52 protein-coding genes and 2 pseudogenes (1 of these 54 running past the window's edge) are annotated in these 57,671 nt (G+C 69.5%); 13 read left to right on the top strand and 41 right to left on the bottom strand.

What is annotated here, in order from left to right:
* From ileS to AB4Z09_RS15270, 22 genes are all read right to left on the bottom strand, one after another.
* Nucleotides 1-104, bottom strand: partial view of an isoleucine--tRNA ligase gene (gene ileS / locus AB4Z09_RS15375; protein WP_174910994.1) — the beginning only. It extends 3,085 nt beyond the left edge of the window; the window shows 104 of its 3,189 coding nt (coding positions 1-104); it begins with the start codon at nucleotides 102-104; the stop codon falls past the left edge of the window.
* Between the two features lie 253 nt (nucleotides 105-357).
* Nucleotides 358-600, bottom strand: a complete 243-nt coding sequence (locus AB4Z09_RS15370) for a hypothetical protein (RefSeq protein WP_174910997.1) — start codon at nucleotides 598-600, stop codon at nucleotides 358-360.
* A gap of 41 nt (nucleotides 601-641) precedes the next feature.
* Nucleotides 642-1,490, bottom strand: a complete 849-nt coding sequence (gene wag31, locus AB4Z09_RS15365) for a DivIVA-like cell division protein Wag31 (RefSeq protein ID WP_442240101.1) — start codon at nucleotides 1,488-1,490, stop codon at nucleotides 642-644.
* Nucleotides 1,491-1,604: 114 nt separating this feature from the next.
* Nucleotides 1,605-1,907 carry a YggT family protein gene (locus tag AB4Z09_RS15360; protein ID WP_174911002.1) on the bottom strand — a complete coding sequence of 101 codons (303 nt, stop codon included), beginning with the start codon at nucleotides 1,905-1,907 and terminating at the stop codon, nucleotides 1,605-1,607.
* Between the two features lie 122 nt (nucleotides 1,908-2,029).
* Nucleotides 2,030-2,617, bottom strand: a complete 588-nt coding sequence (locus AB4Z09_RS15355; RefSeq protein WP_114719296.1) for a cell division protein SepF — start codon at nucleotides 2,615-2,617, stop codon at nucleotides 2,030-2,032.
* 91 nt (nucleotides 2,618-2,708) lie between these two features.
* On the bottom strand, nucleotides 2,709-3,437 hold the full coding sequence (locus AB4Z09_RS15350) for a YggS family pyridoxal phosphate-dependent enzyme (protein ID WP_174911004.1): 729 nt from the start codon (nucleotides 3,435-3,437) through the stop codon (nucleotides 2,709-2,711).
* 20 nt (nucleotides 3,438-3,457) lie between these two features.
* Complete coding sequence (gene pgeF / locus AB4Z09_RS15345; RefSeq protein WP_254622547.1) at nucleotides 3,458-4,198, bottom strand: peptidoglycan editing factor PgeF; 741 nt, start codon at nucleotides 4,196-4,198, stop codon at nucleotides 3,458-3,460.
* Nucleotides 4,195-5,412: a cell division protein FtsZ gene (gene ftsZ / locus AB4Z09_RS15340; RefSeq protein WP_114719294.1), complete on the bottom strand. Its 1,218-nt coding sequence runs from the start codon at nucleotides 5,410-5,412 to the stop codon at nucleotides 4,195-4,197. The genes pgeF and ftsZ overlap by 4 nt, the downstream gene beginning before the upstream one ends.
* A gap of 221 nt (nucleotides 5,413-5,633) precedes the next feature.
* On the bottom strand, nucleotides 5,634-6,479 hold the full coding sequence (locus AB4Z09_RS15335) for a cell division protein FtsQ/DivIB (RefSeq protein WP_174911007.1): 846 nt from the start codon (nucleotides 6,477-6,479) through the stop codon (nucleotides 5,634-5,636).
* Nucleotides 6,476-7,966: a UDP-N-acetylmuramate--L-alanine ligase gene (gene murC, locus AB4Z09_RS15330; RefSeq protein WP_174911010.1), complete on the bottom strand. Its 1,491-nt coding sequence runs from the start codon at nucleotides 7,964-7,966 to the stop codon at nucleotides 6,476-6,478. The genes AB4Z09_RS15335 and murC overlap by 4 nt, the downstream gene beginning before the upstream one ends.
* A complete protein-coding gene (gene murG / locus AB4Z09_RS15325; protein ID WP_442240100.1) occupies nucleotides 7,963-9,099 on the bottom strand; it encodes an undecaprenyldiphospho-muramoylpentapeptide beta-N-acetylglucosaminyltransferase in 1,137 nt (378 codons plus the stop codon). Before murG ends, murC begins: the two co-directional genes overlap by 4 nt.
* A complete protein-coding gene (gene ftsW / locus AB4Z09_RS15320) occupies nucleotides 9,096-10,559 on the bottom strand; it encodes a putative lipid II flippase FtsW (RefSeq protein WP_114719290.1) in 1,464 nt (487 codons plus the stop codon). The genes murG and ftsW overlap by 4 nt, the downstream gene beginning before the upstream one ends.
* Complete coding sequence (gene murD, locus AB4Z09_RS15315; protein ID WP_174911013.1) at nucleotides 10,556-12,085, bottom strand: UDP-N-acetylmuramoyl-L-alanine--D-glutamate ligase; 1,530 nt, start codon at nucleotides 12,083-12,085, stop codon at nucleotides 10,556-10,558. Before murD ends, ftsW begins: the two co-directional genes overlap by 4 nt.
* A gap of 3 nt (nucleotides 12,086-12,088) precedes the next feature.
* The gene (gene mraY, locus AB4Z09_RS15310) at nucleotides 12,089-13,183 is read right to left on the bottom strand and encodes a phospho-N-acetylmuramoyl-pentapeptide-transferase (protein ID WP_114719288.1); all 1,095 of its coding nucleotides are present in this window, start codon (nucleotides 13,181-13,183) and stop codon (nucleotides 12,089-12,091) included.
* Nucleotides 13,180-14,706, bottom strand: coding sequence for a UDP-N-acetylmuramoyl-tripeptide--D-alanyl-D-alanine ligase (locus AB4Z09_RS15305; protein ID WP_174911016.1), 1,527 nt, complete (start codon nucleotides 14,704-14,706; stop codon nucleotides 13,180-13,182). Before AB4Z09_RS15305 ends, mraY begins: the two co-directional genes overlap by 4 nt.
* Nucleotides 14,703-16,343 carry a UDP-N-acetylmuramoyl-L-alanyl-D-glutamate--2,6-diaminopimelate ligase gene (locus tag AB4Z09_RS15300; protein WP_174911018.1) on the bottom strand — a complete coding sequence of 547 codons (1,641 nt, stop codon included), beginning with the start codon at nucleotides 16,341-16,343 and terminating at the stop codon, nucleotides 14,703-14,705. The genes AB4Z09_RS15305 and AB4Z09_RS15300 overlap by 4 nt, the downstream gene beginning before the upstream one ends.
* 209 nt (nucleotides 16,344-16,552) lie before the next feature.
* Nucleotides 16,553-18,322, bottom strand: coding sequence for a peptidoglycan D,D-transpeptidase FtsI family protein (locus AB4Z09_RS15295; protein ID WP_114719286.1), 1,770 nt, complete (start codon nucleotides 18,320-18,322; stop codon nucleotides 16,553-16,555).
* Nucleotides 18,323-18,453: 131 nt separating this feature from the next.
* On the bottom strand, nucleotides 18,454-19,116 hold the full coding sequence (locus tag AB4Z09_RS15290) for a hypothetical protein (protein WP_442240124.1): 663 nt from the start codon (nucleotides 19,114-19,116) through the stop codon (nucleotides 18,454-18,456).
* Nucleotides 19,117-19,121: 5 nt separating this feature from the next.
* Nucleotides 19,122-20,138: a 16S rRNA (cytosine(1402)-N(4))-methyltransferase RsmH gene (gene rsmH, locus AB4Z09_RS15285; RefSeq protein WP_114719284.1), complete on the bottom strand. Its 1,017-nt coding sequence runs from the start codon at nucleotides 20,136-20,138 to the stop codon at nucleotides 19,122-19,124.
* Nucleotides 20,139-20,411: 273 nt separating this feature from the next.
* On the bottom strand, nucleotides 20,412-20,843 hold the full coding sequence (gene mraZ, locus AB4Z09_RS15280; protein ID WP_114719283.1) for a division/cell wall cluster transcriptional repressor MraZ: 432 nt from the start codon (nucleotides 20,841-20,843) through the stop codon (nucleotides 20,412-20,414).
* Nucleotides 20,844-21,374: 531 nt separating this feature from the next.
* Nucleotides 21,375-21,815, bottom strand: a complete 441-nt coding sequence (locus tag AB4Z09_RS15275; RefSeq protein ID WP_114719282.1) for a DUF3040 domain-containing protein — start codon at nucleotides 21,813-21,815, stop codon at nucleotides 21,375-21,377.
* A gap of 204 nt (nucleotides 21,816-22,019) precedes the next feature.
* Nucleotides 22,020-22,637: an SAV_6107 family HEPN domain-containing protein gene (locus AB4Z09_RS15270; protein ID WP_254622548.1), complete on the bottom strand. Its 618-nt coding sequence runs from the start codon at nucleotides 22,635-22,637 to the stop codon at nucleotides 22,020-22,022.
* 162 nt (nucleotides 22,638-22,799) lie between these two features.
* On the opposite strand from AB4Z09_RS15270, the gene AB4Z09_RS15265 reads away from it, so the two are divergent.
* From AB4Z09_RS15265 to AB4Z09_RS15245, 5 genes are read left to right on the top strand one after another with little or no spacing between them, the layout of a single operon-like run.
* Entirely contained in the window at nucleotides 22,800-23,420 is a 621-nt protein-coding gene (locus tag AB4Z09_RS15265) for a GNAT family N-acetyltransferase (protein WP_114719281.1), read from the top strand.
* A gap of 41 nt (nucleotides 23,421-23,461) precedes the next feature.
* A complete protein-coding gene (locus AB4Z09_RS15260) occupies nucleotides 23,462-25,045 on the top strand; it encodes a phytoene desaturase family protein (RefSeq protein WP_254622549.1) in 1,584 nt (527 codons plus the stop codon).
* Nucleotides 25,042-25,863, top strand: a complete 822-nt coding sequence (locus tag AB4Z09_RS15255) for a carotenoid biosynthesis protein (RefSeq protein ID WP_114719279.1) — start codon at nucleotides 25,042-25,044, stop codon at nucleotides 25,861-25,863. The genes AB4Z09_RS15260 and AB4Z09_RS15255 overlap by 4 nt, the downstream gene beginning before the upstream one ends.
* Before the next feature lie 32 nt (nucleotides 25,864-25,895).
* The gene (locus AB4Z09_RS15250) at nucleotides 25,896-26,618 is read left to right on the top strand and encodes an LppM family (lipo)protein (protein ID WP_174914792.1); all 723 of its coding nucleotides are present in this window, start codon (nucleotides 25,896-25,898) and stop codon (nucleotides 26,616-26,618) included.
* Between the two features lie 7 nt (nucleotides 26,619-26,625).
* On the top strand, nucleotides 26,626-27,792 hold the full coding sequence (locus tag AB4Z09_RS15245) for a glycosyltransferase (RefSeq protein ID WP_441346824.1): 1,167 nt from the start codon (nucleotides 26,626-26,628) through the stop codon (nucleotides 27,790-27,792).
* 29 nt (nucleotides 27,793-27,821) lie between these two features.
* On the opposite strand, the gene AB4Z09_RS15240 is transcribed toward AB4Z09_RS15245, so the two are convergent.
* The 3 genes from AB4Z09_RS15240 to AB4Z09_RS15230 form a co-directional block, all read right to left on the bottom strand.
* Complete coding sequence (locus AB4Z09_RS15240; protein ID WP_429519664.1) at nucleotides 27,822-28,709, bottom strand: SGNH/GDSL hydrolase family protein; 888 nt, start codon at nucleotides 28,707-28,709, stop codon at nucleotides 27,822-27,824.
* Nucleotides 28,710-28,863: 154 nt separating this feature from the next.
* A complete protein-coding gene (locus AB4Z09_RS15235; RefSeq protein ID WP_442240099.1) occupies nucleotides 28,864-31,305 on the bottom strand; it encodes a glycoside hydrolase family 3 protein in 2,442 nt (813 codons plus the stop codon).
* Nucleotides 31,306-31,553: 248 nt separating this feature from the next.
* Nucleotides 31,554-32,171 (bottom strand): TetR/AcrR family transcriptional regulator, encoded by a 618-nt coding sequence (locus tag AB4Z09_RS15230; RefSeq protein WP_217487137.1) that lies wholly within the window; start codon nucleotides 32,169-32,171, stop codon nucleotides 31,554-31,556.
* 120 nt (nucleotides 32,172-32,291) lie between these two features.
* Here AB4Z09_RS15230 and AB4Z09_RS15225 point away from each other — a divergent pair, with 120 nt between their 5' ends.
* Complete coding sequence (locus AB4Z09_RS15225; RefSeq protein ID WP_442240098.1) at nucleotides 32,292-33,296, top strand: poly(ethylene terephthalate) hydrolase family protein; 1,005 nt, start codon at nucleotides 32,292-32,294, stop codon at nucleotides 33,294-33,296.
* 67 nt (nucleotides 33,297-33,363) lie between these two features.
* Here AB4Z09_RS15225 and metF read toward each other — a convergent pair whose 3' ends face one another.
* Nucleotides 33,364-34,344 (bottom strand): methylenetetrahydrofolate reductase [NAD(P)H], encoded by a 981-nt coding sequence (gene metF / locus AB4Z09_RS15220; RefSeq protein ID WP_114719273.1) that lies wholly within the window; start codon nucleotides 34,342-34,344, stop codon nucleotides 33,364-33,366.
* Between the two features lie 139 nt (nucleotides 34,345-34,483).
* Here metF and AB4Z09_RS15215 point away from each other — a divergent pair, with 139 nt between their 5' ends.
* The 4 genes from AB4Z09_RS15215 (at nucleotide 34,484) to AB4Z09_RS15200 (ending at nucleotide 39,838) form a co-directional block, all read left to right on the top strand.
* A complete protein-coding gene (locus tag AB4Z09_RS15215; RefSeq protein ID WP_442240097.1) occupies nucleotides 34,484-35,605 on the top strand; it encodes a polyprenyl synthetase family protein in 1,122 nt (373 codons plus the stop codon).
* Entirely contained in the window at nucleotides 35,605-37,164 is a 1,560-nt protein-coding gene (gene crtI / locus AB4Z09_RS15210) for a phytoene desaturase family protein (protein ID WP_174914794.1), read from the top strand. The genes AB4Z09_RS15215 and crtI overlap by 1 nt, the downstream gene beginning before the upstream one ends.
* 102 nt (nucleotides 37,165-37,266) lie before the next feature.
* Entirely contained in the window at nucleotides 37,267-38,886 is a 1,620-nt protein-coding gene (locus AB4Z09_RS15205) for an alpha-(1->6)-mannopyranosyltransferase A (protein ID WP_442240096.1), read from the top strand.
* 16 nt (nucleotides 38,887-38,902) lie between these two features.
* Nucleotides 38,903-39,838: a phytoene/squalene synthase family protein gene (locus tag AB4Z09_RS15200; protein WP_174914796.1), complete on the top strand. Its 936-nt coding sequence runs from the start codon at nucleotides 38,903-38,905 to the stop codon at nucleotides 39,836-39,838.
* Between the two features lie 60 nt (nucleotides 39,839-39,898).
* On the opposite strand, the gene AB4Z09_RS15195 is transcribed toward AB4Z09_RS15200, so the two are convergent.
* A complete protein-coding gene (locus AB4Z09_RS15195) occupies nucleotides 39,899-40,267 on the bottom strand; it encodes an Rv2175c family DNA-binding protein (RefSeq protein WP_174911035.1) in 369 nt (122 codons plus the stop codon).
* A 122-nt stretch (nucleotides 40,268-40,389) separates the two neighbouring features.
* On the opposite strand from AB4Z09_RS15195, the gene pknB reads away from it, so the two are divergent.
* Nucleotides 40,390-42,396 (top strand): Stk1 family PASTA domain-containing Ser/Thr kinase, encoded by a 2,007-nt coding sequence (gene pknB / locus AB4Z09_RS15190; protein WP_114719269.1) that lies wholly within the window; start codon nucleotides 40,390-40,392, stop codon nucleotides 42,394-42,396.
* A gap of 90 nt (nucleotides 42,397-42,486) precedes the next feature.
* Here pknB and AB4Z09_RS15185 read toward each other — a convergent pair whose 3' ends face one another.
* Nucleotides 42,487-43,872 (bottom strand): class II 3-deoxy-7-phosphoheptulonate synthase, encoded by a 1,386-nt coding sequence (locus tag AB4Z09_RS15185; RefSeq protein WP_114719430.1) that lies wholly within the window; start codon nucleotides 43,870-43,872, stop codon nucleotides 42,487-42,489.
* Nucleotides 43,873-43,972: 100 nt separating this feature from the next.
* Nucleotides 43,973-44,464 (bottom strand): polyadenylate-specific 3'-exoribonuclease AS, encoded by a 492-nt coding sequence (locus AB4Z09_RS15180; RefSeq protein WP_114719268.1) that lies wholly within the window; start codon nucleotides 44,462-44,464, stop codon nucleotides 43,973-43,975.
* A gap of 66 nt (nucleotides 44,465-44,530) precedes the next feature.
* On the opposite strand from AB4Z09_RS15180, the gene AB4Z09_RS15175 reads away from it, so the two are divergent.
* Entirely contained in the window at nucleotides 44,531-45,847 is a 1,317-nt protein-coding gene (locus tag AB4Z09_RS15175) for a glycosyltransferase 87 family protein (protein ID WP_114719267.1), read from the top strand.
* 42 nt (nucleotides 45,848-45,889) lie between these two features.
* Here AB4Z09_RS15175 and AB4Z09_RS15170 read toward each other — a convergent pair.
* The 8 genes and pseudogenes from AB4Z09_RS15170 to AB4Z09_RS15135 all read right to left on the bottom strand — a co-directional run.
* Nucleotides 45,890-46,666 (bottom strand): annotated as a pseudogene (locus AB4Z09_RS15170) (DUF4436 family protein); the annotation flags it as partial.
* Nucleotides 46,667-46,766: 100 nt separating this feature from the next.
* Nucleotides 46,767-47,402: a SanA/YdcF family protein gene (locus tag AB4Z09_RS15165; RefSeq protein WP_442240123.1), complete on the bottom strand. Its 636-nt coding sequence runs from the start codon at nucleotides 47,400-47,402 to the stop codon at nucleotides 46,767-46,769.
* A 57-nt stretch (nucleotides 47,403-47,459) separates the two neighbouring features.
* Nucleotides 47,460-48,197, bottom strand: coding sequence for a lysophospholipid acyltransferase family protein (locus AB4Z09_RS15160; protein ID WP_174911040.1), 738 nt, complete (start codon nucleotides 48,195-48,197; stop codon nucleotides 47,460-47,462).
* A 67-nt stretch (nucleotides 48,198-48,264) separates the two neighbouring features.
* Nucleotides 48,265-49,245, bottom strand: coding sequence for an ROK family protein (locus AB4Z09_RS15155; RefSeq protein ID WP_174914800.1), 981 nt, complete (start codon nucleotides 49,243-49,245; stop codon nucleotides 48,265-48,267).
* Between the two features lie 44 nt (nucleotides 49,246-49,289).
* A complete protein-coding gene (locus AB4Z09_RS15150) occupies nucleotides 49,290-49,715 on the bottom strand; it encodes a hypothetical protein (protein ID WP_254622554.1) in 426 nt (141 codons plus the stop codon).
* Complete coding sequence (locus AB4Z09_RS15145; RefSeq protein ID WP_174914802.1) at nucleotides 49,712-50,917, bottom strand: ArsA family ATPase; 1,206 nt, start codon at nucleotides 50,915-50,917, stop codon at nucleotides 49,712-49,714. The genes AB4Z09_RS15150 and AB4Z09_RS15145 overlap by 4 nt, the downstream gene beginning before the upstream one ends.
* Nucleotides 50,918-50,952: 35 nt before the next feature.
* On the bottom strand, nucleotides 50,953-51,390 hold the full coding sequence (locus AB4Z09_RS15140) for an SRPBCC family protein (RefSeq protein ID WP_114719264.1): 438 nt from the start codon (nucleotides 51,388-51,390) through the stop codon (nucleotides 50,953-50,955).
* Between the two features lie 87 nt (nucleotides 51,391-51,477).
* Nucleotides 51,478-51,864 (bottom strand): polyketide cyclase / dehydrase and lipid transport, encoded by a 387-nt coding sequence (locus AB4Z09_RS15135; RefSeq protein ID WP_114719263.1) that lies wholly within the window; start codon nucleotides 51,862-51,864, stop codon nucleotides 51,478-51,480.
* A gap of 169 nt (nucleotides 51,865-52,033) precedes the next feature.
* Here AB4Z09_RS15135 and AB4Z09_RS15130 point away from each other — a divergent pair.
* Nucleotides 52,034-53,572 (top strand): annotated as a pseudogene (locus AB4Z09_RS15130) (AMP-dependent synthetase/ligase); the annotation flags it as partial.
* 52 nt (nucleotides 53,573-53,624) lie between these two features.
* On the opposite strand, the gene AB4Z09_RS15125 reads toward AB4Z09_RS15130, so the two are convergent.
* The 4 genes from AB4Z09_RS15125 to AB4Z09_RS15110 all read right to left on the bottom strand — a co-directional run.
* Complete coding sequence (locus AB4Z09_RS15125; RefSeq protein ID WP_442240095.1) at nucleotides 53,625-54,752, bottom strand: glycosyltransferase family 4 protein; 1,128 nt, start codon at nucleotides 54,750-54,752, stop codon at nucleotides 53,625-53,627.
* 37 nt (nucleotides 54,753-54,789) lie between these two features.
* On the bottom strand, nucleotides 54,790-56,166 hold the full coding sequence (locus tag AB4Z09_RS15120; protein ID WP_254622556.1) for a hypothetical protein: 1,377 nt from the start codon (nucleotides 56,164-56,166) through the stop codon (nucleotides 54,790-54,792).
* A gap of 96 nt (nucleotides 56,167-56,262) precedes the next feature.
* Entirely contained in the window at nucleotides 56,263-57,288 is a 1,026-nt protein-coding gene (locus AB4Z09_RS15115) for an NlpC/P60 family protein (protein WP_254622557.1), read from the bottom strand.
* Nucleotides 57,289-57,577: 289 nt separating this feature from the next.
* Nucleotides 57,578-57,671, bottom strand: a 94-nt coding sequence (locus AB4Z09_RS15110; RefSeq protein WP_442240122.1) for an integrase core domain-containing protein, incomplete at its 5' end; no start/stop codon positions are given.

The following is a 57,671-nucleotide window of genomic DNA, read 5'->3' as shown; positions in this document are numbered from 1 at the left end:
TCGAGCGCCGGGAAGGACACACTTCCAGTGGCGCGTTCACCGACGAGATCGACGCGCGGGTACGCGTCGTTCGTCTGGGGAGGGGTGGATTCGTTACTTGTCACCGCGCGGCTCCTCGTGCCCAACTACCGGCACGGGGACGACGACGGCGCCCTGTGCGCCGCTACCGCGGTACCACCCCGCTTGCTCGTCGCCACGTTCGCGAGACGAGCCACTCGATCAAGGCTGTGACGGGCCCACCCGTTCGGTTCTACTGAGCCGGATCCGGGTTACGCGATCAACGCGAATCCCGAATCTCGACCGTTCTTCCGAAGGCTCCCCGGTGATCGCCGGATCTCAGCCGTATGTGCGTTCAGTCTAACCCTGAGCCGAATTCCCGTCGGAATCACCGTGGTCGGACTCGACGTCACCGTTCTTCGTGTCGGCCGGCGTAACGGCCGGTGCCGCCTTCCTGCTCGCCAGCGCACTGACGAGCAGGAGGACGGCACCCGCGACACAGACTGCGATGCATCCCCAGGCCCAGAGGACGGAACCCGTCATCAAGGCGATCACCAGCAGGGTAAAACCCACTGCCGCGAGGACCAGCGTCATGACCAGCACGATTCACCCTCTACTCGAGAGCCGGCCGGGCGTCGGCTCAGTCAGCTGTTTCCCTTGGCGAACGACTGGCTGAAGCCGGACTGGTTGAAAGCGTCCTGGCCACCGTCGACCGGCACGGCCGAGCCGCGCTGCTCCAGCTCCTCGAGCTGCGACTCGAGGTACGACTTGAGCCGCACCCGGTACTCGCGCTCGAACGTCTTCAGCTGCTCGATCCGACCCTCGAGGACGGAACGCTGCTGGTTGATCGTCGCCATGATCTCGGTGTGCTTCTTCTCGGCGTCGGCCTGCAGCGCATCGGCCTTCTCCTTGGCCTGCCGCAGCTGGGTCTCCGAGCGGGTCTGGGCGTCCGAGAGGAGCGACTCCGACTTCTGCTTGGCGTCCGAGACCATGGTCTCCGACTTCTGCTTGGCGTCGGAGACCATGGTCTCCGCCTTGGTGCGCGCATCGGTGACGAGGCGCTCCGAGTTGGTGCGGGCGTCGCTGAGGAGCTGCTCCGCCTCGACCTTGGCGTCGCCCGTCAGGCGGTCGGCCATCTCCTGCGCGAGGCCGAGGACCTTCGCGGCCTGCATATTGGCGTCCTCCGACGGACGCGGCGCTGCCGCGGGAACCGGAGCAGCCTTGGGCTGTTCGACGACTCGAACCGGTTCCGGCGCGGGAGCCGGAGCGGGCGCCGGCGCGGCGGCCGAACGCGGAGCCTTCTTCGCCTCGGCCAACTCCTGGTCGAGCTCGCCTACGCGCTGACGGAGATCTGCATTCTCCTCGATGAGCCGGGACAGCTCCTGCTCGACCAGATCGAGGAAGGCGTCGACCTCGTCCTCGTTGTAGCCACGCTTCCCGATCGGAGGCTTGCTGAACGCGACGTTGTGCACATCAGCTGGAGTCAGCGGCATGGAAGGATCCCTTCACGCGTCAATTGGCGGTCTAGCACGCATTGAGTTCTAGGGCATTGCGCGTACTCGTTAACCATTTCGTTACCCGTCACACTGTAACTGCGGGTCATTCTGTCACACCAAACCCGAAGGTGAAGCTAGTCCCGAGACCACCTGCATGAGGATGAACAGCAGGAACAGCAGCACCATGATCGACAGGTCGAGCCGGACCCCACCGAGCGAAATCGGTGGAATGAGCCGGCGAAGAAGCTTCACCGGCGGGTCTGTGACCGTGAAGATCGCCTCGAGCACGATCACGACGAAACCCGTCGGTCTCCAGTCACGGGCGAACACCCGGATGAACTCGACGATGATCCGTCCGATGAGCAACAACCAGAAGATGAACAGGATCACGTAGATCACCGAGAACACGGCCACACCTTCACTCTGCCTGACAATGACCGGTCGATCAAAACGATCTCGCTAGCCGAGTCGCGCATCACACTCGCGCGCAGTCGACGACTCGGTCTCATCGGCGGATCGCCCGTTCGGACCGCGGACTACTTCTGGTTGTAGAACCCGGTCTCCGCGATGCGGCGCCGCTCCTCGGCGGAAACGTCGATGTCGGCGGGTGACAGCAGGAACACCTTGGTCGCGACCTTGTCGAACGACCCGCGGAGCGCGAAGGCGAGCCCGGCAGCGAAGTCGACGAGTCGCTTGGCATCGGCGTTGCTCATCTCGACGAGATCCATGATCACCGGCGTGCCGTCGCGGAAGCGCTCGCCGATGGTGCGGGCCTCGCCGTAGTCCCGGGGACGCAGCGTGGTGATCTTGGACAGCGGCCCGCCCTCGTCGACCACCGACCGGCGGCTCTCGTGCCGCTCCATCCGCGGGTCGACGGCGAGTGCGCCGCGGGTGGCGCCGCGCGGTGCAGCACCTCGTGGCGCGATGGGCTCGACCCGCGCCGACGAACGGGGAGCGGACTCGTAGCGGTCGAAATCACTCTCGACCTCGTCACGGCGGGACGCCGCGTAACCGGGCTCGGCGTACTCGCGGCGGCCCTGCCCGGGCTCGTCGATGTAGTCGTCCTCGAAATCCTCGAGGGGAACCATGCCGAAGTAAGCCTTGAACTTGTGCAGGCTGCTCATTGATCGACCTTCCTGGGCGCGGCGGACTGGTTCTGACGAATCCTGCGGTCGACCGCAGAGATCTTCTTGGTGTTACTGGTGTGACTGGTGATCATTTCGAGACTATCGGTCGGCGGCCGAGGAGGGCGGTTCCGACACGCACACAGGTCGACCCGTGGCGGACCGCGGCCTCGAGATCACCGGTCATCCCGGCGGACAACGTCGTCGCCTCGGGATGCGTGCGCAGAAGGTTCGCGTGGAGCGTCGAGAGTCGCGCGAATGCAGCGTCGGGGTCGACGCCCAACGGCGGCACACCCATGATTCCGCCGAGCACCAGGTTCGACGACCCCGCTACGCGATCGGCCAGCTCGCCGAGATCCCCGGCCGGTACCCCACCACGGTCCGGATCGGCATCCAGGCTCACCTGGAGGAGAACCTCGAGCGGATCCGATCGAGCGCCCTCGTCGAGCGCACCCGCGGCCGCGCGGTCGAGCGCATCGGCGAGCCTGACGCTGTCGAGCGAGTGGACCGTGTCGGCCCAGCGCACGACCGACTTGACCTTGTTTCGCTGCAGGCGACCGATCATGTGCCAGCGCACCGACTCGTCGGCGCCCGGAGTCGACCGGAAGTCGGCCACCTTGGTGCCGGCCTCGGGTTCGCGCGACTCCCCGAACGCCCGGAAACCGAGATCGTAGAGAATCCGGACATCCGTCACCGGGTAGAACTTCGTCACCGGTAGCAGCGCCACCTCGGTGAGAGGGCGCCCGGCTTCCCGGCAGGCCGCGTCGAGTCTGGCGCGGACCGCCGTCAGCGCCGATGCGATTTCGTCGTGCCTACTCATCGGCCGTCAACTCGATCCCGTCACTCTTCCCCGGGTGGGTCCATCCAGATCACCGCTGCCAGGCGGCCCGTGGGCGCTCCCCGGCGGTGGCTGAACAACGTTGCATCCTCGATCGTGCACCGCGGATCCTCGGCGACACCCGAGACCCCGGCGGCCAGCAACTGCCGCCGCAGACCGGCTCGCAGATCGAGCCCCGGCGTGCCCTTGACCGTGCGAGTGGCGCTGCCGGGCAGGAACTTCTCGACATCGGCCTGCATCGCGGCCGGAACCTCGTACTGACGACCGCTCGCCGCGGGCCCGAGGAACGCGCCGATCCGCTCGGGCCGCGCGCCCTGCTCGATCATCGCGCCGATCACCTTGGGCACGATGCCGATCCGGGCTCCGATCCGACCGGCGTGCACGGCGGCGATGACGCCGGCCTCGTCGTCGGACAGCAGGATCGGCACGCAGTCGGCGCTCAGTGTGACCAGGGCCAGACCGGGCACCGTGGTCACCAGCGCGTCGGTGGCGGGAACGGGACCGTCGACAGGACCGTCGACGACCGTGACGTTCCGGCTGTGGATCTGTTCCATCCACACCAAGCGCTCGAACGGCAGCCCGATGCCGTCGGCGAGCCGGCGGCGGTTCGTATCCACCGCAGCCGGATCGTCGCCGACGTGATCACCGAGATTGAACGACTCGTACGGCGCCGCGGACACACCACCGGCTCGGGTCGTCACGACCCGCCGGACCCGGACACCCGTCACGGAAACCCCGCTCAACGGCGCATGAAGGAAGGCACATCGACGTCGTCGTCTTCGCCTTCCTCGTTGCTGACCGGTACTGCACGGGAAGCACTGCCACCCAGCGGCGGCAGGGTCGACCCCGTGGGCGCGCCGACCGGCTCACGCGGAGCCGCCGGAGCCGCCGGTGCGGGCTCGGCGGGTGCCGCCGCGGCGCGCTCGGACTGCCCGACCTCGCCGGCCCGTCCTGCGCCGATGTTCCCGCGGCCGATGGCCGACTGGACCTCGAGCGGCCGCTTGGCCGGCGCTCCGCCGTCGAAGCCCGCGGCGATCACGGTGACGCGAACCTCGTCGCCGAGCGAATCGTCGATCACCGTTCCGAAGATGATGTTCGCGTCGATGTGCGCGGCCTCCTGGACCAGCGACGCCGCCTCGTTGATCTCGAACAAACCCAGGTCCGAACCGCCGGCGATCGACAGCAGCACTCCGCGCGCGCCCTCCATCGACGCTTCCAGCAGCGGCGAGTTGATCGCGGTCTCGGCGGCCTTGATCGACCGGCCCTCCCCACGGGAGGAGCCGATGCCCATGAGCGCGCTTCCGGCGCCGGACATGACGCTCTTGACGTCGGCGAAGTCGACGTTGATCAGACCCGGCGTGGTGATCAGGTCGGTGATGCCCTGGACACCGTTGAGGAGCACCTCGTCGGCGCTGCGGAACGCGTCCATGAGGCTGACGGCGGCATCGCCCAGCTGAAGCAGCCGATCGTTGGGGATCACGATCAGGGTGTCGCAGGACTCACGCAGAGCGGAGATCCCGGACTCGGCCTGCGAACCGCGGCGCTTGCCCTCGAAGGAGAACGGCCGCGTGACGACACCGATGGTGAGGGCGCCGAGCTTGCGGGCGATGCTCGCGACGACCGGGGCACCACCGGTACCGGTGCCACCACCCTCGCCCGCGGTGACGAACACCATGTCGGCCCCCTTGAGGACCTCCTCGATCTCGTCCTTGTGATCCTCGGCGGCCTTGCGGCCGACCTCCGGGTCGGCGCCGGCGCCGAGACCACGGGTCAGTTCGCGACCCACGTCGAGCTTGACGTCGGCGTCGGACATGAGCAGCGCCTGCGCGTCGGTGTTGACCGCGATGAACTCGACTCCCTTGAGTCCCTGCTCGATCATGCGGTTGACCGCGTTGACGCCGCCGCCGCCGATACCGACGACCTTGATTACGGCGAGGTAATTGTGCGGGGGCGTCATGGGCTCTCGCCTTCCGTGAGTGGATTTCGCGCTCGTACTAGGGGTGATTATGGAAAACCCTCAACCTCAACCACAGGGTTCAGGTTATGTCAAGTAGTCCCTTGGGGCGAAACGCTATGCAGTGCCACAGCGATCCGCCAGCAGGCGCGCCGACACGCGCCAAGTTTTTGCGGGGCACGGAGCCCCCGATCCGCTCGTGGCGTGAGCCTCCGGATCGCCCATCACTTTACTGTGGGCAGTTCGGGACTCGACACATCGAAGATCCGACCGGGCTGTGTCAACAGTGCGGAGACCACTGCCGACTTCCTCTCGGAATCGTCGACACCGCCCCACACCACGACACGGCCGTCCACCAGAGTAACCGAGACACTCGAAATCGTCGGTGCGGCAACCTCGGACACCTGGACCCGGACCGCCTCCGGCAGCGACCCGAGCACCTCCAGCGCAGCCTGGGTGGCGTGGTCGGCCTCGGTCGGTGTCGGCGTGACGAGTCGCACCACACCGAACGGCGGCGGCTCGACGGCGTAGTCCACCCCGGTGGCGTCCATCAGATGCGTTCCGTCCGGGGAATCGAAGAACACCACCGGAATCCGCTCGCGGACGGTCACCCGCACGGTCGACGGATATTCGCGCTGCACCCGCGCTTCCGCGACCCGGGGTATCCCCGCGACACGCTTGGCCGCTGCCGCGGTGTCGACCCGCAGCAGTGGAGTCCCGTCCGCGATCCCCGCGACCGGCAGGACCTCCTCCGCGGTGAGGAAGCCGTCACCGACGTACTCGACCTGACGGACCGACATCATCGGGCTGAACCACAGCGCGGCGCCGAGGCCGCCGAGCACGACCACCACGGCGGTCGCGATCAGGAAAACCTTGCGCCGCAACGACCGGGCGCGCGCCCGCTCCTCCGAACCGCGATCGGCGGTCTTCGCCTCCGACTCCGGTCCGTTCCCGTCGCGCCGACCGGACGACGTCGCCTGGCGCGGCGAACTCCGGCGCGTGCGATCGCCGCGCGACCGGCGCGCATCGGGCCGGCCGCTGCGGGGTCGACCCCGACGATCGGCCGTCACTGCGGCTCCGAACCCGATCCCGCCGAACGACCACCGTGGTTGGGCCGCGACCGCAGTGCATCGAGTATCGGACCACCGAGCATCGTCACGTCGCCCGCACCCATCGTGATCAGGACGTCGCCGGGCTCGACGAGTCCGGCGAGCTGACGCGGCACCTGGGACCGATCGGGCTGATAGTGAACAGGTTTCGTGAGCGCCTGCGCGACCAGCGCGCCGCTCACTCCGGGGATCGGCTCCTCGCGCGCGCCGTACACGTCGAGCACTACGACCTCGTCCGCCAGGTCGAGCGCCTCGCCGAACTCCTGCGCGAACGTCACTGTCCGCGAGTACAGATGCGGCTGGAACACCACGACGACACGGCCCTGCCGGCCGTCGTTGTCGACCAGTTCCCGCGCGGCGCCGAGCACCGCCCGGACCTCGGTCGGATGATGCGCGTAGTCGTCGAACACCCGGACCCCGCGCTCGCGGCCGGTGAGCTGGAACCGGCGGTGGACCCCACCGAACCCGGCCAGCCCCTCGAGCAGTTCGTCCACCGACGCGCCGGCGTCCACGCCCGCGAGCAACGCGGCAAGCGCGTTGAGCGCCATGTGCTTTCCGGGCACGCCCAACCGCAACGTGCGCGGCTCGACCTCGCCGGCGAAGCGGATGTGCGCCACTCCCCCGACGTCACGCGCCTCCCAGGACAGCAACTCCACACCCACCGGAACCGGACCGGCGGACGCGGCGGCCTCCGCCGTGCCGTAGCCGACGACCCGTACCGCGCTACCGGACTCCACCGTTCGCCGCGCGAGCGCAGCCGACCCCGGATCGTCGAGGCACGCCACGAGCAGGCCGTCCGGAGCGATCCGCGCGACGAAGTCGTCGAAGACCTGGACGTACGCCTCACTGCTACCGAAGAAGTCGAGATGGTCCGCCTCGATGTTGGTGACCACCACGACGTCCGGGTCGTACTGGAGCAGCGAGCCGTCGCTCTCGTCGGCCTCCGCGACGAAGACCTCACCCGAGCCGTGATGGGCGTTGGTACCGGCCTCGTTCAGTTCGCCGCCGACCGCGAAGGACGGGTCGAATCCACAGTGCTGCAACGCGACCACGAGCATCGAGGTCGTCGAGGTCTTGCCGTGCGTGCCCGACACCAGGAGCGTGCGATGCCCGCGCATCAGCGACGCCAGGACCGCGGGGCGCAGGATCACCGGAATGCCGCGCTTCGCGGCCTCGACGAGCTCCGGATTGTCCTTCGGGATCGCGGCGTGCGTGGTGACGACGGCCGTCGGGCCACCCGGCAGCAGATCGAGGGCGCTCGCATCGTGGCCGATGCGGACGACAGCGCCGCGAGCACGCAGCGCGAGCACGCCGCGGCTCTCCTTGGCGTCCGAGCCGGACACCTGCCCACCCCGGGAGAGCAGGATCCGCGCGATGCCGGACATTCCGGCACCTCCGATGCCGACCATGTGTACCCGCTCGAGACCCGCGGGTAGCTGCTCGTTCATCGGTTTCCCCTTGCTACATCGACAACGATCTGTGCGACGGTCGCCGCCGCACTGCGGTGGCCGGCACCGGCCGCGCTGCGGCCCATCTCCTCGAGCCGTGCGCGGTCGGCGAGCAACGGCACCACGGTCTCCGACACGTAGTGCGGCGTCAACTCCGCATCCGGAACGATCATCCCACCTCCGGCAGCGACGACGGGCCGGGCATTGAGTTCCTGCTCGCCGTTTCCATGTGGCAACGGCACGTACACGGCGGGGAGGCCGACGGCCGAGACCTCGGCGACGGTCATGGCGCCCGAACGACAGATCACCGCGTCGGCGGCGGAGTACGCCAGGTCCATGCGCGTCAGGTACGGCACCGCCACGTACGGCGCCTCCGGATGCGACTCGACTTCCACGGAGTTCTTGGGACCGTAGGCGTGCAACACGGAGATACCGGCCGCCGCGAGCTGCGGGGCGGCACCGGCGACGGCCTCGTTGAGCGACCGGGCGCCCTGCGATCCGCCGAACACCAACAGCACCGGACCGTCCGCCGGCAGACCGAAGTGCTCACGCGCCTGCGCGCGCAGGGCCGCCCGATCGAGTCCGGTGATGGACGAGCGGACCGGGATTCCGACGATCTCGGCATCCGCGGTGCCGCGCGCGGCCACCCCGGAACCCGCGACCGCGGCCAGGACGCGACGGGCACGACGGGCACCGATCTTGTTCGCGATGCCCGCACTGGCGTTGGCCTCGTGGATCACGATCGGGATCTTCCGGCGGCGGCGCAGCAGACCCAAACCGGCAGCAAGATACGCGGGCAGCGCGACATAGCCGCCGAAGCCCACGACGACGTCCGCGTCGGTACGGTCGAGCACCGCGCGCGTGGCGGCCACCGACCGCCGAATCCGGCCGGGTAGCCGGAACAGATCCATCGTGGGCTTGCGGGGCAACGGAACCGGCGGGATCAGCTCGAGCGGATACCCCCGATCGGGGACCAGGGTGGTCTCGAGGCCTCGCTCGGTCCCGAGCGCCGTCACCACGGCGGACGGATCGAGCGCACGGATCGCGTCCGCGACAGCCATTGCCGGCTCGATGTGCCCGGCCGTCCCGCCGCCGGCCACCACCACGGACAGGCCTGTCTTGTCGCCGCTCACCTACGCGTTCCTCGCTCTCCTGGACGGGGATCGCGCGAAGTGCCCGCGCGGTCCCGATCCCTCATGGGGCCGTGGCCCCGCTTCTCGTTGTTCCGTCGACCGTCGTCGGTCGGCCGGCGTCGGGGTTGGTCGTGCCGAAGAGCACGGGTGTCCTTGGCGCCCGGGCGTTCTCCGCGGGCGGGTTGCACCTTCCGGTTCTCCGTGCGGCGCACGACGGCCGCCCCGCGCGGGCGCGGCGGGATGTACGCCGCCGGCTTGGGCAGCCGCAGCAGTCGAGACATCCGTCCGTCCTGCCCGCTGTGCAGCGCGGCGACCGCCTCCGGCTCGTGTCTCGCCGCGTTCGCGACCAGACCGAACATCAACAGTGTCGTCGCCGTCGAGGTGCCACCCGCCGACACCAGCGGCAACTGCAGACCGGTGACCGGCAGGATGCCGACGACGTAACCGATGTTGATGAACGCCTGACCGGTGATCCACGCGGTCGCGGTCGCGCTCAGCAACTGCAGGAACGGGTCCGCCGAGCGCCGCGCGATGCGCAGACCGGTGTACACGAACAGCGCGAACAACCCGATCACCGCGCCCGCCCCGATGAATCCCAGTTCCTCGCCGATGATCGCGAAGATGAAGTCATTGTGGGCGTTGGGCAGATAACTCCACTTGGCCCGGCTCTGGCCGAGCCCCTCACCGAACAGGCCACCGTCCGCGAGCGCATACTTCGCCTGCCGCGCCTGGTAACCCGCGCCCTGAGCGTCGTCACCCGGGTTCAGGAACGACTGGACGCGCGCGGACCGGTATCCCGCAGTCAGCGCGAGGGTTACGGCCGCCGCACCGCCCGCCAGGAGCACGGTGAGGAAGATCTTCAGCGGAAGGCCCGAGAACCAGAGCAGCGCCAGCAGGATGATCGCGAGCGAGATGGTGGTTCCGAGGTCGGGCTGCAGCACGATCAGGACGAAGACCAGCAGCGCCGCGGGCACCAGCGGGATCAACATCTCCTTGAGCGATGCACCCTCCCGCCGCCGCGTGGCGAGCAGGTGCGCGCCCCACACCGCGAACGCGATCTTCGCGAGTTCGGAGGGCTGCAACGAGATCGGACCGATCACGAACCAACCGCGGGTTCCCTGCGACTTCGTACCGATGCCGGGAATCAACACCAGCACCAGCATCGCGACCGTCACACCGAACGCCGGCAGCGACCACGTACGCATCACCCGGATCGGGATCAGCAGCGCGATGTAGAAGATCACCAGACCCAGCGTCGCGAAGATCAGCTGTGAGACGAACTTTCCGTACGCGGACCCGTCCCGCGCCACCGACTCGACACTCGACGACGACAGCACCATCACCAGCCCGAGCACCGTCAACAGGACCGCGATGGTGACGACGAGATGAAACGACGTCAGCGGACGAGCCAGCCACGCCCCGATCCGGGTGCGCGGCGCGCGCTCGGGGGCTCCTGTCATCCGCGGGTCCCGGACTCCGGCTCGATGTCGGCCAACGCCGTGACCGCTGCGGCGAAGCTGCGCCCGCGGTGTCCGTACGAGTCGAACATGTCGAGCGACGCGGCAGCAGGTGCCAGCAGCACGGTGTCGCCGGGAGCAGCCAGGGCCGTGGCGGCGCGCACGGCCTCCGCCATCACGGTGTCCGCGTCGGCCGCGGGAAGATCGAGGTGGAGCACGTCCGCTCCGGCGATCGGTTCGACCACGGACCCATCGTCTCCCGCGCGCACGTGAACGACCGGGACCTCGGGGGCGTGTCGCGCGAGCGCCTCGGCGATCTGATCGGCGTCACGGCCGATGAGCACCGCACCGGCCAGTCGGTCCGCGACGTCGGCGACCAGGTCGTCGATGCGAGCCCCCTTGAGCAGGCCGCCGGCGATCCACACCACCGAGTCGTGCGCGACGATCGACGACCGCGCCGCATGCGGATTGGTCGCCTTGGAATCGTCGATGAACGTGATGTCGGTGAGCCGACGGACGACCTCCGCCCGGTGCGGTCCCACCCGATGAGCCCGCAGCCCCGCATCCACCGCTGCCGGGGAGACGCCGATCGCGCGGGCCAGCGCGGCCGCCGCCAGCGCGTCGCACAGTCCGGCCGGACCCGGCGGGCTGATCTCGTCGGCCGCGACGAGGGGAACCGAATCCGCGAACGCCCGGTCGATCAGCATCCCGCCGCGAACGCCCAACTCTCCGACGTCGGGCGCATCGAGCCGGAAGCCGACGGTGTGCCCGTCACGCGGCCGCTCGACCAGCGTGGCGGCGACCGCGTCGTCGAGGCCGACGACGGCGACGCCACCGGTGAGGGCCTGCGCCTTGGCGTCCGTGTAGCCCTCCATGCCGCCGTGCCAGTCGAGATGATCCTCGGCGATGTTGAGTACGACGCCGGCTGTCGGGCGCACGGACGGCGCCCAGTGCAGCTGGAACGACGACAGCTCGACGGCGAGGACGTCGACGCGGGGCTCCTGCGCACGCAGTGCGTCGAGCACCGGCAGGCCGATGTTGCCGCACGCCGCCGACGACATGTCCGCGGCCTCGAGGATCGAGTGCAGCATCGACGTCGTCGTGGTCTTGCCGTTGGTGCCGGTCACGACCAGCCACTGTCGCGGCGGACCGTACACCCCGGCCCGGTCGACATGCCACGTGAACTCGATGTCGCCCCAGATCGGGATGCCGGCGGCCGTGGCCGCCGCGAGAACCGGCGCGTCCGGCCGGAACCCCGGACTGGTGACGACGAGGACGAACTCGGCGACGCGCGCCGGGTCGGCGACCAGGTCGTCGAGCGGCACCGTCTCGGCACCGAGCTCGGCGCAACGGGCGAGGGCGTCCACGTTGGTGTCGGTCACCGTCACCCGGGCACCGAGGTCGTGCAGCGGAGCAATCACCGCGCGGCCGGAGATGCCGGCGCCGGTCACGAGGACGCTCGCGCCGCGCAGTCGGTCCAGATCTCCCGCGTCGACTCCCGCGTCGTGTCCGGTCCCGTCGAGCTGCATCCGTCAGTCCCCGATCGCCGCGAGATATTCGCTGTAGAACAGTGCGAGGCCGATCGCGGACGCGATCGCGGCCAGCAACCAGAATCTGATGATCACCTGGGTCTCGGCCCAGCCGCCCAGTTCGAAGTGGTGGTGGAACGGCGCCATCCGGAACACCCGCCGTCGGCTCGATCGGAACACCGCCACCTGGATGACCACCGACGCCGCCTCGGCCACGAACAGGGCGCCGATGACGACCATGAGCAGCTCGGTGCGGGTGGTGATGGACAGGCCGGCCAGCATGCCGCCCAGCGCGAGCGAACCGGTGTCGCCCATGAAGATCTTCGCCGGCGCCGCGTTCCACCACAGGAAGCCGATGCATGCCGCGGCTCCGGCGGCACACAGCAACGCCAGGTCCAGCGGATCACGGACGTCGTAGCAGCCCTTCGACGGACCGAGGCTGCCCGGCCCGTCGACGCAGGCGTTCCGGTACTGCCAGAACGTGATGATCACGTATGCGCCGAGCACGAGGCTCATCGAACCGGCCGCCAGACCGTCGAGGCCGTCGGTGAGGTTCACCGCGTTCGACCACGCGCTCACCAGCAGGTAGCAGAACAGGATGAAGACGATCGATCCCATGCTGACAGTGGCGATGTCGCGCACGTACGACAGGTGCACGCTGCCCGGGGTCAGACCGCTGCCGCCGCGGAACTGCAGCGCCAGGATGCCGAACACGACCGCCGCCACCAACTGGCCGACGAGCTTGGCCGTCTTGTTCAGACCGAGGTTGCGCTGCTTGCGGATCTTGATGAAGTCGTCGAGGAACCCGACGCCACCGAGCGCGGTGGTCAGACCGAGCACCAACAGGCCCGACGCGGTCGGCCCCTCGGCGTCGTAGCCGATGCCGATGAGATGCGAGCCCCAGTAGCCGGCCCAGATTCCCGCGAGGATCGCGACGCCGCCCATCGTGGGGGTACCACGCTTTGCCTGATGGCTCGCCGGGCCTTCGACCCGGATCTCCTGCCCGAAGCCCTGCCGCGAGAAGACCTTGATCAGGACCGGCGTCAGCAGGATGGACACCGCGAGGGCGATGCCCGCGGCGAAGAGGATCTGCCTCACTGCGGCGCCTCCGAATCGGTGATCTGCGCGGCGTCGGTGGTCGGCGCGTCGAGAACCGCGTCCGCGACCTCCCACAGTCCGATCGACTGCGAAGCCTTCACCAGTACGAGATCACCGGCCTCCAGTTCCTGCTCCAGCAGCGCGATCGCACTCGCACCGTCGGGCACGTGGACCGCCTCGTCACCCCAAGAACCTTCCATCACCGCTCCCTGGTACATCGCGCGGACGGGCCGACCGGCTCCGACGAGGATCAGCTTGGTCACGTCCAGGCGCACCGCGAACCGTCCGATCGCGTCGTGCTCGACCACTGATTCTGGTCCGAGTTCCGCCATTTCGCCGAGGACTGCCCAACTCCGGCGTGCCGGACCACGACCGGACCGGGCCATCGACACGAGCGCCTTGATCGCCGCACGCATCGAATCCGGGTTCGCGTTGTACGAGTCGTTGACGACGGTGACGCCGTCGGCCCGATCGCGGACCTCCATCCGACGCGCCGAGACCGGCCCGGCGGAACCGAGCGCCGCCGCGACCTGGTCGAGCGTCGCCCCGCACTCGAGCGCGACGGCGGCCGCCGCGAGCGCGTTGCCGACCTGGTGTTCGCCGTGCACCGCGAGCGTGACCGGGATGCTGCCGGCCGGGGCGGTCAGAGTGAAACTGGCGCGCGCCTGATCGTCGAGGCGGACGTCGGTCGCGCGGACATCGGCGGCGCCGGACTGGCCCACCAGCACGACGCGTGCCCGGGTCCGCTGCGCCATCGCCGCGACCAGCGGATCATCGGCGTTGAGCACCGCGACGCCCCCCTCGGCGGCGGTCGGCAGCGACGCCGGCAGCTCGCCCTTGGTGTCGGCGATCGCCTCGCGGGAACCGAACTCGCCGAGGTGCGCCGTGCCCACATTGAGGACCACACCGATGCGCGGTGGGGCGGACTTCGCGAGGGCCGCGATGTGCCCGCGTCCGCGGGCGGACATCTCCAGGACCAGGAAACGGGTGTCGGCGTCGGCCCGGAGCGCCGTCCAGGGATGCCCGAGCTCGTTGTTGAACGAACCGGGCGGGGCCACGACGGACCCGAGGGGCGAGAGAACTGCCGCCAGCAGGTCCTTCGTGGAGGTCTTGCCGGACGAACCGGTCACCCCGACGACGGTCAGGTCCGAGTCGGCGGTGAGCCGGTCGACGCTCACGCGCGCCAGCTTCGCGAGCGCCTCGAGTACCGCCGCGCCGGAGCCGTCGGTGTCGTGTTCGAGGGCCAACGCGCCGTTGTCCGACGCGCCGAGCGGCTCGACCACGATCGCCGGGACACCGACCGGGCGGGCCGCGAGCACGGCCGCCGCGCCCGCCGCCACCGCAGCGGCCGCGTGGTCGTGCCCGTCGGTCGTCGCGCCCGGCAGCGCCAGGAACAGCCCACCCGGTGTGACCTTGCGGGAATCGAACTCCACCGTTCCCGAAACGGTGGCCGACGGATCGTCGACATCGTGGAGCGTCCCGCCGACCGCCTGTGCGATCTGGGCGAGCGTCATCGGGATCATGCGTTTCCTCCGTGTGCGGGGTCTTCGGAGGCGATCCGATCGATCGCCTCTCCCAGAACCTCGCGGTCGTCGAATGGGTACTTCACCCCGTGGATCTCCTGGCCGATCTCGTGGCCCTTGCCGGCCACGAGGACCACGTCGCCGGAGCGGGCCCAGCGGACCGCAGCGGCGATGGCCTCACCGCGGTCTCCGATCTCGAGCACCTCACCCCGCTCGGCCGCCGGAACCGACAGCGCGCCCTCCCTCAGCGCGGCCCGGATGGTGGCCGGATCCTCGGTGCGCGGATTGTCGTCGGTGATCACCAAAAGGTCCGCGCCGCGGGCCCCGGCCTCGCCCATCAGGGCCCGCTTGCCGGTGTCGCGGTCGCCGCCGGCGCCGACGACGACCGCGATCCGGCCGTCGGTCTGCCCCCGCAATGTCGCGATCACGGCCTCGACCGCAGCGGGCTTGTGGGCGTAGTCGACGACGGCCAGGAAGTCCTGCCCGCGCTCGACCCGCTGCACACGGCCGGGCACGTCGACCCCGCCGATTCCGGCGATCGCCGCGTCGACGTCCGCGCCCGCCGCCGCGCAGACCGCCACGGCCAGCACCGCGTTCGCGACGTTGTACTGCCCGGGCAGACGCAGCGACACCGAGTGCGTCGTCCCGTCCGGCCCGGTGAGCGTGAAGACCTGGCTACCCGACGGCACCGCCTCGGCCCGCCCCGCGGTCCAGTCACCCGGTCCGCTGGTGGCGACCGTGGCGACGGCGCCGGGAAGGTTCGGGTGCGCGCGGCGGGCGATGTCCGCCATCCGCGCCCCCCACTCGTCGTCGATGCAGATCACCGCGCGCTCCGCACGGACCGTCGAATCCGCCGCGAAGAGGCGGCTCTTCGCCGTGAAGTAGTCGTCGAAGTCGCGGTGGAAGTCGAGATGGTCCTGGGACAGGTTGGTGAACGCACCGATCGAGAACCGAACGCCGTCGACCCGGCCGAGAGCCAGCGCATGACTCGACACCTCCATCACCACGGTGTCGATCCCCCGCTCGAGCATCGCCGCGAACAGGGCGTGCAACTGCGGCGCCTCCGGCGTGGTGAGTGCGCTCGGCACTCGGTCCCCCGCGACGCGGGTCTCGATCGTGCCGACCAACCCGATGCTGCGACCGGCCGCCGCGAGGCCCGACTCGATCAGATATGCCGTCGTCGTCTTGCCCGAGGTTCCGGTGATGCCGACGACCTGCATCTGCTCCGACGGATGGCCGTAGATCGTGGCCGAGACCTCGCCGAGCACCCGCCGTGGTTCGGGGTGCACCAGCACCGGCAACGCGGGGACGTCGGTGGACTCACGGAACTGTCGGGCGACGAGCGTCAGACCGGCGTCGTCGGTGAACACCGCCACCGCGCCGGCCTCGACGGCCGACCCCACGAACTCGGCGCCGTGAGCACGCGCCCCCGGCAGCGCGGCGAACAGATCGCCCGCCAGCACCGACTGCGCCCGCAACTCGACGCCGGTGACCGTGGTCGGCACAGCCGCGTCCCGGTCCACTCGATCGGATCCGAGCCATTCGATCCGGGCACCGACCTTGTCGGCCAGGTCTTCCAGGTCGGTCCGGGGCGGGTTCGTCGGGCGAAGACCGCTCCCCGGCGCCGCACCCGGCATGGATGGCTGCGGACTCGGATGCACAGGCAGTGGGTCCTCTCGGAATCGAATTTCGGTTCGGGGTTCGTTCGGTCGTGTCCATCCTTGCGGACGGAGACCGACGTGTCAGATTACCGGCGGCGGCGCCACGGGCACGACCCACCATGTTCGGTACACACCGGTTACGTGGGAATCGTCACCCCGACGGGCGGGACGCGGCCCGGACGGTGTCAATCGGCCTGCAACACCAGCCGCCGACCCGGGTCCGGTGACAGCGGAACGCTGTCCCGCTGCAGGAGCCACGACGCGATGTTGTGGAACAGCGGCGCGGCCGACTGTCCCCCGCCGCCGTCGATACCGCGGACTGGCGCGTCGAGCATGATCCCGATGACATAACGCGGATCATCCGAGGGCGCGATGCCCGCGAAGGTGATCCAGTAGTTGGAGTTCGAGTAGCACCCGCAGGCAGGGTCGACCTGCTGCGCGGTACCGGTCTTGCCACTGATCTGGTAGCCGTCGACGCCCGCCTGCGGCCCGGTGCCCTGCTGGTAGCCCATCGGGTCCTTCTGGGTGACCGACCGGAACATGTCACGAGTGGTACGCGCAGTCTGCTCACTCACCACCCGCACCGGTTCGGGGCGTTCGGTCTCGATCCGGGAGCCGTCCGGCGCGAGGGTCGACTTGACGATCCGTGGAGCGATCCGCTCGCCGTCGTTGGCGATCGCCTGGTACATGCCGGTCATCTGCAGAAGCGTCATCGACAGACCCTGGCCGATCGGCAGGTTGGCGAACGTACCGCCGGACCAGTCGTCGAGGTCCGGGACGTTGCCGGCGCTCTCGCCCGGCAAGCCGACGTCGGTGCGCTGGCCGAGTCCGAACTTGTGCAGCATCTCGGCGTAGCGCTCCTCCCCGACCCGCTCGGCGAGCATCAGCGTGCCCACGTTCGACGACTTTCCGAAGACGCCGGTCGAGGTGTAGGGCGCGACGCCGTGCGCCCACGCGTCCTTGACCGAGACACCGGCCATCTGGATCGAACCGGGGACCTGGAGCACTTCCTCGGGGGTGGTCAGCCCGTACTCGATCGCCGCGGCCGCGGTCACGATCTTGTTGACCGATCCCGGCTCGAACGGCGAACTCACGGGCAGGTTGCCCATCTGGGCGGTGCGCGGGTTGTTCCCGACGCCGATGGCCGGGTTGAACGTGCCGTCGTTGGTCATCGCGAGGACTTCGGACGTCTTCGCGTCGAGCACCACCACGGACGCGTTCTTCGCACCCGACAGGTCCTTGGCCTGCTGCGTCTGCTGCTGCACGTAGTACTGCAGGTCGGAGTCGATGGTGAGTTCCACGTTGGATCCGTCCACCGCGGGCTGCAGATCTCGTCGACTGCCGGGGATGACCGCACCGTCGGACCCGCGGTCGTGCGTCTCGGAACCGTCGTTGCCGGCAAGCGTCGAATCCATCGACTCCTCGAGCCCGAGCAGTCCGTGTCCGTCCCACCCGGTTGCACCGACGATGTTCGCCGCTAGCGAACCACCCGGGTACTCGCGAATGTCCTGCCGCTCGAGTCCCACTTCCTCGAACTCGTCGGCGATGTCCGCCGCCACCGCGGGATCGACACTGCGGGCCAGGTAGACGAACGTCTCGTTGCTGCGCAGCTTGTCGAGCAGTTCGCTCTCCGAGACCGTGTCGCCGAGCCGCTCGTGGATCCCCTTCGCGATCTCCTTCAGCCGGGTGTCCGGATCGGGAGCGGTCTCGCCGGTCTCGTCTTTGGCACGCTCCTCCTCCATCCGCTTGCGCTCACGCACCGGCTGGAACGTCAGCGCCTTGGCATCGAGGGTGTAGGCCAGCTTATTGCCGTTCCGGTCGAGGATCGCACCCCGAACCGCCGGGAGGGTGACGGTCGTCGTGCGCTGATTCGCGGCCTCCGCCGACAACCGGGGCGCGTCGATCCCCTGGACCCACAGCAACTGCACCGCCACGACCCCGAGTGCAATGAGCATCGTCGCGCGGCCGTACTTGAGACGGAACCCGAAGGAATCGGTGCGCCTCGCGGCGGGCTTACGCCCCCGCGATCTCCGCGGCGGTGCGGGCCGACGCGGACGTGAGGCGGGAGTGCGTCCACCCACCGACGTCACTGCCGAGCACCCGCCGGGGGTTGAGTGATCACCGTCACAGGCGTCAATTGTTCACCGCGAGCCTGGATCCGGCCGTCGTTGACGGGCGGCGGCGTGGCGGCGGGAGGCGCGGTCGCGGGGGCAGGCGGCGTCGCCCGAGGCGCCGCCGGCTCGGCCACGGGCGGAGGCGTCCGGTCCAGCGGAGCGACCGGCTTACCCTCGGCGGGCTTCGGAGTGCCGATCACCTCGACGCTGCCGTCGGTGGACACGACCAGTCGCGCTGGATCCTTCACCGGGATCAGCCCCTGCTCGGCAGCCTTCTCCGCGAGCACCGGCGCCGAGTTGCCCGCCGCGACGTCACGCTGGAGCGCCGCCGTCCGCTCGCGCAGGCCCTGGTTGTGAGCGCGCGCGTCCGCGAGCTGGTACGAATYCTCGGCGGACCGTGTCGTCAACAGCAGAGTCGTCGCGAGACCGAGGCACAGCAGGCCGATGATGGTGGCCACGAACGGGATCCGGGCCACGATCGCGCGCGGCGACGACGGAGTCGACGCCGTCGAGGTCGGCCGGGCGCCGCCCACGACGGATGCCCGCTGCTGCCGGCGCTCGTATGCCTTCTGCGCCGCACTGGACCGCCGGACACGCGCGGACCCGATACCGGTGGACGTCATCCGAACCGTCATGTCAGTCACGCTCCAGCCCTCCTGGCGATTCGTTCCGCTGCCCGCAGACGCACGGGCGCTGCTCTCGGGTTGTCTTCGATCTCCTGTTCGGACGCACGTTCCGCTCCTCGCGTGAGAATCCGGAACTCCGGCCCCATACCCGGCAGTTCCACCGGGAGGCCTTCAGGCGTCTTCGACTTCGACAGTGGCGTCAGCTCCTGCTTGACCACTCGGTCCTCGAGCGACTGGTACGACATGAACACGACCCGACCACCGACCGCCAACGCGTCGAGGGCAGCGGGGATCGCGGCTCGCAGCGAATCGAGCTCGCCGTTGACCTCTACCCGAAGTGCCTGGAAGGTGCGCTTCGCGGGATGGCCACCCGTGCGGCGCGTAGCTGCCGGGATGGCGTCGTAGATGAGCTCGACCAGCGCGGCGCTGGTGGTGAACGGCTGCTTCTGACGACGGCGTACCACCTCGGAGGCGATCCGCCCCGCGAAGCGCTCCTCGCCGTACGTGCTCAGGATGCGCGCCAGCTCGCCGTGACTGTAGGTATTGAGCACCTCGGCCGCGGTGATCCCCGTCGTGGGGTTCATCCGCATGTCCAACGGCGCGTCGACCGAGTAAGCGAATCCGCGCTCGGCCTCGTCCAACTGCATCGACGAGACACCCAGATCGAACAGGATGCCGTGCACCGTGCCGATCGGGTCCAGGCCGGCCTCCTCGAGCGCGTGGACGATGCCGTCGTAGCGCGTGTGCACGAAGGTGGTGCGGCCCGCATAGGGGGCCAGGCGCTCGGACGCGATGCGGAGCGCCTCGGGGTCACGATCGAGCCCGATGAGATGCAGGCCGGGATAGGTCCGCAGGAAATGCTCGGAGTGCCCACCCAGACCGAGTGTCGCGTCGATCATGACCGCGCCCTCGCCGAGGGGGTTGTGGGCTGTGAGTGCCGGCCCGAGAAGGTCGTCCGCGCGGTGCAGCAGCACCGGGACATGACCGAACTCGCCGGGGACGGACCGGGTGTCGTCCTCGCCGTCGACCATGGTTCCTCCGGCTCCTGCTCGATGCTGTGGGGCTTGCACGTGGTTGGKGGTCCGAAGAGGTGGTTCGGCGGGCTGTCGTCGACTGATGCGCTGCAACGAAACTCGCGAACGTCACTCTCCGGGAGAGCGAATGCCTCGAGGTCCCTGTCCGATCGAGGAACCTGGCGCTGGGGAAGTGCGTCAGGGTCCCGGCGGTGAACCTGGCGCTGGGGAAGTGCGTCAGGGTCACACTCGGGCAGAGGCCTCGCGGCACTCGCCTGTGGCGTCGGTGGGCTAGAAGATCCCCTCGAGCGCCTCGTCTCTGGCTTGTGAGTAGCTTTCCTCGTGCTCCGCGACGTAGGACTCCCATGCCTGGGCGTCCCAAATCTCGAGGAAGTCGACCGATCCGATCACCACGCAGTCCTTCGACAACCCCGCATAGCGACGATGGTCGGAAGACAACGTGATCCGTCCCTGGGCATCGGGATGCTGCTCGTCGGTTCCCGATGCAAGCGCACGCACGAATGCGCGAGCCTGCGGATTGCTTCGGGAAGCCGCTGACGCACGACGCGCAAGCGCGGTGAACTCCTCACGGGGGTACACCGCAAGGCTGTGGTCCTGCCCTTTAGTGACCATCAACCCTCCCGCCAACGCGTCCCGGAACTTCGCAGGCAACGTGAGTCGCCCCTTGTCGTCGAGCTTCGGCGTATAGGTACCGAGAAACATCTCGACACCTCCCGCCGGGGCCCTGTGGCGAATGTGTGGTCGATACCGGCCGGTATCGCCCTGCATTCTGGCGGGTCACTCACGCGATCCGCTGCGCACCACATTACCCCACTTTCCTCCACTTTCAATCCGATCGGGGGGCCGATTTGACATCTGCGCGCGAATAACCGCAGATCACCGGGCATGGCTCGAAGTGGGGCGTTTCCGCCCACGTGATCGCAAACACGAGAGCCTCCCCGGCCCCGACGGAGGGCCCGCACTCGGCCGGCCGAGAAAACCCCAGTTCAACGCTCCGCCTCCCTGCGATAGCAGAACCTCGGATCGAACCCACCGGCGGCAGGAGCAGGCAGTGGGGACATGTGGGGGCAACGTGTGGGGAACTGTGGGTGAGGCGGGAGGGATCGGCCACGGACCCACACGGACCGACACGGCCACCGCGGACGCGCCGACCGCACGAAAAACGGCGATGGCGCGACCTTTGCGGTCGCGCCATCGCCGTTTCGAGAGCCTGGGCGTTTCTGACGCCGGAAGCTACTCCTGTTCGAATCTCCTGCGGAAGCGATCCTCCATCCGGGACGAGAATCCGCCGCCGGACTTCTTGCCTCCATGAGGCTTACGCGGATGCGATCCTCGCGCACCCGGCCCTTCACCGGACGGGTCGTCCCCGTCGGGTACCGCTGCCAGATGCCCCTTCCCTCCACCGAACAGGAAGAGCACACCGGCACCGAACATAACGACGAACCCGATCACACTGACGATCGGGAATCCGCCCAACCACAACACATCCAGAGCCACGCCCGCGATGAGCAGGACGAGACCCAACGCAAAGAGGGCCACCGCCTGCAATCGACGTTTTCCAGCGGGGGCACGCATTCGCCCGCCCCTCACCGTGGACGCGAACTTGGGATCCTCGGCGTAGAGAGCGCTCTCGATCTGATCGAGCATGCGCTGCTCGTGCTCGGAGAGTGGCACGGTACCTCCCCCGGCACTAAGAGTTGGCACCTCGCCGCGGTGCGGAGAGGTGGGTAACGGACTAGCGGTTACCTGAATTCAATAATACGAGGAGAGTCCTCCTCTGACCACCTACTCCGTCGACGAGTTCCCACCGAATCGGCGACAATCCGGTATGCCCCACCAGAAGGGCCCGTGAACGTGTCCGGAATCACCGCATCCACGCTACGCCGAGAGCCCGGAAACAGCGCCCCGATTCGTCGCCCCGAGGCGATCCTCGACCGCAGTGAGGAACCTCCCCACCTCGAAATAGAACGCATCCGCATCCGCATCCGTCACGGTTCGCGTCACACCGGCTTCGATCGAGGCCCGGAGCGCGGAATGCTGGGCGAAGTAGTCGGCCCACTCCACGAAATCCGGTGCCGCYCGCGCCATGAGGACCCAAGCGCTCCGGGACCGAGGCCGCCTCGCCCGACCGGAGTTCGCCGCCCCTTCCACCCCGGCGAGGACCGCAGCAGCACCACGGAGTGCCCCGAGGTACGCACAACGGAATCGTTCCGCAGCCTGGACCGCACCCGCCGCCTCCGACAGCAGACCGTCCGCGCGACGCAACAACGCGACCGCAGACATCGGAGCCGACACCGGCCCCGCCGGCCCGACCGGTGAACCCGACACGGCAGGACGCCCGGACGATCCACAACCGGTCGCCGCGATCCTCGACCGCCCGGACATCGACCGCCGCTTCGGCACCGCCTCGCGCTCGACCACCTCTTCGGCATCCGCAGCTCCGACAGCACCGACAGCACCGACACCCCGCGCAACTTCAGGCACGACCTTCGACATGACTTCGAGCACCTCCCAACGCTCCGAAGTTCGGGACCGCCGATCCGGTGATGTTCGCTTCCCTCGAACATCACCGGATCGGCCATATCGAACATGCGTTCGACCTATTCAATATAACTGGCCCCACCGACATGTCGTCAAGAGAGAAGGGTGAGCCCGCGCATGGATGCGAGCACCGGCGAGAGCCCCGACACGAATCCGGAGTCCGCTCCGGTCGTCGTGGACCTGTCGGTATCCGACATGCGTGCCCGGCTTCCCGAGGCGCTGTCGATCTATGTGGCGGCCATGGGATACCCCCGCGGAACCGAGTACCACCGCGCACCCATGTGGACCGAGCACATGCAGCGAGCCGGATGGCGCGCGGTCGGCGCGGTACAGGCCGATCCCGAACTCCCCGACCGCCCGGCACCGTTGGTCGCGATCGCCTACGGCTATCGCGGCGCCCCCGATCAGTGGTGGCAGCAGCAGGTGCGGCACGGGATGCAGGCGACCGGGTGGAGCCGGGAGCAGATCTCGTACGTTCTCGGTAGCTACTTCGAGCTGACCGAACTGCACGTCCATCCGGACGCGCAGGGACACCGCCTGGGCGAGCGACTGCTCCGACGCCTGCTCGCCGACCGCCCGGAGCGTGGCGTACTGCTCTCCACCCCGGAGGTGGACGACGAGGACAACCGGGCCTGGCGCCTGTACCGGCGCACCGGGTTCCGCGACGTCGTCCGCCACTTCACCTTCGCGGGCGATCGCCGACCGTTCGCTGTTCTCGGACGGGGGTTGCCGCTGTGATACCGGAGTTCACGAGAGCCGCTGACGCTCGACTCGACGCGGTGGTGGTCGGTTCGGGCCACAATGCCCTGGTCTCGGCCTGCTATCTGGCCCGATCGGGATGGTCGGTGGAGGTTCTCGAACGGGACACCGTCGTCGGTGGCGCCGTCTCGACGGTCGAGCGGTTCCCGGGACACAAGGTGGATCGCGGGTCGTCGGCGCACATCATGATCCGGCACACCGGGATCATCGAAGAGCTCGACCTCGCCGCGCACGGACTGCGCTACATCGACTGCGACCCGTGGGCGTTCGCCCCGGCGCCGGCGGGATCGGACCGACCGGGAATCGTCTTCCACCGCAGCCTCGATCGGACATGCCGATCCATCGAGGAATCGTGCGGTGCGGCCGATGCGGACGCCTACCGACGTTTCGTCCGGACGTGGGGGCCGCGGACCGAGCGCGTGATGCGGGCCTTCGCGGCGCCGCCCACCGGAGGACACCTGCTGCGGTCGTTCTGGGGCCTCGACACGTCCGGGGGCGGCAGCGAGATCTCCCGCGAGTTCCTGACGTCGGGCGATGCGCTGCTCGACGAGTACTTCGACAGCGAACCGCTCAAGGCGGCACTCGCGTGGTTCGGTGCGCAGTCGGGTCCGCCGATGTCGGAGCCGGGAACCGCGCCGATGGTCGGGTTCGCGGCGCTGATGCACACGCTGCCACCCGGTCGAGCGGTCGGCGGCAGCGGCGCGCTGACGGCGGCGCTCGCCGCCCGGCTCGCCTCGGACGGTGGAACGGTCACGCTCGGTGACGGCGTGACCGAACTACGCAAGGACTCCGACGGCTGGACCGTGGTGACGGAGTCCGGACGTCGGATCCGTGCCCGCCGAGTCGTCGCCGGCTGCCACGTGCTGACCACTCTCGATCTGCTCGAACGCGGCGGCTACGACCGCGCCACACTCGACCGCTGGCGTCGCCGGATCCGGGTGGGGCCCGGCATCGGCATGGTGCTGCGTCTAGGGACCGACGCGCTGCCGTCGTACCCGAGCGCGCCCTCCGATGCGACGGACGCGACCGCGACATCGGGCCTGCAACTCCTCGTCTCCGACCGGGCCCAGCTGCGGACGGCGCACGGAGCCGCCCTCGCCGGCGAGTTGCCCCCCGAACCGGCGGTGCTCGCGATGAGCTTCAGCGGCATCGACCCGACGATCGCCCCCGCCGGCGAGCACCAGGTGACACTGTGGTCGCAGTGGCATCCTTACGCGTTGTCCGGCGGCCGCAACTGGGCGGATCTCGGCGAGAGCGAGGCCGATCGCATCGTCGCGAGTGTCGACGCCCTCGCACCCGGCTTCGCCGACAGCGTGCGTCACCGACACATCCAGACACCTGCGGACATCGAACGCGAGATGGGTCTGATCGGCGGCAACGTGATGCATGTGGAGATGTCACTGGACCAGATGTTCATGTGGCGTCCGATCCCCGAGCTGTCCGCGCACCGGGTACCGGACGCGGAGAACCTGTACCTCACCGGAGCGTCGACCCATCCCGGCGGTGGCGTGTCCGGCTCGAGCGGACGCAGCGCGGCGCGGGTCGCCCTGTCCGACGCGCGCGGTGGTCGACTGCGACAGGCGCTCCGCAAGCCCTTCCGATGAGCCCCCCGAACACAGTCATGCTGCGCGCCTCGGTGGCGCTCGCCGTCGCCGCGGTCGCCGCGCAGATCGTCTATCCGCTGGTGGACGGCCGATCCCGGGACGTGGTGACGGTCGCCGTGGTCGCGCTGCTGGCCGCCGCTTCGATCGTGCACGCCGTGGCCGTGCGCGGCGGACGGTGGGCCGCCGGGATGGTCCTGGCGACGGCCGGGGTCGGTCTGCTGTCCGAGGTGGTCGGAACCGCGACGGGCATCCCGTACGGCTGCTACGAGTACGCCACCGGACGGCTCGGCTGGGCCGTCGCCGACGTGCCGCTGGTGGTCCCGTTCGCGTGGACGGCGGGCTTCTACCCGGTGTGGTGCGTCGCGTCGCGACTGACCCGCGCGCGGCTCCCCCGCATCGTCCTCGCGACGATCGGCGTCGTCGGCTGGGACCTGTATCTGGACCCGCAGATGGTCGCCGACGGCCAGTGGCGCTGGTGCGTCACCGATGCCGGGCTGCCCGGTGTCGAACACATTCCGCTCACCAACTACGCGGGCTGGGTCGTCGTCGCCCTCGCGATGGCGGTTCTCGTCACCCTCCTGGACGTGCTCGACCGTCGTCCCCGAACGACGCCGCTCCGGCACGACGCGGTGCCCACCGCACTGTTCCTGTGGACGTGGCTGGGCTCGGCGCTGGCCCACGCGGTGTTCCTCGACGCACCCGAACTACGGTACTCGGCCGTCTACGGCGCGGTCGCGATGGGCGTACTGGGGGTGCCACTGCTCGTGGTTCTGGCGCGCACACGCCGGAACGAGCTGGACAACACCCCTACCGCCTGACACGAATACCCGTGCCTGGCACGATGACCCCTGTGCAGCCGTCCACGCCATCGCCATCACGTACCCGGTTCCGTCGCCTGTTCTCGACCGCGGCACTCGCACTGATCACGGTGCCGCTGCTGGCGGGGTGCCTGCGTGTGCAGGTGTCGATGGGCGTGTCGGCCGACGACAAGGTCTCGGGGCAGATCGTGGCAGCCACCGTCCCCAAGGACGAGAACGACAAGGGTCCACAGCTGACCCCGCCCCCGTCGCTCGCCAACCGGATCCGGGTGCAGGAGTACCAGAAGGACGGGTACGTCGGAACCGAGGCGTTCTTCAGCGGACTGTCGTTCGGCGACGTCCAGGATCTCGGTGGCATGTCGGGGCAGACCGACGGGGCCCTGCAGTTGTCGCTGCAGCGGGCCGGTGATCTGGTGAACCTCAGCGGTCGGATCGATCTCGAGAACGTTCCGGCCCAGGGCACCGACGTACAGTTCACGATCGCCTTCCCGGCCCGGGTCGCCACGACCAACGGCACTCGCGAGGGCGATTCGACCATCACGTGGAAGCTCCCGGCCGGCGAGGTCAGCACGCTGCGCGCCGAGGTTCGCTACGCCGATCCCAAGACCCGCAGTTTCGCCGGATGGGCGGGTATGGCGGCCGGCGTCACGATCGCCGTCGCGGCGATCGTCGGTGTGATGGCGTGGGCCACCCGCAACCGCAGAACACCGTCCGGGCCTCGCCGCGAGGAGCCTCTCGAGACGTCGACACGGTGAGCCTTCGATAGTGGTTCCACCGTTCGAACCGCTCGCCGTCGCGACCCGCGCGGGTACCGGGCTCGCGCTCGCGGCGGCCGCCGTCACGGCCGCGAACGTCGCCGGGTTGCCCCGACTGCACGCCGAACCGGTGACCGAACCCGTGACGGTCCTGGTGCCGGCCCGGAACGAGGCACACCGGATCGCCGGTCTCCTCGGGGATCTACGCGGCCAGACCCTCCTCGGCACGCTGCGCATGATCGTCCTCGACGACGACTCCACCGATGCGACGGCACTGGTCGCCGAACGCGCCTTCGACGGCGACAGCCGCTTCGCGCTGATCCGAACCACGCATGCCCCGCCATCCGGATGGTTGGGCAAGACCGCTGCCTGCCGGACCGCCGCCGAGCACGCGGCCCGACTGGTCGATCCGCGACGGCCGGGTGTGCTGGTCTTCCTCGACGCCGACGTACGACTGGCCCCGGACGCCCTCGCGGCCGCCGTGACCGAGTTACGCCGCACCGGCGCCGACCTCGTCTCCCCGTGGCCCCGTCAGGATGCAGTCACGGCCACCGAACGCATCATCCAGCCGCTGCTGTGCTGGTCGTGGTTCTCGATGCTGCCGGTGCGCGTCGCCAACGACAGCCGCCGCCCGTCGACGGCGGTGGCCTGCGGGCAGTTCCTCGTGTTCGACGCCGCGGCCTACTTCCGGATGGGCGGGCATGCCGTCGTCGCCGACAGCCTCACCGAGGATCTCGACATCGCCCGGGAGCTGCGCCGGCGGGGCGGACGGACCGTGGTCGTGGCCGCGCAGGACAAGGCGACGTGCCGGATGTATGTCGGCCCCGCCGCGCTGCGTGCCGGATACACCCGCTGGTTGTGGACGGCGTACGGCTCGGCCGCCGGATCGACGGCGGTTGCCGCCGCGGCCGCACTGACCTATCTGGTGCCGCCGGCCGCGATGCTGTTCGGGCGCGGCAACAACCGCCGGTGGGGCGCTGTGGGCTACGCCGCAGCCACCGCCTCGAGACTTGCTGCGCGCACGGTCGAGACCGGACGACGACCCCGGGTGGGCGACCTCCTGGACGCGGCCGCCCACCCGGTGTCGATCGTCGGCCTGATCGGCCTCACCGTCGCCTCCCACCGGGACCGCCGACGTGGCGGACTGCGGTGGAAGGGCCGGGCGATCGGCTAGCCCCGTACCGTGGCAGCACTCGGCGTTCGCTAGCCGTTCGCGATCACCGCGGCGACCTCCCTCGCGAGGGCGCGTTCGCCGTCTGCATTCGGATGCACCGGCACCGGCTGCGCGGAGTAGACCAGCGGCTCGATCCACCGCTCCCCCACCGGCTTACAGCCGTCGTGCCCTTCCGATACCCGGGCCATGTCGACGAACGACGTACCCGTCTCGGCGGCCGCTCGCGCGATCGCGTCGTTGAGCGTCGCCTGGAGATCACGCAGATACGGGACGTCGCCCTGCGCGATCGGGAACTGCGGAAAGCAGCCTCCGGTCGCCGGCAGCAACCACGGGTACCCGACAACGACGACATGGGCTCGCGGGGCGCGGGCATGTACGTCCTCGAGCGCTTTGACGAGCGCCGGGTAGGTCTGGCTGGTGATCGGTTCGAACAGGCCCGCGCCGTATCGCGACTTGCACGGGTCGAACGCGCCGGGACTGACCGCCCAGGCACCGATACAGGTCGCCATGGCGCCGGCAAAGGTGTCGTTGTTGTTTCCGCCGATCATGACGGTCACGAGCTCGGTCGACGGGGACAGCGCGTCGAGTTGGGCCCGGGTCCCCGGATACTGTGGTTGGTAGAAGTCCCCGGTCTTGGCGCCGCCGCAGCTGACGTCGGTGAGCCGATAACCCGATTCGGCTGCCACGATGTGTGCGAAGTTCTGTTCGGACTGCCAGCACTGCGGCAGCTGTCCGGACGCGATCGGAGCGACGCCCGATCCCGCACTGAAACTGTCGCCGAGATTCACATACTCGGTACCGCCGGGCAGCGCGGCGGCCGGCGACGCCAGGGCGACGGCGTGAGCCGCCATCCCTGACGCGGCCGCCAGCACGGCCGCCATCGCCTTCCATCGTCTGCCCGTGATTCTTGTTGCCATAATGCGTCTCCCCCAACTCGGATGCGATCGGCCGGAAGAACCGATCGGGTGGACTCGCGCGCACCGGCTGCCGCCCCAGATGATGGCCGCATACGGCATACAAACGTTCTGATCGCAACGCCTGGCAAGGAACTGGTGGAGCTGGACCGGACCGCTACTCCATCGTCTCGATCCGCAGAGTGACGGGGCAATCCCCGGACGACCGGCCGACCTGAAGGTCGTACGCCCCGGGTTGGTAGGCCCACGAGCGACTTTCCTCGTCCCAGATCTCGAACGCCCGGCGGGGCAGGGTGATCGTCGCGGTGACGGCGTCGCCGGGCGATGCCTCGACGGTCGCGAAGCCCGCGAGCGCCCGGGCCGGCCGGTCTGCGTGCGCCTCGACCGGCGCGAGATAGACCTGCACGACCTCGCGTCCGCGCCGGGATCCGGTGTTGCGGACGGTCACGGTGACGGTATCCGCGTCCCGCTCGACGCCCTCGTACGCCCAGGTCGTGTAGCCGAGGCCGTGCCCGAAGGGATACGCGGGCTCGACGTCGGACCGATCCCACGCGCGGTAACCGATGAACAGGCCCTCGGCGTAGGCGAGCTTGCCGTCGACAGGGGTGACGTCGGTGACCGGGCAGTCGGCGAGCGTGGCGGGCCAGGTGGTCGGCAGCCGGCCGCCGGGCTCGGCCACACCGGCCAGCACGTCGGCCAGTGCGGCGCCGGCCTCCTGCCCGGGGAACCAGCTCAGCAGCACCGCCGCGACCTCGTCGCGCCACGGCATCTCCACCGGCGAACCGGCATTGACGACGACGACGGTTCTCGGGTTGGCCGCGGCCACACGGGCCACCAACTCGTCTTGACGACCCGGCAGCTTCAGCGTGGTGCGGTCGAAGCCTTCCGACTCCACCTTGTCGGTGGTGGCGACGACGACGACGGCCACGTCCGCCTCGGTGGCGGCGGCCACGGCCTCGGCCATGAGCTCCTCGGGGTCACGCTGCGGCTCGAGGTGTCCGAGACTGAAGCTGACGATGGCGATGGGAGAACCCTCCATCTTCATCGGGGTGTACCGCAGGACCACCTTGACCGTCCGGCCCGCCTCGAGCTCCACGACGCCGCGGTCCTTCGGCGAGCCGAAGAGCATCTCGAACGGGTCGAAGCTCTCCAGCGCCTGGTCGCCCTCGAACAGCGTCTCGCCGTCGACGGTCAGGGTGAACTGGCCGATGCCCTTGGTGCCGAAGCGGTGCGGGCCGGACTGCTCGGGCGTGAAGGCGCCGATGATCTCGATGGTCTGCAGCGCCTCGTAGTCGATGCCCTCGGGGAGGTCGCCCATCCACATGATGTTGCCGTTCGCCAGCGGGAGCTCGCGCTGCAGCGAGCCGTCGGCGGCGTAGCAGCGGGCGCGCAGCTCGAATCCGTGGTCGGCGACGCCCATCTCGTCGCTCAGCGCCGTGCCGACGCTGTAGCTCAGCTTGCCGTCGGGCAGCGCAGCGGTCAGCCCGGCGAGGGGGGAGACGACAGCCTCGGGGAAGACCATGGCGGATCCTCCGCCGAGCACGCGGGCGTCCCGCGCGGCCAGGCCGATCAGCGCGACGGTGGTCTCGGCAGGGTCGATCGGCAGCACCGGGGCGGCGTCGACCTCGGCGTTGCGGGCAAGCACGAAGGAGCGCCGGGCGACCTCGCGCGCGATCTCGCGGCCGTCGACCGCGGCGGGGAACTCGGCGACCGCGGCCGGGGCGCCCTCGAGCAGCCCGACACGCGCCGCGAGCAACAGGACGTGACGCACGGCCTCGTCGACGACGGACTCGTCGACCTCCCCGTCCCGGACCGCTTTGACGAGGAGCTCGCCGTAGACGGACACCGGGCCGGGCATCGCGACGTCCAGGCCGCCGAGGATCGCGCCCACCGTCGAGCGGGTGCCCATCCAGTCGGAGACCACGATCCCGTCGAAGCCCCACTCGTCGCGGAGGACGCCCCTGAGTAGTTCGGTGTGTTCGCTCATCGTGGTGCCGTTGACGCCGTTGTAGGCGGACATGATCGCCCACGGTCGGGCATCCTCGACGATCGCCTCGAACGGCGCGAGGTAGAGCTCGCGGAGGGCCTCCGGGGAGACGATGTTGTCGACACTCATCCGGTCGGTCTCGGCGTCGTTGGCCACGAAGTGCTTGACGGTGGCTCCGACGCCGCCGGACTGCACGCCGCGGACGAAGCCGGAGCCGATCGCGCCGGTGAGCAGCGGATCCTCGGAATACGCCTCGAAGTGCCGGCCACCGACGGGGGTGCGGTGCATGTTCACGGTGGGAGCGAGCAGCAGGTGCACGCCCTTGCGGCGCGCCTCCTGCGCGAGCAGCGTCCCCGCCCGGGCGATCAGCTCGGGATCCCAGGTCGCGGCCATCGCGGTCGGCGAGGGCAGCAGGACGGACGGGTCCTCCGGACCCCAGCTGGCCCCGCGCACGCCGACAGGGCCGTCGGACATCACGACGGAGCCGAGACCGATCTCGGGGAGCGGCGGCAGGGTCCAGATGTCCTGCCCCTGAAGCAGTCGCGCCTTCGCGTCCAGATCCAGCTTGGCGAGCGCCGATTCGACGGCCTCGCGTACGGCTTCGTTCTCCATCGTGAATTCCTTTGTCATCGAACGGTTTCAGCAACCAGCGAACCGCGTCCACCAGAATGAAACCGGTTGGCGAACAAGTCGATTCGCCGATCCCGGCGAGGATGCGGCCGACTGGGCAGCTGGGTGGCGCCACAGCGGTTCGATACTGACACGATCACCTAATGAGTGATAGGCGTTGATATGAAAACGTTATATTTAGCATCGACGGGGGCCGTGGTGCCGATGAGCAACCGCGCGAGAGGTTCGCGTCAGCGTCGGCCGGTGCCGTCCTCGGAACGATCACCCAGGGCGAGCAGCGCGACGAAGTTACGGAAGGCAGCGGGCATGTCGACATCCTCAGGAGCCAGGAGCCACTGGATCTGCATGCCGTCCAAGACCGCGATCAACAACGGCGACGCCTGTTCCGGCGTGAGACCACCGGGCAGTCGATCGCCGAACTCCCGCCGCAGCAACTCGGCGAAAACCTCACGCGCACCGGCATAACGCTCAGTGAAGAACTCCCGTGCCGGATGCTGGCCGATCGCACTCTCCGCCGCCAACGCGGTGAAGGTCTGGACGACACCGGGACGTTCGGCGTTGAACTCGACAACCTGCTCGAGGTGCGACAGGCGCGCATCCGTGGCCCCTGCGAGGAACGCAGCGACATCCCACCGGTCGCGAGCCTCGAGCACGCCGACCAGGAGGTGTTCCTTACTGGGGAAGTAATGCAGAAGACCGGGCTGGGTCAGCCCGACGCGTTCCGCCACGGCAGCGAGCGTCGTTGCCCGATAGCCACGCTCGGCGATCACCGTCATCGCCGCGTCGAGGATGGCCTCACGCCGCGCTTCCGCCCTGGCCGCCCGCCCGCCCCGCTGTCGCTCCGTCACGGTACGAGCCTAACGACGGCGGCGTTCGACTCACTGGGCGGCCGCGAATGACGGCAGGATTGTAACGATACCGTCACAAAGCCTAATTCCCGCTAGGCGCGATGCCTACCCTCTCGACCTATGACACGTCGCTTGCGGAAAAGTCTCGTCGTCCTCGTCACCGCGATCACGGCAGTGGTCGCCGCCGGCACCACCGCACAAGCGGGTGGGATTCCCACGTCGGCCGCCGGGCCCACGAAGGCCGTCGAATCCACGTACTCCGACCGCGGGCCGTGGGAGCTGACCACGCAGAAGGGCTTCGGCTGCTGCGACTCCACCGGCGCCGCGTTCGATGTCTGGTACCCCACCGACCTCGGCGCGAACGGGGAGCGCCACCCGATCATCACCTGGGGCAACGGCACCTTCGCCCACCCGCACCAGTACGACTATCTGCTCTCGCACCTGGCGTCCTGGGGCTTCGTGGTGATCGCGGCCGACAACACCAACACGGGCTCCGGCCGGGAGATGCTGGAAGCGGTGGACTTCCTCCGGCGCCAGGACGGTGATCCGTCCAGCGTCTTCCATCAGAAGCTGGACACCGACGCCGTCGGCGCGATGGGGCACTCCCAGGGCGCGGTCGGCACCCTCAACGCGACCGCGCACTCCGGCGGCACCGTCAGGACCGCGGTCCCCATCGAGCTCCCCGGCCAGTACATGTGCACGCTCGGGTTACCGAAACCGGAGGGGATGACGACTTGCACGGACCCCCGGGAGCTCACCACCGGCTCGGTCTTCTACGTCAACGGCTCCGACAGCCCGATCTCGCCGTCCACCCAGCCGCTGCCGTGGCAGATGATCGGCATCCAGTCCGCACAGGCCTACTACGAGGCGACTCCGGAATCGTTGACCAAGGTGCGGGCAACCCTGAACGGCCCCAACCACAACGACATTCAGGGCCAGCCGGGCTGCACCCCGGACAACCTGGGCTGCGTGAACGGCGTGACCGGCTTCCTCGGCTACCTCACGGCCTGGGTCATGGACCGACTGCAGGGTGACACCCGGGCGCACAGCGCCTTCGTCTCGGGAACCGGCGAACTGTTCGGCGACCCCGACTGGAGCAATCAGACGAGCAACATCACCGGATGAACCGACGAGTGAGTGCCGGGCGACTCCGCGGCCGGCACTCACCCAATGGGCGGACGCGTCGAGCCCGTCACACCGACGTCGAGGCAGACATACCCAGGTTCGCCAGCACCTCACCGGTGGCCCGCGCGAAGTTGAGCGTGATGAAGTGCAGGCACGGCGCGCCCTCGGCGATCAACCGCTCGCTCATCTCGGTCGCGACCTCGATACCGATCTCACGCACCGCGGCACGGTTCTCCTCCGGACCGTCACCCGCAGCCCGGGTGAGCCGCTCCTCCAGCGCGGCCGGCAGCTTCGAACCGGACAGCTCCAGGCTGCGACGGGCCGAGCGCAGCGACGTGATCGGCATGATCTCGGGGATGATCGGCTTCTCGCCCTGCTCGGGGTCGTACGCCACGACGCGGTCGCGCAGTCGCAGATAATCGTCGACGTCGAAGAACATCTGGGTGATCGAGTACTCGGCGCCGGCCCGCAGCTTGGACACGAGGTACTTCGTGTCGTATTCGAGGTCGGGCGCCCGGTAGTGGCCTTCCGGGAACGAGGCCACACCCACATGGAAGTCGCCCATGTCGCGGACCAGACGGACCAGTTCCTCGGCGTACTCGACGCCGTCGGGATGCTTGACCCACTCACCCAGCGGATCACCGGGCGGGTCGCCCCGGAGCACGAGGATGTTGCTGATACCGCGATCGGCGTAGGCGCCGCACATCGCACGCAGTTCGTCGATGCTGTGCCCCACCGCGGTCAAGTGCGCCACGGGGAGCAGCGTGGTGTCCTCCGCGAGCCGGCCGGTGACCCGGACGGTGCGATCGCGTGTCGAGCCGCCCGCGCCGTACGTCATGGACACGAACGCCGGTCCGAGTCGCTCGAACTCGCGGACCGCGCGCCACAGACGCGCCTCGGCGTCCGCGTCACGCGGGGGCGAGAACTCGACTGAGAAGGGGATCCGACCACTCTTGGAAGCTTCCGACGAGCTGATCCGGTCCACGATCGATGGGGTCTGGGTCTCCCAACCCGCGCTGTTGCGCCCCCGAACGGCATCGAATGTCACCGATCCAGCATAGGTTGGCCTCCCTGTTTCACCCGCATCGAGTGGGGTCCGTACCGGCAGCCTCGGCATCCGAGCGACCACTATGGTGGTGTCGAGGCTTTGCGCCACGGTCGCCGCCGCGCGCCGGTCCGTACTCAACTTGGAGGCTGTCCTGTCCGCTGGAGCCGGCGAGTCCACTCGCCCTTCCCGGTCCACCCCACCGCTCACCGATCTCGTCGAGGGTGCGCTCCGCGATTTCTTCGCGTCGCGGGCCGACACGATCCGTTCGGTCGGCGGCGGCTACGAGAACGCTGTCGCGACCCTCGAGAGCTTCGTGCTGCGCGGCGGCAAGCGGGTGCGTCCGGTCTTCGCGTGGACGGGCTGGCTCGCAGCCGGTGGCGACCCCGAGGGCGCGCAGGCGGACGCGGTACTGCGGAGTGCGTCGGCGCTGGAACTGGTGCAGGCGTGCGCACTGGTCCACGACGACATCATCGACGCGTCCACCACGCGTCGGGGGTTCCCCACCGTGCACGTCGAGTTTGCCGATCAGCACAGCGCGCAGCAGTGGAGCGGCGGCAGCGCGGAATTCGGCCGGGCCGTCGCGATCCTGTTGGGCGATCTGGCACTGGCCTGGGCCGACGACATGGTCCGCGAGGCCGGGCTCGCGCCGGAGACCCTCGCCCGCATCTCCCCCGTGTGGTCGGCGATGCGGACCGAGGTCCTGGGTGGTCAGTTCCTCGACATCAGCGGCGAGGTGCGCGCGGACGAATCGATCGAGGCCGCGCTGCGCGTCAACCGCTTCAAGACGGCCGCGTACACGATCGAACGCCCGCTACACCTGGGTGCGGCACTGGCGGGGGCCGACGACGCCCTGGTCGAGGCTTACCGCCGGTTCGGCACCGACATCGGCATCGCGTTCCAGCTCCGCGACGATCTGCTCGGGGTCTTCGGCGATCCCGAGGTCACCGGCAAGCCCTCCGGCGACGACCTGCGCGCGGGCAAACGCACCGTGTTGTTCGCGGAGGCCCTGCAGCGCGCCGACGCCACCAATCCGGCGGCCGCGGCGCTGCTGCGTGAGTCGATCGGCACCGACCTGTCCGATACGCAGGTCGCGCGGCTGCGCACCGTGATCACCGACCTGGGCGCCGTCGACGACGCCGAACGTCGCATCTCCGAACTCACCGCCGACGCACTCGCGGCGCTCGACGGCAGCACGGCCACCGACGAGGGCAAGCGGCGACTGCGGGAGATGGCGATCGCCGTCACCCGCCGGGACGCCTGATCGCCGTGGGTGTGCGCACCGTTCCGGGCGCCACCGACCGGGTCGTGGTGGTCGGCGCCGGGCTGGCCGGGCTGGCCGCCGCGCTGCATCTGCGGGGGCGCGGCCGGGACGTGACGCTGCTCGAGCGTGACGACCGTCCGGGCGGGCGCGTCGGAACGTACCGGGGCCCCGGGTACGTGATCGACAGCGGCGCCACCGTGCTGACGATGCCCGAACTGGTGCGCGACGCGCTCGCCGCCGTCGGCGCGGACTTCGACACGACGACGCCGCCGCTGCGGTTGCATCGGTTGGCTCCCGCGTACCACGCGCGTTTCGCGGACGGCTCGACGATCGACGTGCACTCCGACCCCGAGCGGATGGTCGCCGAGGTCGCCCGGGTCTGCGGACCGGACGAGGCACGCCGCTATCTGGATCTGCGCCGGTGGCTGGCCCGGGTGTTCGACGCCGAGTTCGACACGTTCATCGACGCCAACTTCGACTCACCGCTGGATCTGTTCTCCACCCGGAAGTCGGCGACCGATCTGGCGCGCCTGCTCGCAGCAGGCGGCTTCGGCCGGCTCGGCGGTCAGGTTGCCCGGCGGGTCACTGATCCACGGCTGCAGCGGATCTTCACGTTCCAGGCCCTGTACGCGGGTGTGGCGCCGGCGAAGGCGCTCGCGGTGTACGGCGCGATCGCGCACATGGACACTTCGCTCGGGGTGTCGTTCCCCGAGGGCGGGATGTGCACCATCGCCGAGTCGATGGCCGACGCCTTCACCTCGGCCGGCGGCACCCTGCACCTGGGCACCGAGGTGACCCGCATCGAGCGGTCCGGTGACCGGGTGCGCACCGTGCACACCGCCGACGGTCGTTCGTTTCCGTGCGATGCGCTCGTCCTCACCCCCGACCTGCCGATCGTGGACGACCTGCTGGCGACCCGACGCGTCCGTCGTCAGCGGATCTCGCCGTCGGCCGTCGTGCTGCACGGCACGGTCCCCCGCGTCACCAGCACGCGGTGGGGTGCGCCACACCACCACACGATCGACTTCGGCGCGGAGTGGGAGCGCACGTTCGCCGAGATCGCGGCGCGGCCCGGACGCGGCCGCCTGATGAGCGATCCGTCCCTGCTGATCACCCGCCCCGCGGTGACCGATCCCGGGCTGATCCTCAACCGTGACGGCGTCGAACACGAACCACTGTCGGTGCTGGCGCCGTGCCCGAACCTCGACAGCGCCCCGCTCGACTGGTCGGCATTGACCGACGCGTACGCGAGCGAGCTCCTGCAGACCCTGGAACAGCGCGGATACCACGACATCGGCACCGACTATGCCGTTGATCACATCGATACGCCKGCCACGTGGGCCCGTCAGGGGATGGCGGCCGGGAGCCCGTTCGCTCCGGCCCACATCTTCCGGCAGACCGGGCCATTCCGGCGCCGCAACCTGGTCAGACGGCCGGCGAACGTCGTTCTGGCGGGATCCGGAACGACACCCGGCGTCGGCGTCCCGACGGTTTTGATCTCGGGCAAACTCGCCGCCGAGCGCGTGTGCGGACGGCCGAAGCCGGTGCTTGCCCGATAATTGCCGCCGACGCACTAAACTGACTACCCGTCCCATGCTGTCCGACCGTCACGACGCGGCCGGATATCACTGAACGATCCTTCCGGGGAGGAACCTGCACCGATGTCGGCCTSTTCCGGAATCCACGACGCTGCCGTTACCGAGCGGTCCTGGCTGCGTTCGAGCGCCGATTATCTGCGCACCCCCGAGGGACATTCGACGGTTCTCGGTTTCGTCGGCGCCCTGATGATCACGTTCGGCGGCTTCGGCGCCGGCAGCGTCCGTCGGCACGATCCGCTGCTCGAGGATATGAGCCTGTCGTGGCTGCGCTTCGGTCACGGCTACGTCCTGTCGACGATCGTCATCTGGGGCGGCGTCCTGGCGATGATCACCGCGTGGGTGCGCCTCGGCCGAGCCACGATCAAGGGCCGTGTCGGCCTCCGAGCGCTGACGTGGACGGTCCCGGTGTGGACCGCGCCGATGCTGCTCGCGGTCCCGATGTTCAGCCGGGACGCGTACTCCTACCTGGCGCAGGGAGCCCTTCTGCGGGACGGCTTCGATCCATACGCGGTGGGACCCGTCGTCAACCCGGGCATCCTGCTCGACAACGTCAGCAACGTGTGGACCACCACCACCGCACCGTACGGCCCGATCTCACTACTGCTCGGCCAGGGCATCACGACCATCACCGGTGACAACGTCGTCGCGGGCACGATGATGCTGCGTCTGACGATGCTTCCGGGTCTGGCGCTGATGGTGTGGGCGTTGCCCCGGCTGGCCCGTCAGCTCGGCGGCAACCCGGCGATCGCGCTGTGGCTCGCTGTCCTCAACCCGCTGGTGCTGATCCATCTCATCGGTGGCGTCCACAACGAGCTTCTGATGGTCGGCCTGATGGTCGCCGGCATCACTCTCGCGCTGGATCGCAAGCATGTCGCGGCTGTCGCGATCATCGCACTCGGYGTCGCGGTGAAGGCCATGGCAGGGATCGCGCTGCCGTTCATCGTGTGGATCTGGATGATCCACGAGCGCGACAAGGCGCTGGCCGAGGGCCGTGAACCCGCGACACCCCTGGCGGCCTTCTTCAAGACCGCGGGCACCGGGTTCGCGGTGTTCGTCGCGATCTTCACCGCGGCCTCGGCGGCCGCCGGTGTCGGGATCGGGTGGCTCACCGCGCTGTCCGGCTCCGCGAAGATCATCAACTGGCTGTCGCTGCCGACGTTCCTGGCGCACATCGTCACGGTGAGCAGCGAGCTGCACGCCGGTCAACCGGCCCTCGAGATCACCCGCATGATCTGTGCGGTCGCGCTCGTCGCAATCCTCGTCGCGGTGTGGTGGCGGTTCCGCAAGACCGAGCGCGACGCAGTCATGGGCATCCTCGTCGCTCTCGTCGCGATCGTCGTCCTCTCCCCCGCCGCACTGCCCTGGTACTACTCGTGGCCGCTCTCGATCGCCGCCGGCTTTGCGATGTCGACCCGAACGCTGCAGATCCTCGTCGGCCTGTCGACGTGGCTCATGCTGGTGTTCCAGCCGGACGGGTCGATCGGGCTCTACACGTTCTTCCACGTCGCGCTGGCCACCTTCGCCGCTGTCGTGGCTGCGGTGTCCCTCAGGACCGTCGACCCGCTGCGTCTGCGGTCGGTGTCCGACAAACCCCGTGCCGCGGCCGCGGCGGCCGCGGTGGCGGTCGACGAGATGGCCGACGCCGCCGAGCAGCGCTCGTCGGTGACCCGACCAGCAGTGTGACCCGACCGGCGCTGTGATCCGAGCAACCCCCACGGACGACCTCGCCGCGGCCTACCGGCACTGCCGTCGGCTCGCCGCCGAGCACGGCCGCACCTACTACCTCGCGACCCGCCTGCTGCCGCCGGAGCGACGGCCCGCCGTCCACGCCCTGTACGGGTTCGCGCGCACGGTCGACGACGTCGTCGACGTCGACTGCGCCGGCCGGCCACCGGCCGAGCGCGCGGCAGCGGTCGACCTCGTCGAGTCTCGTCTCGACGATGCACTCGCCGGACGCCCCGTGGACGATCCCCGCACCGGTGCGGTCGTCACGGCCCTCGCCGACACGATCCGCCGCTACGACATCCCGGTCGCCCACTTCCGCTCGTTCCTCGACTCGATGCGGATGGACATCCCGGGCACGCCGACATACCGCGCGAACTATCCCGACATGGACGCGCTGCGGCAGTACATGCACGGATCGGCCGCGGTGATCGGCCTGCAGATGCTGCCCGTCCTGGGCACCACGACATCCCTCGCGGAGGCCTCGCCCCGGGCGGTGGCGCTGGGCGAGGCCTTCCAGATGACCAATTTCATCCGCGACGTCGGCGAGGACCTCGACCGTGGGCGGGTGTACCTACCCGCCGACACCTGGACCACGTTCGGGGTGGACGAGGAACTGTTGCATCGCTGTCGGCGCACCGGGACGGTCGACCCGCGGCTGCGGCGGGCGCTGGCCCACTTCACTGCCCTGACGCGAGCGCTCTACCGGCAGGCGGAGCCGGGACTGGACATGCTCGAGCCCCGTGTCCGTCCGGGGATGCGCGCCGCCGTCGTGCTGTACTCCGAGATCCTCGACGAGGTGGAGGACAGCGGGTTCCGAGTCCTCGACCGGCGCGCGACGGTTCCTCGGCACCGACGGCTGGCGGTTGCGTTGCCGCTGCTCGCGCGAACGCTGACCGTGCGGGACCGCTGACGACACAGCGCACCGGGGTCCGGGCCGCGGACCTACCCGCGACCCGACCCGGCCGGAAACTCAGAACGCCATCGACTGTGCGCGGCGGACGACCTCACGCGCCAGGTCACCGTGCATCGCATCGATGGGCGTACCGGGCAGCGAATCGTCCTCGGCGAACAGCCACCGCATGACTTCCTCGTCCTCGTAACCGCCGTCCTTGAGCACGCGGATCAGTCCCGGCAGCAGACGGACGGGCTGTCCGTCGTCGCCGAAGAACGCCTCCGGAACGCCGAGGACGCTGTCACGGCGAACCGCGATCAGCTCGTGGTCGCGCAGCAACTGGTGCACGTGGGTGACGACGAGACCCATCTGCTTCGACACGTCTGCCAACTGCAGCAGAGAGATCGATCGGTCCAACACGTCATCGCAGTAAGGGATAGCACTCACTCCCGTAACGTTATCGGGTCCGCACCGCGGCTTCGACCACGGTCCCTTCGTGGGGACGGGGACGGTGACGCGGGCTGACTACGATCGAACTGAATCTGTGGAAGGAACGAGGGGGCGCGAGCTTGAATCCCGGAGGTCGACGACTGATCGGTGTGGTGCTCGATCGGCGCTACCGCATCGATGCACCCATCGCGCGCGGCGGCATGTCCACCGTGTACCGCGGCATGGACCTGCGTTTGGACCGACCGGTCGCGATCAAGGTGATGGACCCACAGTTCGCCGCCGATCCGCAGTTCCTCGCGCGCTTCGAGTTCGAGGCCCGCGCGGTAGCCCGGCTCAACCATCCCGGGCTGGTCGGCGTCCACGACCAGGGCAGCGACGGCGAGCACGCCTTCCTGGTCATGGAGCTCGTCGAGGGCGGCACGCTGCGCGAGCTGTTGCGCGAACGCGGCCCGATGCCCCCGCACGCCGCCGCTGCCGTCGCCCGACCTGTTCTCGAGGCCCTCGCCGTCGCGCACCGCGCAGGCCTGGTCCACCGGGACATCAAGCCCGAGAACGTGCTCATCTCGCACTCGGGGGACGTCAAGATCGCCGACTTCGGTCTGGTGCGGGCGATCGCCGCGTCGAACACGACGTCGCGCAGCGTCATCCTCGGCACCGCCGCCTACCTGTCCCCCGAGCAGGTCACCACCGGCACCGCGGACGCCCGCAGCGACGTCTACGCGGCCGGGGTGCTGATGTTCGAGATGCTGACGGGTACGACGCCGTTCACGGGCGACACGTCGCTGTCGATCGCCTACCAGCGCATCGACAACGACGTTCCCGAACCCGGCAGTGTCATCGACGGCGTTCCGGCGGAATTCGACGACCTCGTGGTCCGCGCCACCGAGCGCGATCCCGAGGAACGTTTCGCCGACGCCGGTGCGATGGCGGCCGAGTTGCGCTCGGTGTGCACACAGCTGCAGTTGCCGTCGTACCGGGTTCCGGCTCCGCGTCGGACGGCACAGCAGTCCGGCTTCCCCACCGCCGCCACCACGCGCACCCCGCACGATGCCGCGGGGCCGCCCGCACCGGCACCCGCGCCGTCCGAGAATGCGACGACCGTGATGTCCGCGCCGACGGAGGGTCCGCAGTCGGGCATCCAGCACACCAAGGTCGTCACCACCGCGACGCCGCGGCTGCCGGAGAGCCCGCCCGAGAGCGAACCACCGGCCGAACACGGCTTCGGGGACATCGACGCGCAACGGCGCCGGTCCCGCCGCACGGTACTGGTGTGGCTGCTGGTGATCCTGCTGGTCGCCGCCGGGCTGGGGTTCGGCGGCTGGTGGCTGGGCTCGGGTCGCTACGCCGCGATACCGGCGATCGACGGCCTCGACACCGCGGGCGCCACAACCGCGATCGAGGCCGCGGGGCTCTCCACGCAGACGCGGGGCGAGTACTCGAACACCGTCGCGGTCGATGCCCTGGTCGGCACCGATCCGGCCGCGGGCGCCAAGGTGCCGCGCGGGTCCGACGTGACGCTGTTGGTGTCGTTGGGCCGTCCCACGGTTCCCGAGGTCAGCGGTCGCGGCGATGTCGCCGCGGTCGAGACGTCACTGCGTGAGCGCACGTTCGCCCCCGTCGACGGCGGCGAGGCGTTCAGCGCGCGTGTTCCGGTCGGTGGCATCGCCGCGCTCGAACCGGCCCCCGGCACGATGCTCGACGTCGGCTCCCAGGTCCGGATGATCCGGAGCAAGGGCGCGCCGCCGGTGGACGTCCCGAACGTCTCCGGGATGTCGGAGGACGCCGCCCGCCAGGCCCTGGACTCGGTGGGCATCACTGTCCGCGACGTGCAGCAGGTGTTCGACGCGAATGTCGACGCCGGAGACGCGATCGGCACCGACCCCGCGGTGGGCACGAGCGTCAAGGCCGGGTCGAGCGTCACGCTGCGCGTCTCCAACGCGGTGAAGGTGCCGTCGATGCTCGGACGCACCGTCGGTTCCGCGAAGTCGGAACTGGCCCGCCTGGGCCTGCAGTACGAGGTCCGTCAGGTGGCCGGGTCGGACCGCTCGCTGGTGATCTCGCAGAACCCGGGTTCGGGTGACCGGGTGGCCCCCGGCGGCACCGTCACGCTGATCTCCTTCCCCTGACCCGTCCCCCTGTATCCCCCGAGAACGGCTGAAGGGTCCCCTCGTGCGCTGCGGGCGCAGGAAGGGACCCTTCAGGACGGGCGGTGGGTGTCAGCCGCGGAGCATCTCCGCCACGAGGAACGCCAGCTCCAACGACTGCTGGGTGTTCAGGCGCGGGTCGCACGCGGTCTCGTAGCGTCCGGACAGGTCCAGGTCGGAGATGTCCTGGGCGCCGCCGAGGCACTCGGTGACGTTCTCACCGGTGAGTTCGACGTGGATGCCGCCCGGATGGGTGCCGAGACCGTTGTGCACCTCGAAGAAGCCCTGCACCTCGTCGACGATCCGGTCGAAGTGGCGGGTCTTGTAGCCGGTGGATGCCTCGTGGGTGTTGCCGTGCATCGGATCGCACTGCCAGATCACCTGGTGACCGGTGGCCTGCACCTTCTCGATGATCGCCGGCAGCAGGTCGCGCACCTTGCCGTTGCCCATCCGCGAGATCAGCGTCAGCCGGCCGGGCTTGTTCGTCGGGTCCAGCCGCTCGACGTATTCGACCGCCATCTCGGGGGTCGTGCTCGGGCCGATCTTGAGGCCGATCGGGTTCGCGAGCAGTTCGGCGAACGCGATGTGCGCGCCGTCGAGTTGGCGGGTCCGGTCGCCGATCCACAGGAAGTGCGCCGACAGGTCGTACAGCTTCGGGTGATCGTCGTCGTTGTCGAGGCGCAACATCGCGCGCTCGTAGTCGAGGACGAGCGCCTCGTGGCTGGCGAAGATCTGTGCGTGGTGCAGGCTGGGGTCGGTGACACCGCACGCGTTCATGAACTGCAGGCCGCGGTCGATCTCGGCGGCGAGGGCCTCGTAGCGGGCACCGGCCGGCGACGACGTCACGAACTCGCGGTTCCAGTCGTGGACCTTGTGCAGATCGGCCATCCCGGCGCCGGTGAGCGCACGCACGAGGTTCATCGCCGCGCTGGCGTTCGCGTACGCACGGACCAGACGGGACGGGTCGTGGACCCGGACCGACTCGTCGGCGACGATCGAGTTGACCATGTCTCCGCGGTACGACGGCAGGCCCAGCGCGTCGGTGTTCGACGAGCGCGGCTTGGCGTACTGCCCGGCGATGCGCGCGACCTTGACGACGGGCAGGCTCGCACCGTAGGTGAGCACGACGGCCATCTGCAGCAGCGTGCGGATGTTGCCCTTGATGTGYGGTTCGGTGTTGTCCGCGAAGGTCTCCGCGCAGTCACCGCCCTGCAGCAGGAAGGCCTCACCGCGTGCCACCTCTGCGAGCTTCGCCGACAGCGCCTCGACCTCGCTGGCCACCGTGATCGGCGGCACGCTCTCGAGGACGGTGCGCATGGCCGACGCCTGGTCGGCGGGCCACTGCGGCTGCTGCGCGGCCGGCTTGGCGAGCGCGGCGTCGAGCTGCTCACGCATACCCGCGGGCAGCGGCGGAAGTTCGGGCAAGCGGTCGATCGGAACGTCGACAGTCCAGTTCACCACTACAGGATATTCGCCCCGTCGACCCCGGGTAACCGAAGGCCCCCATTCGACAAGATCAACCTGTGACCCGATCACCGCCGGGAGGCGGTGATTCTCGTCACCGAACCGAGCGGAAAGCCTCGATCGCATCGAACTTCGCGAGGTTGTGCCGGGCGTCCGCGAGCGCGTCGTGCGCATCGTCGGGAACCGGTGGCAGCGGCGGGCAGCCGTTCATCTCCCAGTGCTGACGCAGCTCACGCGTGTAGCGCGGCATGTTCGACGGCAGCTCGGTCATCGCACCCCACAGCTGGCAGAGCGCGACGTGGTCGTATGCCGCGACCCACGCCCACAGTTCGGGTTCGATGCCCGGCCGCGGCACGAGGAACTTCATCAGATCGTCACGGATGCGCGAACGGCTCTTCCACAGCGGCGACGACGGCGGCGGCAGCTTGGGCAGCACGTTCCGGCGCACCCATTTGCCGGCACGCTCGGGATCGAACTCGGTGGACACCGCGTAGAACTCGCGGCCGTCCTCGCAAACCACACCGATCGAGACGAGCTCGATTGTGCGACCATCCTCGATGAACTCACAGTCGTAGAAGTAGCGCACCGGGGGAGCTTATGCCCCCCGCGCCGGGGCACTCGACACCACGCCCCCCGTTCGTAGAAGGATGGCTTGGTGCACACCCCCACCCCCGACTCCGCCGACCGGTCCCCCGCTGCCGCCGCGGACTCGCCATCGGCGACGTCCCGACGGCGCTCGCCGGTCGTCGTCCTCTCACGCGTCGCAATCGTGCTCGCGTGCGCGGTCGGCGCGGTGTACCACCTGTTCGGGATCCCCGGGCTGCGTGACGTCGGCTTCTACTACCGAATCGACCTCGACGTCTACCGGCTCGGCGGGTCGGTGTTCGCCGCCGGTGGCCCGCTGTACGGCTCGATGCCCCCGACCCAGTCGGGAATCGGACTGCCGTTCACGTATCCGCCGCTCGCGGCCGTGGTGTTCAGTCCGATGTCGGCGATCTCACTCGAGGCGGCGGGCGTGGTGCTCACGGCGCTGTCGCTGGTGGCCCTGTTCGCGACGCTGGTGCTCACCCTCGCGTCCATCGGGATCTCGCCTCGCTCGACTCTGGTGTGGACGGCACTGGCCGCCGCTGCAGCGGCCCTGACGTTGGAGCCGGTCTACTCGACGCTCGACTACGGCCAGGTGAACATCCTGCTGATGGTGTTCGTCGCGGCCGACTGTCTGTTGAAGAAGACGCCGTGGCCGCGGGGCATGCTCATCGGGTTCGTCGCGGCCGTCAAGCTGACGCCCGCCGTCTTCGTCCTGTTCTTCCTGCTCCGCAAGGACTTCCGGGCGGCGGTGACGACCGGGCTGAGTTTCGTCGGGTTCGGCGCGATCGGCTTCGTCGTGGCGCGGGCCGACTCGTGGCAGTACTGGACCGACACGCTGCTCGATTCGGGCCGGATCGGCGGACCCGCCTACCCCGCGAATCAGAGCATCACCGGTGTCCTCGCCCGGCTCGGTCTCGACCCGTCCGTCCGCAGCGTGCTGTGGCTGCTGCTGAGCGCTGCCGCACTCGTGCTCGCAGGGGTCGCGATGTGGCGGGCCTTCGCTGCGGGCGCGGCGGCGCTGGCGTTGTTCGTCAACGCGCTGCTGGGACTGCTGGTCTCGCCCGTCTCGTGGTCACACCACTGGGTCTGGGTGGCCCCGCTGCTGCTGCTCGTCGGCGTCGAGGCGTACCGGCGGCGCAGCCTGGTCCTCGGCGCCGGCGTGGTCGCCAGCGGGGCGATATTCGTGATCGCCCCGCACTGGCGCCTCGGTCACGGACGTTGGGAGGGAACCGGCTGGCCCGTGTGGGATCAGTTCCTCGCCTCGTCCTACGTGTGGTGGGCGATCGCCGTCATCGCGGCCGTCGCCGTCCACCTCGGGCGTCGTCGCGTCGGCGAGGCCGGCTCGGTGGCGGGCACCACGCATCTGACCACCGTCCCCTGACGCTCCCCTCGAGGATTCCGCGGCGGTATCGCGCCACCAGCAGAGCACGTACACCGTCAGCGAACCGACCAGCGTCACCACGACCCACATGGTCAGTGCGATGTCGACCCACGAGCCGATCGGCGGGTTGCCCGGCAGGATGCCGCGCAGCGGAATGACCGCGAACAGCATCGCGGCCATCCAGCTGAGCATGTCGGTGTGCACCCGTCGGCGGCGTCGCGCGGTCTGCACGGCGACGAAGGCGGCCAGTGCCGCGAGCACGGCCATCATCAGCAGCAGAATCGCCGAGTACACGAGGGTGCCCACGCCCCTAGCGAGATGGACCGTCGTGCTCGAGGCGAACTCCTCGTCGACGCCCACCGCGTCCGACCGGACCGTCCAGCCTTCGACATTGTCGTCGAGGTAGACGCTGCTGCGGTGGATCTCGACGCCGTCGCCCGTGCCGGTGTATGCGGCGACCACCATAGGGGCGACGTCGAACCGGTCGAGCGGCCACCGCCCGGCCTGTCCTTGCACCATCAGCTGAGCATCGAACGTGGTCGGCACCGCGCCGGCAGGGAACACCAGCTCGGTGCGCGACGTGCTGGGCGCGAGATGCAGGCTGATCGGTACGGCGAGCGTCTCCCCGTCCGGTCCGGAGAAATCGGAACCCGGCCCGATGGTGACTTCGACGTCGAGTCGGCCCGAGGCGGGGTGCAGCGACGTCGGGGTGACGATCACGGCCACCTCGTCGTGGTCGGTGTGGATCGCGACGACCTCGTCGCGGTCGTCGGTGCTCGACGCGTACACGGCGAGGGAACCGAGGTAGAACACGGCCATCACGGAGACGACGAGCGCCCAGAACAACCGGGGCCGGTTTCGCCGGAACGATGCGAGGGGCACGAGTGGGAAGATACCGCGATCGGAAACCCGGACGGATTTATCGGGCGAGCGCGTCGGCCACCGAATCGACCGGCGGAGAGGACACTTTCGGCTCCCGGCCGGTCAGGACATCGCGCGCCGCCTTCGGATAGGCGAGCATCTCCCGGACCTTGTTCTTCACCAGCGTCGACCGTCGCCCGCCGGCCCGACCCGCGCGGACACCGTCGACATCGATCCCGGCGGCACGCCCCAACGCGACGGTGCGCGGGAGGTGGAAACGCTGGGTGACGACGAGAGCACGCCGGATGCCGAACGTGCGGGCGGCGCGGACGCAGGTGTCGTAGGTGTCCAGTCCGTACGGGTCCTCGACGATCCTCGCGGGGTCGACCCCGGCCGCGACGAGATAGCCGGTCATGGCCGCGACCTCGTCACCGGACTTCCCGTGGGCGTCGCCGGAGACCAGCACGACGGACGCGCTGCCGTCCGCGAGCAACCGCGCCGTCGCGTCCAGCCTGCCCCGGAGGAACTTCATCGGCCGACCGGCTCGCACCCGCGCGCCCAGCACGATCACGACCGGCGCGTACGGCGCATCGGACGGATCGTGCATTCGTCCGGCCGCGGCCGCGCCGATCCACACGAACGGCAGGCCCACCACCGCGACCGCACCCGCCCCTGCGAGACAGGCGCCGCGCAACACGGCTCGAGGAATCAGGGTTGTGGAGTTTCGAGGTTCGGGCACATCCGGCGGCGACTATCCGGCGCGGGTGTCGGGCACACGTGCGGCGTCGGCCGCCGATTCGGCCGGGGGCGCTCCCGGGGCCGGGTTCTTCAGCGTCGCGGCGTAGATGTCGACGTATTCCTGACCCGACAGGCGCATCAACTTGTACATGACCTCGTCGGTGACGGCCCGCTCGACGAAGCGGTTGCCGCCCATGCCCTCGAAGCGCGAGAAGTCGATCGGCTCCCCGATGCGGACGGTGACCTTCGCCGGCTTCCACATGCGCGAGCCGATCGGGTTGACCTTCGCGGTGTCGATCATCGCGACCGGGATGACCTTGACCCCGGACTCGAGCGCGAGGCGGGCCATGCCGGTCTTGCCCTTGTAGAGGCGACCGTCGGGCGAGCGGGTGCCCTCGGGGTAGATGCCGAGGAGCTTGCCGTCCCCGAGGACGCGCAGGCCCGCGTTGAGCGCGTCCTGCGCGGCGGAGGCACCGGTTCGATCGATCGGGACCTGGCCGACGGCGGAGAAGAACCACCGCTGGAAGCGGCCCTTGAGCCCGGTGCCGGTGAAGTACTCGCTCTTCGCGAGGAAGGTGATGCGGCGGTTGACTCGTAGCGGAAGGAAGAACGAGTCGAGCACCGCCTGGTGGTTGCTGGCGAGGATTGCCGGGCCGTCGGTCGGAATATTCTCGGCGCCTTCGAGTTTCGGCCGCCCGAGGAGCAACAGCACCGGACCCAACAACACGTACTTAAACAGCCAGTACCACATGGCGTCCTTCCGTCCGAGCTCGATTCCCCCAGGTCTACCCAGGCCTCCACCTAGGGAATGACTGTACTCAGCAGTCCGGACCGCTGCCACACGCCGCCGCCAGATCCGCCGCACCGATCATCGCGGCCGCCTCGCCGAGCAGGGTGTGCCGGATCCGCGCCAACGGCCGGTGACCCGCACCGGTTGTCAGGCGCGCATAGTGCTCGCGGGCGTCGTCCAGGAAGAGCGGCGCCGACATGCCGACACCGCCGCAGATCACGATGAGGTCGGGGTCGAAGACGTCCGAGACCGTCGCCAGCCCCACGCCGAGCCAGCGGGCAAAGTCCGCGAACACCGCGAGCGCCAGCGGATCTCCGTCCGAGGCCGCTGCCGCGATCCGTCGTCCGGTCAGCGACCCGGGATCGACCGCGACGGCGCGGGCCAGGACGGTCGACGCCGACGGGTCGGCTGCGAGCAGTTCGAGTGCGGTGTCCACCAGCGCGGTGCCACTGCAGTAGCGCTCCCAGCATCCCCGTTTCCCGCACGCGCACGGGCGGCCATCGGGAACGACCTGCGTGTGCCCGAGTTCGGGGGCCACGCCGAAGCTGCCCCGGTACAGCCTGCCGTCGATCAGCAGGGCGGCGCCGATGCCGGTGCCGATCGCCACGATGACGACATTGCGCCCGCCGGCGGCGGCACCGAACCGGCATTCCGCCCACGCGGCCGCGTTCGCGTCGTGCTCGAGCACGACGGGCAGACCGAGGCGCTGACCCAGCGTGCGGGCCACCGGCGCATCGACCCACGGCAGATGCGGCGCGAATCGGACCGTGGTGCGGTCGGAATCGACGAAGCCGGCGACGGCGAGACCCACCGCCGCGATGCGGTGCCGATCGGCAAGTTCGCGGACGGCCCGCTCGATCCCCCGCTCGAGTGCATCCGCGGCGTGCGGCGTCGGCGCCTGCGCCGTATCGAGCACGTCACCGCTCGCATCGACGACCGCGGCCCGGATGCTGGTACCCCCGACGTCCACGCCGACGGTGAGAAGTTCGGTGCTCTCCACCCTGCCGATTGTGCCGACCGCGYCCGGCGGTGCGTGCGGCGGGTACCGCGTGTCTAGTGCTTGATCGTGACGTCGATCGGCACGAACTTGTGCGACGTGAACGGCCCAGACGGCCCAGACGGCCCAGTGGCAGTCGGCTCATCGGCGGTACCGGTGGCGGCACGGTCGTGATCGTCGAGGACCTCACGCAGCACGGCGAGCAGCACGGCGCCCTGACCTGCCAGCAGCGTGACGAGGTCGTGCTGTTCACCGCGCACCAGCGCGGCCAACGCGCACAGCGGGCACCACGAGCAACTGCTGCAAGCGGGCTGGGAGCCGGTGCCCGCGCCGACCGTGTCGGCGACTGCAGCGGCGGCATCGGCTGCGCCCTCCCCGGAGCGGGCCGCCGCGGCCTTCTGCAGGATCGGCTCGAGCCGGTCGAGAACAGTCTCGGCGAGCGCCTTGAGTTCGGCGGCCAGTTCGGCGTGGTCGCCGGTCACCGGGGCCACACTGCGGGATCGGGGACGAACCGCACGACCAGGTCGGATCCGTCGAAGTCGGCGTCGCGCACGACGCAGCGGCGCAGCACCGACGCCAGGCGCACGCGACGACGTCTGCCGTCGGCTCCCACCAGCAAGTCGTCCTCCACTCGTCCCAGCGTCAACGTCCCGGGATCGACGAGCGGCAAGTGCATGCGCATCGCGTACACCGATTCGACGTCGCCCGAACCCGATTCGAGGGCGACGCGCACCGGCGCACAGTCTGCCCCGAGCACCTCGGACGGATCTGCCACGTCCGTGTAGACCGTGCGTGCCACACCACCGAGGGCATCCCACCCTATCGGCTCGTTCGCGAGGTGGTCGGCAGACAGCACCGTCACCTCACCCGTCGTGGCCGTCAACTCGGCCAGGATCTTCCGCTCCGCGGTGCGGCGGGTGTCGCACCAACTCGCGAGCTCCTCCGGCATGTCACCCGAATCCATCTGGGGCAGAGTCTTGTTCACGACAATCGCATCGACGCGGAGCCCGGCGAGCGCCAGCGCGGACAGGACCCGGCGGGTCTCCGCGAGCGCGACTCGCTCGGCGCAGGTCACCACCCGCACCGACGTCCGGTCGCGGTCCTGCAGCAGGTCCCCCACCGCGGCAGTCGCGTCGAGCACCCGATCGAGCATCGCGACGACGAAGGCCAGCCGGGCACCGGTCGAGGTCGCGGCGGCGATACGCCGGTGCTGCGGCCACACGCGCTCCACGTATCCGGAGACGGATCCGGGAATTGCCAACGTGCGCAGCGCGTCCGCGGTCGGCGGGCAGTCCACGACGATGACGTCCCAGCGCGCCTGTTCGGCCAGTCGCACCACTTCGTTGAGCCCGAGGGCCTCCTCGACGCCAGGCAGCCCCGTCAATTCCTCTGGTGCCAGATCGGCGAACTGGGCGCCGTGATCGTGGACACCACCCAGGGCCAGCAGCGCGACGAGTCCGCGGTAGCGCTCCTCGAGCAGTGCCTGCGTGTCGATCTCGCGAGCGTGGAGGCCGGGTCCGACGCGCGACTCCTCGCTCCGCCCGACCGGGCGGTCGAGCACATCCGACAGCGAGTGCGCCTGGTCGAGGGACAGCAGCAGGACCCGACGTCCCGCCTCGGCGAGCGCGACCGCCGTCGCCGCCGCCACCGTCGTCCTGCCGACACCGCCCTTGCCGACGAACAGTCGGACCTGGGTGACCCGGGTGGAACCGGCGGCGCTCAGCCCTCCACCCGCTTCTTCAGTTCCTTGAGCGCGGTGTCGGTGATGACCTTCTCCGCCTTGCGCTTGAACAGACCGATCATCGGGATCGTCAGATCCACCGTCAGTTCGTACGTGACACTGGTGCCGCCGCCGGGTTCACGTTCGAGCGTGTAGGACCCGAACTGCGCCTTCTGGATCTCGCCGGACACCAGCTCCCAGCTCACCGACATCCCGTCGGGCGCCCAGCGGTACCGGAGCACGTAGGTGTCCTTGACCATCCCGGCGTCCAGCACGAATCGGACCTGTTCGGCGCGGCCGTCGGGCCCGGTCGAGAGCACCTCGACCGACTTCGCGGCCTCCACCCATGCCGGGTAGTCGTCGAAGTCGGCGATCACACCCATCACCCGCTCGGCGGGTGCGTCGACGGTGATCGACCTCTTGGTCTTCTCGGCCATGCCTCGGACGCTTCCTTTCAGAACGGCGCGACGTGCGCGTCACCGCACGTCCATCTCACACGATTTCCGACAGGACTCACAATCTCACTACTGCGGGGGTTCACCCGCGGCGCGTCCCGCCTCGAGCTGTTGCTTGAGCTCGAACGTCATCACCTTGCCCGCGAGCCGTCGGGCGTGGTTCATTCCGGCCAGGTCGAGGGACGCCAGCGCCTGCGGGCTCACGCCGGTCGGCTCCGCATGCAGGAAGTAGTGGACGACGGTGCCGTCCATGACCTGCTCGAGCCACACCTCCATCGTGCCGGTCAGCGGACCCGCCACCGTCCAGCGAATCCCCTTCTCCGCCCGATTCTCACGGACGTCGAGAACGAGGTCGGGCCACCACGCACGCCAGCGCGCGGGCACGGATACGCGGGCAGCCACCTTCTCCGGGGCTGCGGCGACAAAAGTCTGGTCGGCGACCTGAATGCTGCTCACTCCCACAGCTTCACACACCGCCCTCACGCCCCGTGATCTGGACTACACCTGGGTGGGAGAAGATCCACCAAGCCGCAGGTAGGTAGCCTTGCCGCGTGCTGTCCTCGGTCGGTCTATCGTGAGGACCAGCAAACCCTACTCGTCAGTATCTGCAGTGTCGGAGGTTGTCGTGCCCGAGTTCAGCGTTCCTGCCACGTTCACAATCCCGGAGGACGCATCCGCGGTCGACTCCGTCTTCGAGTACTCGACGACCAAGCCCGGACACGTCGTCTACCGGCGACAGGTCGGCGGGTCCTGGGTGGACGTCACCGCCCGCGAGTTCGCCGATCAGGTGACCGCCGTCGCGAAGGGACTGATCGCCCGCGGCGTCCAGCCCGGCGACCGCGTCGCGCTGATGTCCGCGACCCGCTACGAGTGGTCCCTGTTCGACTACGCGATCTGGAGCGCGGGCGGCGTCACGGTGCCGATCTACGAGACCTCCTCCGCCGACCAGGTCAAGTGGATCCTCGAGGACTCCGGCGCGATCGGCCTCATCGTCGAGACTGCCAAGCACTCCACGGCCATCGCGGAGGTTGCCGCCGCCGCACCCGATCTGCGGGCCGTGCTCCAGATCGAGCCGTCCGGTACCGACGAGGGCGCGGTTGCAGTCCTGACGGCGCAGGGCGCCGACATCCCGGACGACGAGGTACGGGCCCGCGCGAAGGCCCTGAAGGCCAGCGATCCGGCGACCCTCATCTACACCTCCGGCACCACCGGACGCCCCAAGGGCTGTCAGCTCACCCACTCGAACCTCATCGCCGAGTCCAAGGGCATCATAGATTCGAGTCTCGGCAAGCTGCTGACGACGCCGGGCGTGAGCACCCTGATGTTCTTGCCGCTCGCGCACGTCCTCGCGCGCGCAGTCAGCATCGCGGCCTTCGACGCCGGCGCCTCCCTCGGCCACACCAGTGACATCCCGAACCTGGTACCGACGTTCGCCACCTTCAAGCCCGATTTCATCCTGTCCGTCCCGCGCGTGTTCGAGAAGGTCTACAACACCGCCCGCCAGAAGGCGCACTCGGAGGGCAWGGGCAAGATCTTCGACCTGGCGGCCACCACCGCGGTCGAGTGGAGCGAGGCCAAGGACAACGGCGGCCCGGGCCTGATCCTCAACATCAAGCACGCCGTGTTCGACAAGCTGGTCTACTCCAAGCTGCGGGCGGCGCTCGGCGGCAAGTGCCAGCTCGCGATCTCCGGAGGCGCTCCCCTGGGCGCGCGCCTCGGCCACTTCTTCCGCGGCATCGGCGTCACGATCTACGAGGGCTACGGCCTCACCGAGACCACCGCCGCGTTCGCCGTCAACACGATCGGCAACCAGAAGGTCGGTACGGTCGGAAAGCCGTTGGCCGGCAACTCGGTTCGCATCGCCGAGGACGGCGAGATCCTGCTGTCCGGCCCGGTGGTGTTCTCCGGCTACTGGCGCAACGAGGCCGCGACGAAGGACGCCATCGAGGACGGCTGGTTCCACACCGGCGACCTGGGCACCGTCGACTCCGCCGGCTACATCACCATCACCGGCCGCAAGAAGGAGATCATCGTCACCGCCGGCGGCAAGAACGTCGCCCCCGCGCAGCTCGAGGATCACCTGCGGGCCCACCCGCTGATCAGCCAGGCGATCGTCGTCGGCGACCAGAAGCCGTTCATCGGCGCGCTGATCACCATCGACGCCGCCTGTTGGGTGGGGGGGCGCCCGACTTTTCCGTGCGCGGCTCTTGCCCGCGTCAGCCCAGCAGGCGACGCAGCTTGCCCCCCAGCACATCCCAGCGCCAGTTCGCCTTCACCCATTCACGCCCGGCCGCGCCCATCGCGGCGGCCCGGTCCCGATCCTCGAGCACCGAGATCACCGACTGCGCGACGTCGTCCACGGACGTGCCGTCGACGACGAGCCCGGTCTCGTRCTCGACGACCGTCTCCGGCGCACCACCGGAACGGCCGGCGATCACCGGCACGCCGGTGGCCGACGCCTCGAGGTAGACGATGCCGAGTCCCTCCACGTCCAGCCCGGCACCGCGGGTCCGGCACGGCATCGCGAAGACGTCCGCGATGGTGTGGTGCGCCGCCAGCTCCGCGGCCGGGACGCCGCCGGTGAACACGACGTGCTCGGCGACGCCGCACTCGTGGGCGAGCGCCCGCAACCGCTCGGCGTCGGGCCCCCCGCCGACGATCACCAGGACCGCGCCGTCGATGCGCCGCCGGATCGCGGGCAGCGCGCGGATCAGCTGGTCCTGCCCCTTGCGCGGAACCAACCGCGACAGGCACAGGACCGTCGGCCGATCCCCCAGCCCGTAGCGTGCGCGCAGTTCCGCGCGCGCCGCCGGGTCGGGACGGAACAGGTCGGTGTCGACGCCCGACGGCAGGTGCTCGAGCGCGGCGTGCGACCCGAATGCCGCCGCGAACCTGCCCCGCGTGTACTTGCTGACATAGGTGACGGCGTCGGTGTGGTCCCCGATCCGGCGCAGGGCCTGTCGCGCGCCGGGCAGCATGGACCAGCCCACCTCGTGGCCGTGGGTGGACGCGATCACCCGCTGCGCACCGGCGCGGCGGACCGTCGGCGCCAACAGGGCCAGCGGGGCCGCCGCCCCGAACCACACACTGGTGCACTCGTACTTCTCGACGAGCTTGGCCGCACGCCGCGCCACGAACGGCGTGGGCACCATCAGCGTCGTCGGGTGCCGCACCACCGCGTAGGGTTGCTCGGCGTCGAAACGAATGTGGCTGTCCCCGCGCCATCTCGGGGCGTAGACGACCAGTTCGTCCGCGGGAAGCTGGGCCGCAAAGGCATGCAGGTACGACTGGATTCCACCAGGTCGCGGAGGAAAGTCATTCGTCACCAACAGGGTTCGACGCATGCGTCCACCGTAGGTGCCCGCGACCCGGCACCGGGCGTCAGGGTCGGGACAGCTGCCCCTTGATCCAGCCGGCCCACGAATCGACCAACCCGTCCGTCCCGGTGCCCAGGATGCCGCGGATCCGGCTGTCGAGATCGGTCGCGGTGACCGGCCCCCGGGCCAGCTGCCGGTACAGCTCGTCCAGACGCGGCTCGCCGTACTCGGCGGCGATGAAAGCCGCAAGGGACCAGGACGATTCGTAGGCCGCGCGGGCGGTGTCACCGCCGGCCCGGAAGTCCTCGTTCGCCGGCAGCGCCGTCGGCGGACCGGTCCGCGCCACCTCCGCCGCCAGGGTGGGCGCGAGGTCCCCGAATCGCGCCTCGATCCCGTGGTAGCCGATGTAGTCCGCGTAGCCCTCGAGCATCCACATGGGGGATCCGTCCTCGGTTGCCGGACGGGCCGCGACATGGGTGAGTTCGTGCCGCAGGACCGAGACCCGGGTCAGGTCGGTGAGGCGTCCCGCCGCCTCCGGACTGAACACGATCCGCTGCCCCGACGCCGTCCCCGAACGATGATCCACGGCATCGGACACCGCGACCGCGGCGATGTCGGCTCCGCTGTGGTCCGAGCCCACCAGCGAGGAGAACTCCTCCTGCGAGCCGGCCACCATGACGACGGCCCTTCGCGACCAGTCCTCGCCCCACACGTCGGTCACGTGGGCGACGGCGTCCCCGAGGTCCGCCGCGATCAAATCGATCATCGCCGACTGCTCGGGGTGACCGAGCACGATCGACGGGCGCCCCTCTTCACCGGCCACCGTCCGTGTCGTGACGGGTCCGAAATCCCAAGGACCGCGCCACGTTTCACGATTCGATCCGGGCAGTGGCGAATCGTCCACCAGCTTCCACTCGTCACCATGCCGAGCCAACAGAAGCGAGACCGGCTTGCGGGTGGACTGGGCATCCGCGCCGGCGATCCCGTAGCGCAGGTACACCGCCGGGGCCCACACGTCGGAGGCACCGAGCGCGTCCGCCAACCCGGACGGGACCGGCGTCTCCGGTTCGAGCCCGATGTCGTAGGCGAACTCGGAGAAGGGAACCTGCGCAGCATTGTCGGCCCGCCGGACCTCCGAGTCGAGAAAACCCGGTGTCGCCTGCGGATCGAACAACGCCGGCAGCGCCGCCGTGTCCCCTGTCCGCACCGCACGCGCCCACTCGTCCAGCACTGCCTGTGCACCCGTCCGGCGACCGTCGTCGTACGGGTTCCCGACCGGCGCTGCGGGGCCCGGGGCCTCCGGTTCGTCACCGCCCCGGTCGAACGTCGTCAGGGAGAGGACCAGCGCCACCGCGACACCCAGCCCGGCCAGACCTACCCACTCCCACCGACGCACACGCCGCCGCGGCGCGGGACTCGGTGAGTGATCATCATCGGGCACGTCCGAGAGTCTAGGAGCCGCGGACACGGATGGACCCGATACCCCTGGGTATCGGGTCCATCCGGTGTCGGTGTATCGAGCGTTGGGGCGGCGTTCTCAGTAGCGGCGAGCGCCGTAGAAGGGCATCGACGCCATGGAGTCGACCTTCACCGGCGTGCCGTACGTCGAGGCGTGCAGCACGTTGCCGTCACCGGCGTACAGGCCGACGTGCGAGGCGTCGCTGTAGAACAACACCACGTCGCCGGGCTGCAGCTGACTCTTGTCGACCGGCGTACCGCCATCGGCCTGCGCCTGACTCGAGCGCGGCAGAACCTTGCCGATCTGCTTGTACGCCCACACCACGAGCCCGGAGCAGTCGTACGCGTCAGGACCGGTCGCGCCCCAGCTGTAGGGCTTCCCCACCTGGGTCAGTCCGGCCTGCAACGCGGCCGATCCGGTACCCGAGCCGAGGTTCGCCAGGATGCTCCCGGCGTCGACGCCGGCCGGGAACGGCGAGCCTGCCAGCTGTGCACGCTCGGCACCGGTGAGCTGGTCGAATGCCTTGGTGACCGAATCGATCTGCTTCTGCAGCTCGCTCTGCTTGTTCTGGAGCTCGTCGCTGACCTGCTTGGCCTGCTCGGTCGCGGCGCGCGCCGCATCGGCCGAAGCCTGCGAGGCCTCCGCCGCGGCGGTCGCATCGGCGGTCGCCTGCTTGAATCCGGAGACGGCCTTCGAGGTCTCGTTCGAGATCGCGTCGAGCGCCGACATCTGATCGAGCAGCTGCTGCGGCGAGTCGCTCACCATCAGCGCGAACAACCGGTTGGTGCGGGCGCCCTGGTAGCTGGCGGCGGCGAGCTTGCCGACCGTGGGACGGAACTGGTCGATCCGGGACTCGGCGGCGGCAAGCAGGTCACGATCTCCGGCCAGGCGCGCCTCCGCGTCCCGCTGGGCCGCCTGCTTGCCGTCGAGGTCGATCTGCGCGTTGTGCAGCGCCTCGGTGGTCTGTTCGGATTCGCGCGACAGGTCCGCGAGCCGCTCCAGCGCCTCGGTCGGGTTGCTCACCAACGGATCCGCGCCGGCCGAACCGGCGGGCAGTCCCACGAGGGTCAGGGAGAGCACTCCCGTCGCCAGAGCGGCACACATCGAACGCTTCATCTTCTGCGAGGACTTCTGGGAGGGCACAGCGGCGCGACTCTCCGTTTCTGGATTCGTCTCCACCAGACGGCGGTGGGGCCTGCAAGGGGGTCCGTAAGGTCTCGAACAGGTTACGGAATGGCATATGTCCGTGTCTACCCGGGAGTAGGACAATTCGTACATCGTCGCGAAAGCCACAAAAGGCCCGGGACCGACACGTGTCGAAAGACGTGCAGGGCGGGTCCGACCGGAGTCGGACCCGCCCTGCACACGTCGAACGTCTAGCTGTACCTGGCCATCAGGTTGGTTGCAGTCGGCTGATCGGTGGGAGTCCTCCGAGTGCGCTGTGGCGTCGTCGAGTGTTGTAGTACTCGAGCCAGGGTGCAAGTGCG

This window comes from Rhodococcus sp. TAF43 (genome assembly GCF_052113525.1).
Classification (GTDB): Bacteria; Actinomycetota; Actinomycetes; order Mycobacteriales; family Mycobacteriaceae; genus Prescottella.
The sequence above is the reverse complement of the archived record's forward strand: the minus strand, read 5'-3'. Positions and strand labels throughout refer to the sequence as shown.

Coding starts and splice junctions, on each gene's coding strand:
- mraZ (WP_114719283.1), bottom strand. CDS start 20,843: ATGTTTCTCGGTACCTATACGCCGAAGCTCGACGACAAGGGGCGACTC.
- AB4Z09_RS15300 (WP_174911018.1), bottom strand. CDS start 16,343: ATGCCGGGTGCGGCGCCGGGGAGCGGTCTTCGCCCGACGAACCCGCCC.
- wag31 (WP_442240101.1), bottom strand. CDS start 1,490: ATGCCGCTGACTCCAGCTGATGTGCACAACGTCGCGTTCAGCAAGCCT.
- ftsW (WP_114719290.1), bottom strand. CDS start 10,559: ATGACAGGAGCCCCCGAGCGCGCGCCGCGCACCCGGATCGGGGCGTGG.
- murC (WP_174911010.1), bottom strand. CDS start 7,966: ATGAACGAGCAGCTACCCGCGGGTCTCGAGCGGGTACACATGGTCGGC.
- AB4Z09_RS15265 (WP_114719281.1), top strand. CDS start 22,800: ATGGATGCGAGCACCGGCGAGAGCCCCGACACGAATCCGGAGTCCGCT.
- AB4Z09_RS15225 (WP_442240098.1), top strand. CDS start 32,292: ATGACACGTCGCTTGCGGAAAAGTCTCGTCGTCCTCGTCACCGCGATC.
- AB4Z09_RS15305 (WP_174911016.1), bottom strand. CDS start 14,706: ATGATCCCGATGACGCTCGCCCAGATCGCACAGGCGGTCGGCGGGACG.
- AB4Z09_RS15295 (WP_114719286.1), bottom strand. CDS start 18,322: ATGCTCATTGCACTCGGGGTCGTGGCGGTGCAGTTGCTGTGGGTCCAG.
- AB4Z09_RS15255 (WP_114719279.1), top strand. CDS start 25,042: ATGAGCCCCCCGAACACAGTCATGCTGCGCGCCTCGGTGGCGCTCGCC.
- ftsZ (WP_114719294.1), bottom strand. CDS start 5,412: ATGACGCCCCCGCACAATTACCTCGCCGTAATCAAGGTCGTCGGTATC.
- AB4Z09_RS15140 (WP_114719264.1), bottom strand. CDS start 51,390: ATGGCCGAGAAGACCAAGAGGTCGATCACCGTCGACGCACCCGCCGAG.
- AB4Z09_RS15355 (WP_114719296.1), bottom strand. CDS start 2,617: ATGAGCAGCCTGCACAAGTTCAAGGCTTACTTCGGCATGGTTCCCCTC.
- murD (WP_174911013.1), bottom strand. CDS start 12,085: ATGCAGCTCGACGGGACCGGACACGACGCGGGAGTCGACGCGGGAGAT.
- AB4Z09_RS15350 (WP_174911004.1), bottom strand. CDS start 3,437: ATGAGTAGGCACGACGAAATCGCATCGGCGCTGACGGCGGTCCGCGCC.
- AB4Z09_RS15160 (WP_174911040.1), bottom strand. CDS start 48,197: ATGTGGTACTGGCTGTTTAAGTACGTGTTGTTGGGTCCGGTGCTGTTG.
- AB4Z09_RS15115 (WP_254622557.1), bottom strand. CDS start 57,288: ATGTGTGCCGCTCTGGCGACGGGAGTGCTCTCCCTGACCCTCGTGGGA.
- rsmH (WP_114719284.1), bottom strand. CDS start 20,138: ATGGTCGACGGCGAGGACGACACCCGGTCCGTCCCCGGCGAGTTCGGT.
- AB4Z09_RS15235 (WP_442240099.1), bottom strand. CDS start 31,305: ATGGAGAACGAAGCCGTACGCGAGGCCGTCGAATCGGCGCTCGCCAAG.
- AB4Z09_RS15240 (WP_429519664.1), bottom strand. CDS start 28,709: ATGGCAACAAGAATCACGGGCAGACGATGGAAGGCGATGGCGGCCGTG.